The 54,960-nt window shown below is 61.0% G+C and carries 54 protein-coding genes, 2 tRNA genes and 2 pseudogenes (1 of these 58 only partly in view); 24 read left to right on the plus strand and 34 right to left on the minus strand.

Annotated features, from left to right (window positions below; all coding sequences use genetic code 11):
- The 3 genes from ACR65W_RS04440 to ACR65W_RS04450 form a co-directional block, all read right to left on the minus strand.
- A partial coding sequence (locus ACR65W_RS04440) for a L,D-transpeptidase (RefSeq protein ID WP_434502354.1) occupies nt 1-704 on the minus strand: 704 nt, incomplete at its 3' end.
- A 183-nt stretch (nt 705-887) separates the two neighbouring features.
- Entirely contained in the window at nt 888-1,643 is a 756-nt protein-coding gene (locus tag ACR65W_RS04445; protein ID WP_434502356.1) for a PAS domain-containing protein, read from the minus strand.
- A gap of 774 nt (nt 1,644-2,417) precedes the next feature.
- Entirely contained in the window at nt 2,418-2,756 is a 339-nt protein-coding gene (locus ACR65W_RS04450; protein WP_434499820.1) for a hypothetical protein, read from the minus strand.
- Here ACR65W_RS04450 and ACR65W_RS04455 point away from each other — a divergent pair.
- Nucleotides 2,688-4,910: pseudogene (locus tag ACR65W_RS04455) on the plus strand (copper-transporting P-type ATPase); the annotation flags it as partial. The gene ACR65W_RS04450 and the pseudogene ACR65W_RS04455 overlap by 69 nt on opposite strands.
- Nucleotides 4,911-5,384: 474 nt before the next feature.
- A pseudogene (locus ACR65W_RS04460) lies at nt 5,385-5,687 on the plus strand (OmpA family protein); the annotation flags it as partial.
- Between the two features lie 157 nt (nt 5,688-5,844).
- Here ACR65W_RS04460 and ACR65W_RS04465 read toward each other — a convergent pair.
- The 6 genes from ACR65W_RS04465 to ACR65W_RS04490 form a co-directional block, all read right to left on the minus strand.
- Nucleotides 5,845-9,027 carry an efflux RND transporter permease subunit gene (locus ACR65W_RS04465; protein WP_434499730.1) on the minus strand — a complete coding sequence of 1,061 codons (3,183 nt, stop codon included), beginning with the start codon at nt 9,025-9,027 and terminating at the stop codon, nt 5,845-5,847.
- Nucleotides 9,024-10,400 carry an efflux RND transporter periplasmic adaptor subunit gene (locus ACR65W_RS04470; RefSeq protein WP_434499731.1) on the minus strand — a complete coding sequence of 459 codons (1,377 nt, stop codon included), beginning with the start codon at nt 10,398-10,400 and terminating at the stop codon, nt 9,024-9,026. Before ACR65W_RS04470 ends, ACR65W_RS04465 begins: the two co-directional genes overlap by 4 nt.
- The gene (locus ACR65W_RS04475) at nt 10,397-11,635 is read right to left on the minus strand and encodes a TolC family protein (RefSeq protein WP_434499732.1); all 1,239 of its coding nucleotides are present in this window, start codon (nt 11,633-11,635) and stop codon (nt 10,397-10,399) included. The genes ACR65W_RS04470 and ACR65W_RS04475 overlap by 4 nt, the downstream gene beginning before the upstream one ends.
- Nucleotides 11,632-12,039, minus strand: a complete 408-nt coding sequence (locus tag ACR65W_RS04480) for a FixH family protein (RefSeq protein WP_434502358.1) — start codon at nt 12,037-12,039, stop codon at nt 11,632-11,634. Before ACR65W_RS04480 ends, ACR65W_RS04475 begins: the two co-directional genes overlap by 4 nt.
- A gap of 168 nt (nt 12,040-12,207) precedes the next feature.
- A complete protein-coding gene (locus ACR65W_RS04485; RefSeq protein WP_434499734.1) occupies nt 12,208-12,531 on the minus strand; it encodes a hypothetical protein in 324 nt (107 codons plus the stop codon).
- Between the two features lie 687 nt (nt 12,532-13,218).
- A complete protein-coding gene (locus ACR65W_RS04490) occupies nt 13,219-14,067 on the minus strand; it encodes a sterol desaturase family protein (RefSeq protein WP_434499735.1) in 849 nt (282 codons plus the stop codon).
- 813 nt (nt 14,068-14,880) lie between these two features.
- Between ACR65W_RS04490 and ACR65W_RS04495 the strand changes: the two genes are divergently transcribed.
- Nucleotides 14,881-16,206 (plus strand): adenylate/guanylate cyclase domain-containing protein, encoded by a 1,326-nt coding sequence (locus ACR65W_RS04495; protein ID WP_434499737.1) that lies wholly within the window; start codon nt 14,881-14,883, stop codon nt 16,204-16,206.
- On the opposite strand, the gene ACR65W_RS04500 is transcribed toward ACR65W_RS04495, so the two are convergent.
- Nucleotides 16,183-16,677 (minus strand): TIGR04282 family arsenosugar biosynthesis glycosyltransferase, encoded by a 495-nt coding sequence (locus ACR65W_RS04500; RefSeq protein ID WP_434499738.1) that lies wholly within the window; start codon nt 16,675-16,677, stop codon nt 16,183-16,185. The two genes, ACR65W_RS04495 and ACR65W_RS04500, sit on opposite strands and share 24 nt — an antisense overlap.
- Nucleotides 16,678-16,793: 116 nt before the next feature.
- Nucleotides 16,794-17,462: a TIGR04283 family arsenosugar biosynthesis glycosyltransferase gene (locus tag ACR65W_RS04505; RefSeq protein ID WP_434499739.1), complete on the minus strand. Its 669-nt coding sequence runs from the start codon at nt 17,460-17,462 to the stop codon at nt 16,794-16,796.
- A 186-nt stretch (nt 17,463-17,648) separates the two neighbouring features.
- On the opposite strand from ACR65W_RS04505, the gene ACR65W_RS04510 reads away from it, so the two are divergent.
- The 7 genes from ACR65W_RS04510 to ACR65W_RS04540 all read left to right on the plus strand — a co-directional run bounded on the left by ACR65W_RS04510 (nt 17,649) and on the right by ACR65W_RS04540 (nt 24,524).
- Nucleotides 17,649-18,647, plus strand: a complete 999-nt coding sequence (locus ACR65W_RS04510) for a radical SAM protein (protein WP_434499740.1) — start codon at nt 17,649-17,651, stop codon at nt 18,645-18,647.
- The gene (locus ACR65W_RS04515; protein WP_434499741.1) at nt 18,644-20,071 is read left to right on the plus strand and encodes a dihydrolipoyl dehydrogenase family protein; all 1,428 of its coding nucleotides are present in this window, start codon (nt 18,644-18,646) and stop codon (nt 20,069-20,071) included. Before ACR65W_RS04510 ends, ACR65W_RS04515 begins: the two co-directional genes overlap by 4 nt.
- Nucleotides 20,068-20,763 carry a TVP38/TMEM64 family protein gene (locus ACR65W_RS04520; RefSeq protein ID WP_434499742.1) on the plus strand — a complete coding sequence of 232 codons (696 nt, stop codon included), beginning with the start codon at nt 20,068-20,070 and terminating at the stop codon, nt 20,761-20,763. The genes ACR65W_RS04515 and ACR65W_RS04520 overlap by 4 nt, the downstream gene beginning before the upstream one ends.
- A 32-nt stretch (nt 20,764-20,795) precedes the next feature.
- Entirely contained in the window at nt 20,796-21,371 is a 576-nt protein-coding gene (locus ACR65W_RS04525) for a carboxymuconolactone decarboxylase family protein (RefSeq protein ID WP_434499743.1), read from the plus strand.
- A 660-nt stretch (nt 21,372-22,031) separates the two neighbouring features.
- Nucleotides 22,032-22,715 carry an outer membrane protein gene (locus tag ACR65W_RS04530; RefSeq protein ID WP_434499744.1) on the plus strand — a complete coding sequence of 228 codons (684 nt, stop codon included), beginning with the start codon at nt 22,032-22,034 and terminating at the stop codon, nt 22,713-22,715.
- Nucleotides 22,716-22,882: 167 nt separating this feature from the next.
- The gene (locus ACR65W_RS04535; protein ID WP_434499745.1) at nt 22,883-23,740 is read left to right on the plus strand and encodes a DUF547 domain-containing protein; all 858 of its coding nucleotides are present in this window, start codon (nt 22,883-22,885) and stop codon (nt 23,738-23,740) included.
- A gap of 175 nt (nt 23,741-23,915) precedes the next feature.
- A complete protein-coding gene (locus tag ACR65W_RS04540; RefSeq protein WP_434499746.1) occupies nt 23,916-24,524 on the plus strand; it encodes a DUF3047 domain-containing protein in 609 nt (202 codons plus the stop codon).
- On the opposite strand, the gene ACR65W_RS04545 is transcribed toward ACR65W_RS04540, so the two are convergent.
- From ACR65W_RS04545 to ACR65W_RS04555, 3 genes are all read right to left on the minus strand, one after another.
- Nucleotides 24,457-24,747, minus strand: coding sequence for an SRPBCC family protein (locus ACR65W_RS04545; protein ID WP_434499747.1), 291 nt, complete (start codon nt 24,745-24,747; stop codon nt 24,457-24,459). The two genes, ACR65W_RS04540 and ACR65W_RS04545, sit on opposite strands and share 68 nt — an antisense overlap.
- Before the next feature lie 84 nt (nt 24,748-24,831).
- On the minus strand, nt 24,832-25,407 hold the full coding sequence (locus tag ACR65W_RS04550; protein WP_434499748.1) for a carboxymuconolactone decarboxylase family protein: 576 nt from the start codon (nt 25,405-25,407) through the stop codon (nt 24,832-24,834).
- A 16-nt stretch (nt 25,408-25,423) separates the two neighbouring features.
- Nucleotides 25,424-25,639 (minus strand): tautomerase family protein, encoded by a 216-nt coding sequence (locus ACR65W_RS04555; protein WP_434499749.1) that lies wholly within the window; start codon nt 25,637-25,639, stop codon nt 25,424-25,426.
- 42 nt (nt 25,640-25,681) lie between these two features.
- On the opposite strand from ACR65W_RS04555, the gene ACR65W_RS04560 reads away from it, so the two are divergent.
- The 8 genes from ACR65W_RS04560 to ACR65W_RS04595 are packed head-to-tail and all read left to right on the plus strand — an operon-like array spanning nt 25,682 to nt 31,978.
- A complete protein-coding gene (locus ACR65W_RS04560) occupies nt 25,682-26,149 on the plus strand; it encodes a winged helix-turn-helix transcriptional regulator (protein ID WP_434499750.1) in 468 nt (155 codons plus the stop codon).
- A gap of 37 nt (nt 26,150-26,186) precedes the next feature.
- A complete protein-coding gene (locus ACR65W_RS04565; RefSeq protein ID WP_434499751.1) occupies nt 26,187-26,771 on the plus strand; it encodes a sigma-70 family RNA polymerase sigma factor in 585 nt (194 codons plus the stop codon).
- Nucleotides 26,768-27,454 (plus strand): NrsF family protein, encoded by a 687-nt coding sequence (locus tag ACR65W_RS04570; protein ID WP_434499752.1) that lies wholly within the window; start codon nt 26,768-26,770, stop codon nt 27,452-27,454. Before ACR65W_RS04565 ends, ACR65W_RS04570 begins: the two co-directional genes overlap by 4 nt.
- A gap of 45 nt (nt 27,455-27,499) precedes the next feature.
- Nucleotides 27,500-28,552 (plus strand): methyltransferase domain-containing protein, encoded by a 1,053-nt coding sequence (locus tag ACR65W_RS04575; RefSeq protein ID WP_434499753.1) that lies wholly within the window; start codon nt 27,500-27,502, stop codon nt 28,550-28,552.
- 38 nt (nt 28,553-28,590) lie between these two features.
- Nucleotides 28,591-29,403: a phosphate ABC transporter substrate-binding protein gene (locus ACR65W_RS04580; RefSeq protein ID WP_434499754.1), complete on the plus strand. Its 813-nt coding sequence runs from the start codon at nt 28,591-28,593 to the stop codon at nt 29,401-29,403.
- A complete protein-coding gene (gene pstC / locus ACR65W_RS04585; protein WP_434499755.1) occupies nt 29,360-30,238 on the plus strand; it encodes a phosphate ABC transporter permease subunit PstC in 879 nt (292 codons plus the stop codon). Before ACR65W_RS04580 ends, pstC begins: the two co-directional genes overlap by 44 nt.
- Nucleotides 30,231-31,118, plus strand: a complete 888-nt coding sequence (pstA, locus tag ACR65W_RS04590; RefSeq protein WP_434499756.1) for a phosphate ABC transporter permease PstA — start codon at nt 30,231-30,233, stop codon at nt 31,116-31,118. The genes pstC and pstA overlap by 8 nt, the downstream gene beginning before the upstream one ends.
- Nucleotides 31,115-31,978: a phosphate ABC transporter ATP-binding protein gene (locus tag ACR65W_RS04595; protein WP_434499757.1), complete on the plus strand. Its 864-nt coding sequence runs from the start codon at nt 31,115-31,117 to the stop codon at nt 31,976-31,978. The genes pstA and ACR65W_RS04595 overlap by 4 nt, the downstream gene beginning before the upstream one ends.
- Nucleotides 31,979-32,009: 31 nt before the next feature.
- Here ACR65W_RS04595 and ACR65W_RS04600 read toward each other — a convergent pair whose 3' ends face one another.
- The 3 genes from ACR65W_RS04600 to ACR65W_RS04610 are packed head-to-tail and all read right to left on the minus strand — an operon-like array spanning nt 32,010 to nt 34,704.
- Nucleotides 32,010-32,717 carry a glycosyltransferase family 2 protein gene (locus tag ACR65W_RS04600; protein ID WP_434499758.1) on the minus strand — a complete coding sequence of 236 codons (708 nt, stop codon included), beginning with the start codon at nt 32,715-32,717 and terminating at the stop codon, nt 32,010-32,012.
- Nucleotides 32,714-34,099, minus strand: a complete 1,386-nt coding sequence (locus ACR65W_RS04605) for a hypothetical protein (protein WP_434499759.1) — start codon at nt 34,097-34,099, stop codon at nt 32,714-32,716. The genes ACR65W_RS04600 and ACR65W_RS04605 overlap by 4 nt, the downstream gene beginning before the upstream one ends.
- Nucleotides 34,099-34,704, minus strand: coding sequence for a rhodanese-like domain-containing protein (locus ACR65W_RS04610; protein WP_434499760.1), 606 nt, complete (start codon nt 34,702-34,704; stop codon nt 34,099-34,101). The genes ACR65W_RS04605 and ACR65W_RS04610 overlap by 1 nt, the downstream gene beginning before the upstream one ends.
- 159 nt (nt 34,705-34,863) lie before the next feature.
- Between ACR65W_RS04610 and ACR65W_RS04615 the strand changes: the two genes are divergently transcribed.
- Complete coding sequence (locus ACR65W_RS04615; RefSeq protein WP_434502361.1) at nt 34,864-35,718, plus strand: TIGR04282 family arsenosugar biosynthesis glycosyltransferase; 855 nt, start codon at nt 34,864-34,866, stop codon at nt 35,716-35,718.
- Here ACR65W_RS04615 and ACR65W_RS04620 read toward each other — a convergent pair.
- The 8 genes from ACR65W_RS04620 to ACR65W_RS04655 form a co-directional block, all read right to left on the minus strand.
- Nucleotides 35,705-36,493 carry a YiiX/YebB-like N1pC/P60 family cysteine hydrolase gene (locus ACR65W_RS04620; protein ID WP_434499761.1) on the minus strand — a complete coding sequence of 263 codons (789 nt, stop codon included), beginning with the start codon at nt 36,491-36,493 and terminating at the stop codon, nt 35,705-35,707. The genes ACR65W_RS04615 and ACR65W_RS04620 overlap by 14 nt on opposite strands.
- 30 nt (nt 36,494-36,523) lie before the next feature.
- Nucleotides 36,524-37,303 carry an HvfC/BufC family peptide modification chaperone gene (locus ACR65W_RS04625; RefSeq protein WP_434499762.1) on the minus strand — a complete coding sequence of 260 codons (780 nt, stop codon included), beginning with the start codon at nt 37,301-37,303 and terminating at the stop codon, nt 36,524-36,526.
- Nucleotides 37,300-38,145, minus strand: a complete 846-nt coding sequence (gene bufB / locus ACR65W_RS04630) for an MNIO family bufferin maturase (RefSeq protein WP_434499763.1) — start codon at nt 38,143-38,145, stop codon at nt 37,300-37,302. Before bufB ends, ACR65W_RS04625 begins: the two co-directional genes overlap by 4 nt.
- 75 nt (nt 38,146-38,220) lie before the next feature.
- Nucleotides 38,221-38,481, minus strand: a complete 261-nt coding sequence (bufA2, locus tag ACR65W_RS04635; RefSeq protein WP_256032881.1) for a BufA2 family periplasmic bufferin-type metallophore — start codon at nt 38,479-38,481, stop codon at nt 38,221-38,223.
- A 150-nt stretch (nt 38,482-38,631) separates the two neighbouring features.
- A complete protein-coding gene (gene mtnP, locus ACR65W_RS04640) occupies nt 38,632-39,519 on the minus strand; it encodes an S-methyl-5'-thioadenosine phosphorylase (protein WP_434499764.1) in 888 nt (295 codons plus the stop codon).
- 771 nt (nt 39,520-40,290) lie between these two features.
- Complete coding sequence (locus ACR65W_RS04645; RefSeq protein WP_434499765.1) at nt 40,291-41,598, minus strand: tyrosine-type recombinase/integrase; 1,308 nt, start codon at nt 41,596-41,598, stop codon at nt 40,291-40,293.
- Between the two features lie 200 nt (nt 41,599-41,798).
- Nucleotides 41,799-41,874 (minus strand) — tRNA-Phe (locus tag ACR65W_RS04650).
- Between the two features lie 116 nt (nt 41,875-41,990).
- Nucleotides 41,991-42,161, minus strand: a complete 171-nt coding sequence (locus ACR65W_RS04655) for a hypothetical protein (RefSeq protein ID WP_434499766.1) — start codon at nt 42,159-42,161, stop codon at nt 41,991-41,993.
- Between the two features lie 850 nt (nt 42,162-43,011).
- Here ACR65W_RS04655 and ACR65W_RS04660 point away from each other — a divergent pair.
- Nucleotides 43,012-43,365, plus strand: a complete 354-nt coding sequence (locus tag ACR65W_RS04660; protein ID WP_029649346.1) for a RidA family protein — start codon at nt 43,012-43,014, stop codon at nt 43,363-43,365.
- Here the strand turns inward: ACR65W_RS04660 and ACR65W_RS04665 are convergent, their stop codons facing one another.
- Nucleotides 43,366-44,244, minus strand: coding sequence for a hypothetical protein (locus ACR65W_RS04665; RefSeq protein WP_434499767.1), 879 nt, complete (start codon nt 44,242-44,244; stop codon nt 43,366-43,368).
- Between the two features lie 451 nt (nt 44,245-44,695).
- Here ACR65W_RS04665 and ACR65W_RS04670 point away from each other — a divergent pair, with 451 nt between their 5' ends.
- Entirely contained in the window at nt 44,696-44,941 is a 246-nt protein-coding gene (locus ACR65W_RS04670; protein ID WP_196401290.1) for a hypothetical protein, read from the plus strand.
- A 97-nt stretch (nt 44,942-45,038) separates the two neighbouring features.
- Here the strand turns inward: ACR65W_RS04670 and ACR65W_RS04675 are convergent.
- The 3 genes from ACR65W_RS04675 to ACR65W_RS04685 all read right to left on the minus strand — a co-directional run bounded on the left by ACR65W_RS04675 (nt 45,039) and on the right by ACR65W_RS04685 (nt 45,847).
- Nucleotides 45,039-45,123, minus strand: a tRNA-Leu gene (locus ACR65W_RS04675).
- Between the two features lie 80 nt (nt 45,124-45,203).
- Nucleotides 45,204-45,596, minus strand: a complete 393-nt coding sequence (locus tag ACR65W_RS04680; protein ID WP_434499768.1) for a type II toxin-antitoxin system VapC family toxin — start codon at nt 45,594-45,596, stop codon at nt 45,204-45,206.
- Nucleotides 45,593-45,847: a type II toxin-antitoxin system VapB family antitoxin gene (locus ACR65W_RS04685; protein ID WP_434499769.1), complete on the minus strand. Its 255-nt coding sequence runs from the start codon at nt 45,845-45,847 to the stop codon at nt 45,593-45,595. Before ACR65W_RS04685 ends, ACR65W_RS04680 begins: the two co-directional genes overlap by 4 nt.
- Before the next feature lie 113 nt (nt 45,848-45,960).
- On the opposite strand from ACR65W_RS04685, the gene lipB reads away from it, so the two are divergent.
- Nucleotides 45,961-46,650 (plus strand): lipoyl(octanoyl) transferase LipB, encoded by a 690-nt coding sequence (gene lipB, locus ACR65W_RS04690; RefSeq protein ID WP_434499815.1) that lies wholly within the window; start codon nt 45,961-45,963, stop codon nt 46,648-46,650.
- Here the strand turns inward: lipB and bioB are convergent.
- Together bioB and ACR65W_RS04700 are read right to left on the minus strand one after the other, a co-directional pair.
- On the minus strand, nt 46,647-47,630 hold the full coding sequence (bioB, locus tag ACR65W_RS04695) for a biotin synthase BioB (protein WP_434499770.1): 984 nt from the start codon (nt 47,628-47,630) through the stop codon (nt 46,647-46,649). The genes lipB and bioB overlap by 4 nt on opposite strands.
- Entirely contained in the window at nt 47,627-48,157 is a 531-nt protein-coding gene (locus ACR65W_RS04700; RefSeq protein ID WP_434502363.1) for a PTS sugar transporter subunit IIA, read from the minus strand. Before ACR65W_RS04700 ends, bioB begins: the two co-directional genes overlap by 4 nt.
- Before the next feature lie 163 nt (nt 48,158-48,320).
- Here ACR65W_RS04700 and ppc point away from each other — a divergent pair, with 163 nt between their 5' ends.
- Nucleotides 48,321-51,122 (plus strand): phosphoenolpyruvate carboxylase, encoded by a 2,802-nt coding sequence (gene ppc / locus ACR65W_RS04705; protein WP_434499772.1) that lies wholly within the window; start codon nt 48,321-48,323, stop codon nt 51,120-51,122.
- 49 nt (nt 51,123-51,171) lie between these two features.
- Here the strand turns inward: ppc and ACR65W_RS04710 are convergent, their stop codons facing one another.
- Nucleotides 51,172-52,137: an alpha/beta fold hydrolase gene (locus ACR65W_RS04710; RefSeq protein WP_434499773.1), complete on the minus strand. Its 966-nt coding sequence runs from the start codon at nt 52,135-52,137 to the stop codon at nt 51,172-51,174.
- Nucleotides 52,138-52,547: 410 nt separating this feature from the next.
- Between ACR65W_RS04710 and ACR65W_RS04715 the strand changes: the two genes are divergently transcribed.
- Nucleotides 52,548-52,886 (plus strand): rhodanese-like domain-containing protein, encoded by a 339-nt coding sequence (locus tag ACR65W_RS04715; protein WP_434499774.1) that lies wholly within the window; start codon nt 52,548-52,550, stop codon nt 52,884-52,886.
- 28 nt (nt 52,887-52,914) lie between these two features.
- On the opposite strand, the gene ACR65W_RS04720 is transcribed toward ACR65W_RS04715, so the two are convergent.
- Together ACR65W_RS04720 and ACR65W_RS04725 are read right to left on the minus strand one after the other, a co-directional pair.
- Nucleotides 52,915-53,892, minus strand: coding sequence for a cytochrome c oxidase subunit II (locus ACR65W_RS04720; protein WP_434499816.1), 978 nt, complete (start codon nt 53,890-53,892; stop codon nt 52,915-52,917).
- Nucleotides 53,893-53,902: 10 nt separating this feature from the next.
- Nucleotides 53,903-54,960, minus strand: partial view of a c-type cytochrome gene (locus ACR65W_RS04725; protein WP_434499775.1) — the 3' portion only. 100 nt of this gene lie beyond the right edge of the window; 1,058 of the gene's 1,158 nt are visible here — the last part of the coding sequence; the start codon falls outside the window, past its right edge; it ends in the stop codon at nt 53,903-53,905.

Genomic DNA, 54,960 nt, shown 5'->3' on the forward strand with positions numbered 1-54,960 from the left:
GCGGCGGTTTTTTGGTAGAGATCCATCGCGTCCTGATTGATCATCCGGATGCAGCCAGACGATTGGCTCTTCCCGATTGTCCATGGCTCATTCGTGCCGTGGATGCGAAAGAGCGTATCTCGGTCCCCTTGCCAGAGATACATCGCGCGGGCCCCTAACGGATTGCCGGGACCGCCATGCATGCCAAGACCGCTTTGCAGCTCAACCAACTGCCTCTTAAGGTCGGGCCTGCGTTCGATCATTTCTTTCGGCGGATACCAGTCAGGCCATTCCTGCTTACTCTTGATCGTCGCTTCCCCTGACCAGGCGAACCCGTCGCGCCCGACGCCGATGCCATAGCGGGTCGCCCGGCCGCCCGCCTCGACGTAATAGAGATAGTGCCGGGCGGGATCGACCACGATTGTCCCTGGAGTTTCTCTGGTCGAGTAGGCGACGTTGGCGCGATGGAATGCTGAATCGACGAGGCCCGGTCTGACCGCTGGAACGATGAAGCCGGCGTCCTTCATCTCGCCGTAGAAGTTGCCCCCCTGGACCGCGACTGCGTCGATGCGTCCCGCCGGCTCGGCAGGATCGGTGCGAGGCGTCGGCGCGACGGCTGAGGCGCTCAGGGTCGGAGGCGTGTGCGTGCTGACGCATCCGGCAAGGCCCGCCCCAGCCGCTGCTGAGGCGAATAAGATCAGGATATGACGGATTTTGGAAGGCATAGGCGATCACCGTCCTCGGCTGCTTCCGCCAATATAGCTAAATCCGCGCCGTTAACCAATGCGCCCGGCGCGGCTCGGCTCCGCCAGCTGAGCGGGACCGATCGCTTTGAAGACGTCTCGTCAGGTCAAGGCTTGGGGAAGAACGCCAGCAATGCCGCTGATCTCTATGTTTACCGTCGCGCCTTAGCCTTGCTTCGTCTCATGGCAAGACAACTCCTCCAGCAGGTCGAGAAGCGCTTCAAATCGGACCGGCTTAATAAGTAGACCGTCGAAGCCGACATCTTTAACGAGCTGAACCGTGCGCTCGGCGCGCGAAGCGCTGAGGGCGACGAGAGAGATTCTGTCGCCTTCGGGGACATGCATGCGACGGATCAGATCAACGACATCCAAATAGGGCATGGCCATATCAAGAAACACCAGTGGCGGCTTAAATTCATTCAGCGCGGCAAGGCCGCCCGCGCCGCTGTAAGCAAGCCGGACACGGGTCCCGAATGTTCCGAGCAGCAGCGCAAGCGCGTCAGCGGCGTCACGATTTTCATCAATCACGAGAGCCCTGAGCGACGGGGGTGCGTTCGCGGCCGTGCAGGCGGACGCCGCTTCCAATGAAGGTTTACCGCGCTGCGCGGTGACATCGTGGGCGACCCCGATCATGCGAAGCGGACGCCCTCGCTGGTCTCGCTCGACGACCCCTCGTTCGCGGAACCATGTTACTATTCCATCCGGACCAAGGATTCGGATTTCGGTCTCAAACCGTTCAGTCTCGCCGAGCAGCGCTGCTTCGATATCTGCGCAAAATCGCACTCGATCTTCTGGATGGACGGCATCCCGGACTGCGGCAAAACGGCTGAACATGCCTGTGCTCGACGAGGACATGTCGGAGTCAAACGGATCAAACCGCCGCACGATATCCCGCACGATGTCCCACTCAAAGCTGATCATGGGAACCGCGCGCAGCGCTAGGCGCAGCGCAAGTTCATTGCGTCGCGCCCGTTCCTCATGGGCGGCCTTAAGTCCGAAATTCGCTTTCCGCCCCAGCTGCGTCATTGCAGCCTTGTCCGTCGTAATCTTTTGATAGTTATCATCGATCGGTCTTTCTCAGGGACGGCCAAGTTGAAATATTAGTGCAATATCAACCTGCTGACCAGCGGGCGCGGCCAATGATGATGCGAGCCGCGCGACCTTGTTCCGCCCAAGCGATCTTCGCTCTCCCCAGGCTTCGTCGCCCGAGTGGACGGTTTCACCCGCGCAAAGGCGCGCGTTGAATTTCCCACAGTTGTTTTCGCAAATTCTACGTAGAATTCCGCTCCGCGCGTAACGAACACAGTCCCCTTGAGTGTTGCCGGGTCGTCAAGAATCGTGTGCTTGAACAACGGAGTTTGAAGCGGACCGTCATGGAGCGATGACCCGCCCGGCGCTTGGGGGGTGGTCATATCAAAATGGTAGGAATCTTAGCACGACGAATAGCGAGATTGCCGCCTCGCTCCATCAAAGCTTGAGTATGGCGCCAGGGACGGGATTGAACCACCGACACTACGATTTTCAGTCGCGACGTAAGTGTATCTAACGATTTGTTTTTACCCTTGTTTGCCAAATGAAATTTTTTCAGCAAGGCTTCAACAAGGGTTGCGCGGCTTCCTCGGTCTTTCCTTGACCCGCGATCGAATTGGCTGTCAGTTTTGATCTCTTTGGCGTTGCCTTGGAGAAAGGTGTTGCCTAGGCCAAGGCCGGCCTTGCGAAAATGATGAGGGAATTGATCGTGTAAACAGCAAGCTGGCGGGCCAGAATCTGTTCGCCCGGCACGTCGATGGTCACCCAACATGGCCTGCGATACTGACCCTGGGTGCTGGGATGTTTGCGCTGACCCAAACGGTCGCGATTTTTTGGATAATAGAACGACGTCTCCAATCCGCGATACGGGGGCAAGCGCGGCTTCTCGATGGTTGCCGCCTTGAGCAGTTCATGAGCCTGAATAGATATAATTCTATGGATCACCCTCATCATCACGATCATGGGTCGCGTGAGGCGGCGAGACAAGGCCGTGACCAAGCTCACAATCATCCTCCAGCTCAGCAGATTGGTGACTCGAGCGTGACGGTCACTTCTGGGACAATTTATACCTGCCCCATGCATCCACAAATTCGTCAGCCCGTCCCTGGCGACTGTCCCATCTGTGGAATGACCCTCGAACCTGTTGTGGCGACGGCCGAAACTGGGCAGAGCCACGAACTCGTCGACATGACGCGTCGCTTCTGGATCGGTCTCGCTCTTACCGCGCCGATTCTCGTACTTGAGATGGGCGGACATTTTTTTGGACTGCATCGTTTCATTGAGCCACAGCTTTCCAACTGGATTCAATTTGCTCTGGCGACGCCGGTGGTTCTTTGGGCTGGTTGGCCTTTTTTCGTCCGCGCGGCGCGTTCGTTGATTACCCGCAAATTGAATATGTTCACGCTCATCGCGATGGGCACGGGAGTCGCTTGGCTTTACAGCGCCATCGCAACGATTGCCCCGTCTGTCTTTCCTGCTGCGTTTCGGGCTGCGGACGGTTCTGTCGCGATCTATTTCGAGGCGGCGGCGGTCATCACCGTTCTGGTTCTGCTCGGACAGGTATTAGAGCTGCGCGCCCGTGAGCAAACGGGAGGGGCTATTCGCGCGTTGCTCGACCTCGCGCCGAAATTCGCGCGGCGAATAGCGCCGGACGGCTCCGACGAGGACGTGCCGCTCGAAACGGTCGTCGTGGGCGATCGCCTGCGGGTGCGACCGGGCGAAAAGATCCCTGTCGATGGCGAGCTGCTCGAAGGACGCAGCTCCGTCGACGAGTCCATGGTCACCGGCGAATCGATGCCCGTTACGAAGACCGTCGGCGATCGACTCGTAGGCGGAACGATGAATCAGACTGGCGCCTTTGTCATGCGCGCGGACAAAGTCGGTCGCGACACGATGCTCTCGCGCATTATCGAGATGGTCGCCGCCGCGCAGAGAAGTCGCGCCCCGATTCAACGGCTTGCCGACCAGGTCTCGGGCTGGTTCGTGCCGCTGGTCATCGCCGTGGCGGCGGTCGCTTTCATAGCATGGGCTGCTTTTGGCCCTGAGCCGCGGATGACCTACGGCCTTGTCGCGGCCGTTTCCGTCCTCATCATCGCCTGTCCCTGCGCGCTTGGCTTGGCGACGCCCATGTCGATCATGGTTGGCGTTGGACGCGGCGCGCAGTCCGGCGTCCTCATCAAGGACGCCGAAGCGCTGGAGCGTCTCGAAAAGGTTGACACGCTCGTCGTCGACAAGACCGGTACGCTCACCGAAGGCCATCCGCGGGTCATCGCCATCCATCCAGTTGCGGGGATTACAGAGAACGATCTCTTGAGATTGGCGGCGAGCGTCGAGCGCGGCAGCGAACATCCGCTGGCGATGGCCATCGTTCAATCGGCCATCCAAAAAAATCTGAAACTTGGAGATGCGGACGACTTTGACGCCCCGGTCGGCAAGGGGGTGATCGGCAAAGTCGAGGGACGGTCGCTTGTCATCGGCACGCGACGATTTCTCGATGAAAATGGGATCGATGCGACTGAACTCGTTGAGGAAGCAGAAAGATTGCGTGAAGACGGGGCCACCGCAATCTTCGTCGCGATCGATGGCAAGGCGGCAGGAGTTCTTGCAATCGCAGATCCCATCAAAGCGACAACCCCAACCGCGTTGCACGCATTGAGAGATGACGGCGTTTCGGTCGTCATGCTCACTGGCGACAATTGGACGACTGCCCGCGCCATCGCAAAACGCCTTGGCATAGAGGAAGTCGAGGCCGAGATTCTGCCAGAGGACAAGAGCAAGGTTGTGACGCGCCTGCTCGAGCAGGGACGCATCGTGGCCATGGCGGGCGACGGCGTTAATGACGCTCCAGCGCTGGCGGCGGCAGACATAGGCGTCGCGATGGGGACGGGAACTGACGTAGCGATCGAAAGCGCCGGCGTAACCCTGCTGAAGGGCGATCTTCGAGGCATCGTTCGAGGGCGTCGTCTGTCGACGGCGACGATGCGAAATATCCGACAGAATCTCTTTTTCGCTTTCATCTATAATGCTGCGGGCGTGCCGGTCGCGGCTGGCGCGCTTTACCCATTTTTTGGCGTGTTGCTGTCCCCAATCATCGCCGCCGCCGCCATGACGCTTTCATCGCTCAGCGTCATCCTCAACTCTCTTCGCTTGCGCAACGTTAATCCTGACGAGCAACTTACCTCGTCGCGTTTGCCTGCACCCAGGCGGTCTCGCCGGGTCGCCGCATGGGTCGCGTCGATCGCCGCGCTCATCGTCTTCGGCGCCCTGCTCTTCGCCTATACGCCTCAGCTTCACGGTCCACAGTTGGTTGAGCCTAAGGGAACCGAGACCCTCGAAACTGCTCCAGCGCCTCAGGTGGCAAAGCCTCAGCCAACAGAGGCTCCGTCATCGTCTCGCGAAACAGAGGCGCAGATCTCGACGCCTCACGAGCCGACGAAAGAGCAAGAGTCCGAGGCGGCGAAAAAGAATGCCGCTGCTGGCCAACGCGTCGCGAAAATCCTTCCCAATGGGGTCGAGTTGACGTTGTCTGAAAGCGACGTCGAGGCAAGATTGCTTGACTTTCTCGAGAATCGAACCGCTCAGTCAAAAAAAGTCACCTGGTTCGACCTCGACCATGTTGTTTTCAACTCGGGTCGGAAGTCGCCCCGACCGGGTTCGCAAGAGCAGCTGCGCAACATCGCCAAGATTCTCGCCGCCTATCCTCAGGCGCGCGCCATTATTGGCGGCTTTACCGACGACGTTGGCAACGCAAAAACTAACCAGAAAATTTCACAGGCGCGCGCCGAATTCGTACGCCGGGAACTGATTCGCATGGGGACGGACAATTCACGCGTCGAGGCGAAGGGGTATGGAGAGGAGCATCCTATCGCGAGCAACGACACAGAAGACGGACGAAGGAAGAATCGCCGCGTCTCCCTGGGCGTGATCCCAAAGTAGCGGACTTTCAGATCCAAGAACGCCTGGTTCATCCAAGGCCGGCCCATGACAACCAAAAGTTTCTGGACGAATTCCTTTCACGGATCGAACGGGCGCTCCCTGTCGCGATGCTTGCAGGGCTTGGCGCCGAACTATTGTACAGTCGCTTCGTAACAGCTCAGACGTTCAACCCAGCTTGCGGCGGTTCAGATTTCAAAGCCCGCATCTCTTGGCTCTTTTCAAGTCCCGTTACGGGCAATCCTATGCCTTTGATCAGCGCATAAATCGCCGGGATCACGATGAGCGTCAGAAATGTGGAGGAGACCATGCCGCCGATCATCGGCACGGCGATACGCTGCATGACCTCCGAGCCGGCGCCCGTGCTCCACAATATCGGCACGAGGCCCGCCATGATGGCGACGACCGTCATCATCTTAGGGCGCACCCGTTCAACGGCGCCGAGCATGATGGCTTCGCGAAGATCCGCCTTTGTGAACGCTTTGCCTTGATTGGCGCGCGCTTCCGCGACTTCGTTCATCGCTGCGTCGAGATAGATCAGCATGACGACGCCGGTTTCCGCGGCGACGCCGGCGAGCGCGATGAAGCCCACGCCGACAGCGACGGACATATTGAATTTCATGAGCCACATTAGCCAGACGCCCCCGACGAGGGCGAAAGGCAGGGACAGCATGACGATCAATGTCTCGGTAATTCGCCTGAAGTTCAGATAGAGCAACAAGAATATGATCGCGAGCGTGACTGGAACGACAATGCGCATGCGTGTCTCGGCGCGCTGCAGATATTCGAACTGACCGCTCCAGATGGCATAGGAGCCCGCTGGAAAATCGATTGCGTCACTAACCGCTTTGCGGGCTTCGGCCACGAAACTGCCGATGTCACGGTCTCGGATATCGACGAAGATGTAGACGGCGAGCTGTCCATTCTCCGTGCGGATGGAGGTGGGGCCGCGGACCAGCTCAACCCTTGCGACCTCGCCAAGCGGAATGGTTCCGCCGCCGGGAAGCGAGATGAGGACATCGCTCGCGATCGCTCGAGGGCTTGAACGAAAGTCCCTGGGGTAGCGGATGTTGACGCCATAGCGCTCGCGTCCTTCGACCGTGGTGGTCACGACTTCGCCGCCGAGCGCCGTCGCAATTGTCGCCTGCACGTCGTCGATCATCAGTCCATAGCGCGCAAGCGCCCCGCGATCCGGCTCGATGTCGAGATAATACCCGCCCATCACGCGCTCGGCATAGGCGGACGCGGCGCCACGCACGCCCCTAATGACTTTTTCGGCCTGCCGCGCGAGCCCTTCGAGCTTCGAAAGATCATTGCCCATGATTTTGACGCCGACCGGGGTCTTGATGCCGGTTGCGAGCATATCGATCCTGTTGCGGATCGGCATGGTCCAAGCGTTGGAAACGCCTGGGAACTGCAATGCGGCGTCCATCTCCGCGACGAGGCTGTCGATCGTGACGCCTGGCCGCCATTCATCCTTCGGCTGGAGATTGATGATGGTCTCGAACATTTCGAGCGGCGCGGGGTCAGTCGCCGTCGATGCGCGGCCGGCCTTGCCGAAAACGGACCTCACTTCGGGAAAGGATTTAATGATCCGGTCCTGCGTCTGCAGCAGTTGCGCAGCCTTGGTCACGGAAAGACCCGGGAGGGTCGTCGGCATATAGAGCAGCGCGCCTTCGTTGAGCGCCGGCATGAACTCCGAACCGAGTTGGCGCGCGGGAAGAATCGTGACGACGAGAGCGCCGACGGCCAGAAGGATCGTTGGAACCTTCGCATGCATGACCAGGCGGATGATCGGCCGGTAGACAGATATCAGCGCCCGATTGATCGGGTTTCTCTCCTCTGAGACGATCTTGCCGCGTATGAAAACCACCATCAACGCCGGCACGAGCGTAACGGATAGCAGCGCCGCTGACGCCATGGCGAAAGTCTTTGTAAAGGCCAATGGGCTGAAAAGCCGACCTTCCTGAGACTCCAGCGTAAAGATTGGCAGGAACGAGACCGTGATGATCAGCAGACTGAAGAACAGCGCCGGACCGACTTCAGTCGCTGCGTCGATCAAAATGTCGAGGCGCGGCGTGTGGGGCGCGGCCCGCTCCAGCCGCTTGTGAGCGTTCTCGATCATCACGATCGCGGCGTCGACCATCGCGCCGATGGCGATGGCGATGCCCCCCAGGCTCATGATGTTGGACCCGAGCCCGAGCGTCTTCATCGCCGCAAAGGCCATGAGCACGCCGACCGGCAGCATGATGATCGCGATCAGCGCGCTGCGGAAATGCAAAAGGAAGACAACGCAAACGAGCGCGACGATGACGCTTTCCTCGACAAGCGTGCCGCGAAGGGTTTCGATCGCGGCGTGGATAAGTTCGGAACGGTCGTAGACCGGGACAATCTCAACGCCCTTGGGAAGGCTCGGCGTGATCTGCGCCAGCGCCGCCTTAACATTGTCGATGACGGTCAGGGCGTTGGCGCCATAACGCTGCAAGGCGATTCCGCTCGCCACTTCGCCTTCGCCGTTGAGTTCGGTGACGCCGCGCCGCTCATCCGGTCCGAGCTCAACGCGCGCGACATCCTTGAGAAGGAGCGGCGTTCCCTCGCCGGCGCGCAAAACGATATTTTCGAGATCGGCGAGGCTTTTCAGATAGCCTCGCCCCCGAACGATAAACTCGAATTCCGAAAGCTCCACCGTTCGGCCGCCGACATCCGCGTTGCTGGCGCGAACGGCTTCACGAATCCTTGAAAGTGGAATGTTGAGGGCGCGCAGCCGGTTTGGATCGACGACAATATTATATTGTCGCACGTAACCGCCCACGCTCGCCACTTCGGCGACTCCTTCGGCCTTCGCGAGGCCGTAACGCAGCGTCCAGTCTTGAAGCGAGCGTAATTCGGCAAGCGTCATTTGCTTTGCGACGAGCGCATATTGATAGACCCAGCCGACGCCCGTCGCGTCAGGACCGAGAACCGGCGAGGCGCCGGCCGGCAAGCGTTTTGTCACGGCGCTCAGATATTCGAGCACGCGCGAACGCGCCCAATAGACGTCCACCCCGTCTTCGAAAATCACATAGACAAAGGAGACGCCGAAAAAGGAGAAGCCGCGCACCACCTTCGACCGCGGAACCGTCAACATGGCGCTCGCCAATGGATAGGTGACTTGGTCCTCCACGACTTGCGGCGCCTGTCCCGGATATTCGGTAAAGACGATCGCCTGCACGTCCGAAAGATCCGGGATGGCGTCGAGGGGCAGAGTTCGCAGCGAATAGAGGCCGGCGGCGATCGCAAAGAAGGTCCCAACCGACACCAGCACGAGATTGCGGGCCGACCAGGAGATGAGCCGGCCGATCATTTGCCCGCCTCGCCATGATCGAGCGCCTCTAGCGCCGCTTTCAGATTGCTCTCCGCATCAATCAGGAAGTTGGCGGAAGTAACGACGCGGTCTCCTTCGGCGACGCCGCTTTTGATTTCCGCATAGCCGTCTCCGTGACGGCCGATCTTGACTTGTCGCGGCTCGAAGCGGCCTTCGCCTTTGTCGAGAAGCACGACCTGTCGCTTGCCCGCGTCAATAATCGCACTTTCCGGCGCGGCGAGGACCTTCCCCTTGCCGCCGGTTTCGATCTCGACGTCGGCATACATGTCGCCGAGCAGCAAATCATCCGTATTCGGCAGCTCGATGCGCAGGCGCGCGGTGCGCGTCTCCATGTTCAGATGGGGATAGATAAGCGCGACGCGTCCCTTGATGGGCCGATCCGGATAGGATCTCGCGCGGATGATCGCCGTCTGACCCGCGGCGACGGATTCCACGTCTCGCTCGGGAATATCCGCGAGCACCCACACGACGCTATGATCGACAATGCGAAACAGCATTTCTCCAGGCGCCGCGCGCATGCCGCTCAAGGCCTTGCGTTCGATGACGTGGCCATCCTGCGGCGCCGGCCATGTGATGACGCGGGGAACGCGACGGCTCCGCGCAATAGCGGCGATCATGGCGTCGTCGAGGCCAAGATTGACGAGCCGCCGCCGTGCGCCTTCGATTCGCGCCGAGGAATGGGCGTTCAGCACCGCGACATATTCGGCCGCGGCGTTGGAGAGGTCGGGCCCATAGATGCGCATGAGCGGCTGGCCCTTGCGCACATAATCGCCCTCCGCGAACTTCTCGACGGATTCGACGAATCCCTCGAAACGAAGCGACACGACCGACATGCGTCGCGGGTCAAAGTCCACGCGGCCAGACGCCCGAACAGGAACGGCGATCATCCGCCGCTGGACAGGCTCCGAACGTACGCCCGTCTTTTGCAACTTGGTGGCGCTGATGACGACCGTGGAGGCGTCCTGCGTCTCGTCTTCATAGACGGGCACATAGTCCATTCCCATCGGGTCTTTCTTTGGAACAGGCGACGTGTCGGGGAGGCCCATCGGGTTGCGGTAATAGCGGATGCGACGGCCGCGGCTTTCCTGATGGCCAGGCGCAGCCAGCTTGTCTTCGAAGGAGACGTCTTCGCTGGCGCGGACGGCGACATAGTCGTTGCCCGCTGCGTTCTTCTTCGGCTCGGCGGAATAGAAGGGACCGTCCGGATCCCGGTAGTAGATCACCGGCCCGGTTCCGGCATGGATCTCGGTAGGCGCGCGCACTGGCTCCTTGGCGCGCCAAAGCACGACGCCAGCGCCGACGAATGCCCCCACGGCGAGGGCCGCCCCGAAAAGAAGTTTCGCGCCCTTCATAGTGAACCTCCGGCGAGGCGTTCGAGGTCGGCGTATCTACTCTGCTCCTCGATTTTCAAGCCGAGGAGCTCCAGCTCGATGGCGCGCAAGCGACGCTCAGAGTCGAGGAGCGCGGCCAAGCTTGTCGTGCCGGCGTCGAATCCGCTGCGAGCCGTTTCGATCGACAGTTTCGCCGGCGGGAGCTGTCGCTGTTCGAATATCCTGATCGCCTTGCGGACGGCCTCGAGCCGGAACCATGCCTCAGCGACTTCGCCGTCGAGGCGGATGCGGAGCGCCTCGTTGCGCGCCTGCGCGGCCCCAACGCTGGCGCTCGCCGCCCGCTGTTCGGCGTCCTTCGCCTCATATTGCAGCGGCACAGTAAAACCGAGCATAAACATGCCGCTGTTTTCGCCGGTCTGGCGTTGCACGAAGTTCGCGCCAGCGGTGATGTCCGGATAGTAATTCAGATCAGTGAGCTTCTTGGCCGTCGTAGCGGATCGCACTTGAGCATGCGTGGCGGCGAGCTGCGGGTTGGACGCGCGTGCGAGGTCCTGAACGCCCGCAAGCGTCAATTTTGTTTTGAGAGAGGGAAAACCCTTGGGTGCGCCAAGCGGCGAGCGCGCGTCGCGCCCGATCAAAGCGTTCAATCTCGCGGCCGCAGATTTCGCTTCCCCTTCGCGGCGCGCGACATCTGCGGCGGCGTTGGCGGCTTCGAGCTCTGCCTTGATGACATCCTCCTGCTCGACTGAGCTTGCGCCATAGCGCAGGCGCAACAGCTCAAGCAGTTGGTCGACCCGTTGCTTCAGCGACTTCGACAACGCCACTGCGCGCTGCGCGGCGTTGTATTGAGCGAAAGCGGTCTTGACGCGTGCGATGAGGTCAATCTCAATTGCATGGCTGCGATGCCAGGCGGCGTCGGCGTCCGCTTCTGCGACGCCCCTCTCCAGATCTGTCTTCCCCCAAAGCCTGAACGTCTGCTGGGCGCCGATCCACCTCTGACCAACACCACGACTGTTCACGTCCCAAGCCTGTAACGTGACCACGGGATCCGGCTGGACGCCTGCAGCGCCGACGCGCTGGGCGGCGGAATCCGCGTCGAGAACCGCGGCCGCCACCTCGGGGCTGAGTTTTTTTGCCAACGCAACGACGCTCTCGGCCGTTGCGCCGGGAAGGTCACGATCGGCCGCCGAAGCGGACGCGATCGATAGGTTCGAGACCAGGAAAGCAATTAGAGGCAAACGGAGGCGCTGCATCATCGCGTAACCCGAAAGACAAGTCGGTTCTGAAGCGTTCCGACCTCTCCTTGAAGCTTCGCCGCAAGGGAAATGCGCCAGCGTCCCTCGTCGGTCAGGTCGACCTTAAATCGATAGAGACCAGGCTGCGAGGCTCTTGTCGACTCAATGGCGCCTGTCATCGCTTCCATGTCGTCCGGCGCCATGTCGAGCCTCATGGCGAAGATGACGGCGTCGGACACGAGTTTCCCGTCCGGCTTGTGAATCAACCGCACGTCAATGACTCCTTGTCCCCTCTTGAGCGTCGGCTGGATCAGCTCAAAAGCATAGTCGTCGATGGCGGCGCGGGCGTGTCCTGCGCCAAATATGAGGAGCGCCAGCAGCGCGCCCCTGGCAAGCTGCATGTGTTTCTTTGGCATTAGCGTCATCTCTTGCTTCCTCTCGGAAGCTGGTGCTGCTGGAATAGCTGTCGCGCGACGATGCTGCGCAAATGCACGCGCGACGCGCGGGGCCGATTTGAACAGCGCAAAGCAAGGGATTCGGCGACATAACCGTCGAAGCGCCGAGGCGCTGGAAAAATTGGCGCTAGTACAGCTTTAGAAGATCGGAGGACGAAGGCCCGGTGGGCTCAAGACGCCTCGATGCGTCGCATCGTCGGGAACCTGCGTCCGCAGCCCGACCTCCACCCTGCGCGCTTGCGTGAAAGTCGCGTGAGGCGCGAGCTGAATCGCCCCGCAGATGAGAGAATCGCAGTGCCTCAGCGCCGCCGAGTGATCGACCGGATGGTCCGGACAATCCTCTATCGCCGACATTCCCTCGCATGAATGTCCGACTGGCCCAACAAAACTGGACGCCGCGCCCGAGAGCGCGGCGATGATAACCATCGCGGAGACGATTAGGCGCAGCCAGTTCTGCTTCATTGTCGTCCTCTGTGCGATTGATATCACGGACTGCTCGGCCCGCAAAACTGTGGCGGACGCCAGTTCCGCTTGACGCGGCGACGAGCGTGTACAGCAAGGCGCTCTTGTGGCCCATGATGCGGACTTCCCGCTCGTCCACCTCATGATCGCGGCGGCAACCCGCCTTTGAGCGTCGCGCCTGCGCTTGAGCCTGCCGGCCGAAGGTGGGAAGCGCCTACGACGTGAAGGTCGGTCCGTCCGTCGGGATCTTCGCACCCGCCTGTATCAGGCGCGATTGAGCGCCGAAGCCGTCAACTCGGGAGTTACCAGCGTCGCATCCCTTCAATCCTGAATGTCGCGCCGCCGCCAGGCGTGGCTCTGACGAAGATCGATCCTCACATCCGTTCGATGAGTCTCCTCGAATTCGACCCCCAAGACCAACGCCCCGCTCCTTTCCTGTCGCTCCGCCAGAAAGGTTCGAATATCTTTTCGCGATCCGATGGCGCGACGTCAGGCCATGATCGATCACCTCATTTGTGGCCGTCTGAAGGACGCGAACCTGGACGGTGCGCCTTCCGGCTCCGCTCGAAGCGCCTTGTCGAGAAGATTGGCGACCACGCATTTGAGCGCCCATCGAGCGCTCTGTACTTCGGTTGGCGATCGGGCTCGTCGAACGCTGCCAATACACTCGCACGTGAACCTGCGGCGTCATGAGGCGGGGCCCCGCCGGCCCAACGGATAGCTGCGGTCGTCGTCCCGGAACGGCTGCAGAAGCATGCGGTCGAGGCGCAGTTCGGTCGGGTCGCGGAACTGCTCGATGCCGATGATCATGCCCTCGTGACCGGCCGCCGGCTGGGCGCGATAGGTCCCGAGCAGCCGATCCCACCAGGGCAGGTTGAAGCCGAAATTGCTGTTGGTTTCATGTGGCGCCTCCGAGTGATGAACGCGATGCATGTCAGGCGTGACGAGAATCCAGCGCAGCGCTTTGTCGAACCGCTTCGGAAGGCGGACGTTGCCGTGATTGAACATCGAGGTCGCGTTGAGGAGCACTTCGAAAAGTAGCACTGCCACCGCCGGCGTCCCCAGCGCGGCGACGACGCCGATCTTGATCACCATCGAGAGCAGGATTTCGAGCGGATGGAAACGCGCGCCGGTGGTCACATCGAATTCCAGGTCGGAGTGATGCATGCGGTGTAACCGCCACAGCGCCGGCACGGCATGGAACAATACGTGCTGCAGGTAAATGGCGAGGTCCAAGAGAATGATCGCGGCGATGAGCGCGAGCCAAGCTGGCGCTCCTAACGCCCGGAACAACCCCCAGCCGCGGTCGTCGGCAACCAGAGCCACGCCAACAGCGGCAACCGGAAAGGTGAAGCGAACGAGCAAGGCGTCGATCACGACGACGCCGAGGTTGCTGGGCCAGCGCTGGAGGCGGCCAACGGCTTGGCGTCGGCGCGGCGCCAGCAGTTCCCAGAACGCCATCGCGGCGAGGACGCTGACGAAAGCCCCCAGTCGGATCGGGGGTTCATAGGCAAGGAGGAACTCGACGAAGGTCATGTCTGGCACACAGAGGCCTTGAGGTGTGTCGATTTACAGTTCAATCCGAGACCTGAAATGCTCGGCGCCACTTGAGGAGCGTCAAGAAGATCATGTCAACATCCTCTTCACCGCGTAAGGACGCCTGATTCAACGCTTGACGAAGTACAATTTCGGCGACGCTTTGCAAGCCAATCGTCGATGGAGGTGACACCCCTCAAGTTCTCGAAATCTCTCCAGAAAAGAATTTCAGTCAGCTCCGTAACCAGAAACCGGTCTATTTCGAAGAATGTTTTAGCCCTTCTTATTGGCGTATCTGCGTACCGGATTCGCAGTCGAGTCCTGATCCTGCTTCACGATCCCTGATCTGCTTCACGATCGGAGCACGCACGCTCGTAGGCGGAATTGTGGGGTGCGCCGACGAGCGAATAAGGTAAAGCGCGAAAGGGTTCCATGCCCCCAAGGATGGAGCCAATGAGGAAGGACGACATGAAAAAGGCAGTTCAAATCGCGTTGCTCGCTTTCTTGCTATTCATTGGCGTCGCAGGCGGTAGCGCAAAAATCGTCAATTCACTCAGGTCCGGCGCCAGCGACCCCTGCCTTGGCTACGCAATTTGCCAGTGACCCGAGCCTGACGGAATCGTTTGGAACTGCATGGGAGCAAGCAAAGGCCCACAAATGGCCGAAAGAAGATTATGCCGCTCACCATCCATGAACTCCTTGGCTCACACAACGACGATGTTCCGACGCGCAATTTCGCAATTCTGGCGCTCGTTAGCGGCGGCTCCACTCGGCGAGCCGGCGCCGGCTCATATTCCGTCACGATTGAGAGGAGTGATTGCGCAGGAACATAAGCGGGGAGAACTGCTTATCGCTTGGGCGCAAGGCGCATTGCTGCTGATTTGGAGCGCGCTCTATGCGCTCGCGCCAAGAGCTTTACCCTCGCAAGCATTCGAGTCCGTTCCGTGGACGCTGGCGGCCTATGGCGCGTTCATCATCGTCAGGCTCATCCTGATTTATCAAGACCGACTCGTAGATTGGCATGTAGCGCTTTCGATCATCGTCGATATCGGCGTGTTGATGTTGCTGATTTGGAGCTTTCATCTTCAATATGGTCAGCCGCCAGCTTTTTACCTGAAGGCGCCAACACTGCTTTATGTCTTTATCTTTATAGCCTTGCGCACATTGAGTTTCGAGGCGCGATGGGTGTTGCTCGCAGGAGCGGTCAGCGCCGCCGGCTGGGGCTCTCTCTTACTCTACGCCATCGTGGCGCAATCGGATAATCCACCGGTCACTCACGACTATGTCCATTACATGAATTCGTCGAGCATTCTGCTCGGCGCGGAATTTGACAAGATTGTCTCGATTCTCATGGTTACGGCGGTGCTGGCGTTAGCGTTGCGGAGAACGCGGCAACTTGTTCTGCGTTGCGTCGTCGATCATGCTGCGGCCAACGAGTTGTCTCGCTTCGTCGCAAGAGGCCTGGCGCAGAGAATCGCGCGCGCCGAGGCGCCGATCGAGCCCGGTCAGGCGGAACTGAGATCGGCTGCCGCCCTCGTTATCGACTTGCGTGATTTCACAAGGATTTCTCGCCGCCTGACGCCTCAGGAGGTAATGCAGCTGCTCGGCGAGTATCAAAGGCGCGTTATACCGCTTGTTCAGCGTAGCGGAGGATTCATCGACAAATTCCTCGGCGACGGCATCCTCGCGAGTTTTGGCGCTGTGATCGTAAACGATACTTATGCCGCTGACGCGCTCCGCGCTGTCGATGCCATCGCGTCGGAGCTTGAGACGTGGCGCGCTACGCGCATCGAGGCTGGCTTAGTGGCGCCCTCGTTTGGCTTGGCGGTCTCAACGGGCGATGTTTTGTTTGGCGCGGTTGGCGACAGCACCAGGCTTGAGTACACGATTATAGGCGACGCCGTCAATTTCGGCGCCCGGCTCGAAAAGCACTCCAAGATTGAGCGGGTGACGGCCGTAACGGATTCGGCGACGTTTGAACTTGCTCGGTCCCAAGGTTACGCATCAACCGAAAGGTGGGGTTATCGTCTTGGGCGCGAAATTGCGGGCGTCGACTATCCAGTCGATCTCGCGGTTCTAATAGAGGGGGCGGGGCATTCCTCCAATGGACCTCGGTTATCTGTGGCGGCGTCCGTATAGAAACTCCCAACCGGAAAGACGCGCGAGCGACGCGGCGTCGTCGACGTCCTCGTGCATATTGAGCATCGCGACCGAGGCGCCGGCTAAATTCGCCAGACTGTCGGATAACGCATGTTCCGTCGACCACCGCACGTCGCGGAAGGGATCAACGAAGCGGGGTCGGCGGCGAAAGCCAACGGCCCAATAGCCACCGTCCGCTGCAGGGCCAAAAGCCGCGTCATGATTGCCCAACGCCCGAAAAGCGTCCGCCACTTCGGCAATCGTGACGCTCGGCACATCGGAGCCGATGATGAGTACGGGTCCCGCCGGCAACGCTTTTGCGACCCGCGCCATGCGCTCGCCGAGGTCGCCCTTGCCTTGCGGCAAAACGCCAAAGCGAGGCGGCCAAGGTCCGGAGCGATCGGGCGTCACCGCGAGCCATGTTGTCCAACGCGGATCGGCCCCGAGACGTCGAAGTGTCTGCGTCAGCATAACGCGCTGAAACCTCAACGCCTGCATAGGCCCTATGCCTGCCTCGAGGCGCCGTTTGCCGGCGCCGTATCGCGGCGCGCGCGTAAAAATGACAAGATGCGCGCGAAGACCCATGGTCAGCCGTAGACGCGCTTGATGAACTTCGTTGGAACGCCTGCGAAATATAGCGAGAGGCAAAGGAGGTTGCGGGCGCTGCGCCGCAGCCATCCCTCCCGACGCCACCGCGCGGCGGAGGTGCGCGCCGTTACGGGAAGCGCTACGACGCGGCGACGACCGATCCGGCGCGCGAAGTCGACATCCTCCATCAGCTCCAGCGGCCTATAGCCGCCGACAGCGCGATAAAGGTCACGATGAATAAGCAGGCCCTGATCGCCATAGGGCAAGCCCAGTCTCCTAACGCGCCAGGCGACCATTCGCTCCAGACGTCGCGCTTGCCGTGATGGATCATCCAGAGCGAAGCGGAAGGTCGCCGCCTTCGTCCGATTTGCCGGGTCCTTGCAAAAATGGGTCACGGCCTTCCGCCAGCCTTCCTCCAGCAAAGTATCGGCGTGAAGAAACAAGAGCCAGTCGCCCCTTGCTTGCTCGGCGCCGGCGCTTAACTGCGGGCCGCGTCCTCTCGGCGCGACAATGACCCGCGCGCCCCGGTCACGCGCCATGTTTGCGCTAGCATCGGTTGAGCCGCCGTCGACGACGAGAATTTCGCCGTCGACGCCAGACAGCGCCGCCAGTGTTCCTGGCAGCGTTTGCGAAGCGTTCAAGATCGGAATGACAATCGATAGGCTCATGCTGACCGCCTATTGAGGCCTTCGTCGCGACCCGGGAAAGGTTACTTCCATGCCGGAGATTAGAAAACATCCTAGAGGAAGGCAGTTGGCCGACTATATAGCTGCGGCGCGACATATCCGCCGCAGCGGTGAAACCTTTTGTAGCGCAGATTCGAATTGCTTAACTGAACATCAAGGAACCGTCGTATGAGAGTCCCTTCGGTCAGTGTCTTGAATGGGGAAGGCGTTCGCGCAGACATTTCCCCGGCTGCGGCCCAATTCGCTGATCCAGACGTCACGGCCAAGGGTGAGCGCCGCGCGTCGGTTCCCTTTCACCGTCTTGAAACCTTGTGGTTCAACACGGGGACGCTTTGCAATCTCGCCTGCGACGGGTGCTATATCGAATCCTCGCCGCGCAACGACCGCCTTTCCTATCTGACGCGCGCTGAGGCGGCGGCCTTCCTGATGGAAGCGGCGGGGCTCTTTGGTGGACCGTTAGAAATCGGATTCACCGGCGGCGAGCCCTTCATGAACCCCGATACGCCGGGAATGCTCGAAGATTGCCTCACCGCGGGCCATCGGGTTGTTGTCCTCACGAATGGGATGAAACCGATGCAGCACGCGAAGGCGAAGCTGCTCGATCTCTCAGCCAGATTCGCTGGCAGGCTGACGATACGCGTATCGCTCGACCATTACGAAGCGGCCGGCCACGAAAAAATTCGCGGACCCAACAGCTGGACACCAGCCATCGACGGCCTGCGCTGGCTCGCGTCGAATAATTTCGATCTGACCATCGCTACGCGTCTCGTATGGGACGAGACCGAAGCCGAGACGCGACGCGGATTTCGCGCGCTGTTCGACAGGCTGGGGCTGCGCCTCGACGCAGACGATGCCGCTCGATTGGTCCTCTTCCCGGAAATGGACGCGCGCGAAGATGTGCCTGAGATCAGCGAAGGCTGCTGGAGCATATTGGGCCGCTCCCCCATGGACATGATGTGCGCGACTTCGCGGATGGTGATCAAGCGCAAGGGAGCGGAGCGGCCTGTCGTTGTGTCATGCACGCTTTTGCCGGACGCGCATGGTTTCGAGTTGGGGACGACGCTCGCGGAGTCATTTCGCTCGGTCAGTCTCAATCATGTCTTCTGCTCGCGTTTCTGCGTTCTTGGCGGCGCTTCGTGCAGCGCGAAGGGAGAAAATGGGTCGTGAGCGAACAAATCACGTGCGACATTTGCATTATCGGCGCCGGCTCCGCCGGTCTCTCTGTCGCCGCGGGCGCGGCGCAGATGGGCGCCCAGACGATTCTTATCGAGGCAAATCGCATGGGCGGAGATTGCCTGAATACAGGCTGCGTGCCGTCGAAATCGCTGCTCGCGGCCGCCAAGGCCGCGAACGCGGTTTCGCGAGCGACGCGCTTCGGCGTTCATGGCGGCGAGCCTCGCGTAGATTTCGCGGCTGTCAACGCCTATGTGCACGACGTGATTGCATCGATCGCGCCGCACGACTCGGTTGAGCGCTTTGTTGGGTTAGGCTGTACGGTAATACAGGCGCGCGCCCGGTTTATAGATGAACGAACGATCGAAGCCGGCGGAAAAACAGTCCGCGCGCGGCGCTTCGTTATCGCGACCGGAAGCCGCGCCGCGATCCCAGAGATCCCCGGAATTGACGAGGTTCCTTATTTCACGAACGAGTCGATCTTCGAGAATTCGGTCCTACCGAACCATTTGCTCATCGTTGGCGCCGGGCCGATCGGCTGTGAAATGGCGCAGGCGCATCGGCGCCTCGGCGCGAAAGTCACCTTGCTCGATATTGGTCCCATCTTGCCCAAGGATGATCCGGACGCGGTCGCCGTAGTGCGCGAGATGCTCGCCGAAGAGGGCGTCGACATACTGGAAAACGCAACAATCGCACGGGTAGAGAACGGACATCGCGGCGTCGCGCTCGTGATTGAGACGGAGGCTGGAGAGAAACGCCTCGATGGCTCGCATCTGCTTCTTGCCGCGGGCCGCAAGCCAAATATCGAAAATCTTGGCTTAGAGGCGGCCGGCGTGCGCTACTCCGCCAAGGGCGTCGAGGTTGATGCGCGCCTGCGCACGACGAACAAACGGATTTTCGCGGCCGGAGATGTGATTGGCGGACTTCAATTCACGCATATGGCGAACTATCATGCCGGCATCATCATTCGTAATGCGCTTTTCCGGTTGCCCGCGAAAAGCAAGCCATCGCCCTTTCCATGGGTCACTTATACCGACCCCGAACTCGCGCAGGTCGGTCTCAACGAAGAACAGGCGCGGGACCACTATGGCGACGGCGCGCAAGTGCTGCGCGCCGAATTTCGAGACAACGACCGCGCGCGCGCCGAGGGGACGACTCGCGGCTTTCTCAAAGTCCTTACGACCAAGCGCGGGCGGGTGCTCGGCGCGACGATGGTCGGCCAAAAGGCCGGCGAATTGATCGCGCCCTGGACGTTAGCGATCTCTCAAGGCCTGAAAATCGGCGCCATCGCCAATCTCATCGCTCCCTATCCGACGCTAAGCGAAATCTCCAAGCGGGCCGCTGGGAGCTACTACACGCCGACGCTCTTTTCTCCGCGCACGCGCAAACTCGTACGCTTTCTGGGACTTTTCGGATGAACCTTAAACGCGTCGCCCCTCTCTTTGTTCTGATGGCGCTCGTCGCGGCCGCCTTTGCGTTCCGGCTCGATCGCTACCTGACGCTCGAAGCTCTGAAAGACCATCGCGCACTACTCCTCGTCTTTGTCGAGTCTCACGCGTTTTTGGCGGCGATCGGCTTTGTTCTTGCCTATGCCGCCGTTGTCGCGCTTTCCCTGCCCGGCGCGACAATCATGACGCTGGCCGGCGGCTTCCTGTTTGGCGTGCCGCTTGGCGCGACGCTGACCGTCATTGGCGCGACGGTGGGGGCGACGCTCCTGTTTGTTATCGCGCGTTCGGCGTTTGGCGACTTGCTGCGTCAACGCGCTGGGCCTTTTCTCGCCCGCATGGCCGAGGGCTTTCGCAAGGACGCCTTCAGCTATCTGCTCTTCCTGCGCCTTGTTCCGGCCTTCCCGTTCTGGGCCGTCAATCTGGTCCCGGCGCTCCTCGATATGCGCCTTGCTCCCTATGTTGCAGCGACCGCTCTCGGGATCATCCCGGGGACTACGGTCTACACTGCCTTTGGCGCAAGCCTGGGGCAGGTATTCGACGCCGGAGACGATGTGCGGCTGAAAGACGTGTTCAGCCCGACCCTGATCGCCGCCCTTGTTGGGCTCGGTCTTTTGTCGCTACTGCCGGTCGCCTTGCGCCGATTGCGCAAAGCGCCGTCTTGAGCCTCATCTCTCTCACTGATGGAAATCCGCAAATGTCCGTTGTGCCGGCGAAAGAGATAACCGACTATCCGTGGTTCATTCGCCTTTTCTTCTGGAAGCAACGGCGAACCTACGGCCGCGTGCTCGATCCCGGCCTGCTGTGGGGTCGCTCACCTTGGGTTTTCGCGGCCGTCGCATTACTTTATGGCGCACTGGATCGGCGGTCGTCCCCGCTCTCGCCTGCGCTACGATCTCTGGTGACGGTGCGAGTCTCGCAAATCAATCATTGCGCGTTTTGCGTCGACATCAATTCGGCGACGCTGGCGAAGCGCGGCGTCCCAATGCAGAAAATCGAGGCGCTCCCCGCATGGCGGGCGAGCGCGCTCTTCACCGTGGACGAAAGGCTCGCTCTTGAATACGCCGAAGCAATGACGATCACTGAGCCGGGCGTAAGCGACGACTTGCGAGCGAAACTAAAACTGAGATGGCCCGACGACGCCATCGTAGAATTGACCGGTCTAATCGCGTTTCAGAACCTTTCATCGAAATTCAACGCGGCGCTCGATGTCCCGCCTCAGGGCTTTTGCGTCGCGCCGGCGCGACCGAGCGCGAGCTCGCTTTCCTTATAGTCCAGTCCGTCGCTCGACGGCCATGAGTCACTGCGCGCGCCATTATCACAATGCGAGCGACGAAGGCTCGCACGCGCCCAATTCCGTGACGGGATTGCTGAACACTAAATGTTTGCCGATCGGCACGCATCGCAATTGCGACGCTTCCACGGCGTTTGTAACTTTCAGACAGTTCGTTCGAAGAGTCCATTGTCGAATGCGGCCAACGCTTCGAGGCGCGAGATCTAAACGCCTGTTTCGCCGCGCAAGACAGGAGGACGCTCATGAACGCCATCACGGCTGCACTTTCGATCTACGCCGCAGCTGCTGTCGTCATCCTTGTCGTCACGCTCATCGCCGTCGGTTGAGCGCCATCGTAGCGCATGGTCGAGGGCGTTTGATCCTTTCTCGACGAGAGCGGCAGCAATGCGTCTCTCACTCAGGCGCTTCACGTTTTTGTTTTTTCACTTCAAGACGCGCGTCGGAGCAATTGTACGACACGTTTCATTTGTCGTTCTCGCATCGATGAATTTGTCCACATGTAACTTTCCTCACCGCCGCGCGAACTGGGAAACATGGAGAGCGTTCGCCGCTAACGTCACTTCGTGACCGGCGTGCAAATGCAGTCGATGCAATAAGGCCGCGAGCTCCAGATCAAAACCAGTATGAAGGAACGGCAAGATGAAGCAGCGAATCTCGGCTTTGGCTCTCGCCACAGTTCTCGCCACAGGCTCGGCCAATGCGGCCGATCTTCCTTCCCGAAAAGCGTCTCTCGCATACATTCCGCCGCCGGCGTTCTCCTGGACGGGTCCTTATGTCGGCCTCAATGCGGGCTATGGCTTCGGCCAGCGTTCAGACTTCAACGGTTTCGTCGGCGGCGGTCAGGTCGGGTTCAATTATCAGCTGACGCCATTGTTGGTCGCCGGTCTCGAAACTGACTTTCAGGGCGCCGACATTTCTACGCGAAACGGCGGCTTTAATGTCAGCATCTTTGGCGTGCGGCCGACGAAGGTCGAGTGGTTTGGCACGGTTCGCGGTCGCGCTGGCATTGCGCTGTTTAATTCGCGATTGCTCGTCTATGGCGGCGGTGGATTCGCATATGGGCGAGTGAAGCAGGCGGGGCTCTTCAACGAATACGGGGACACGCAGACAGGCTGGACAGCGGGCGGCGGCGGCGAATGGGCCCCGGCCGCCTTTCCCAGATGGTCGGCGAAAGTCGAATATCTCTACACCAGTCTGAGCAACAACGGCGGAAACGCATTTTTTGCCGGCAATCGCGAGGAAACGCGATTTCACACCGTCCGCGCGGGCGTGAATTATCACTTCAATCTGTTTGCGCCCGCGCCGATCCTGGCGAGATTCTAGTCGAGCAAGCCGTCAAGCAAGTGCGATCCCGGCGCTCGCCGCCGGGCCGACGATGTGATGTCCGCGATACCCCGCGCACATCGCGAGGTACGTCGACTCCTGGATGCATGAACCAAAAGGAGCCGCCAAAGTCGACAGCGGAAATTGCTGCCCAGAAGGAGCCACGAATGCGAAGAACTGCTGAAGTGATTGGCGCAATGTTTTGGGGGGGTGTGCGCGTGGCGTCACTTCTCGCGCTTATATCTTACGCGGCCGCGGCGACAGCCGAGCCCGCGGATCTCTTCCGCGAAGCTGCAAATGTTCCTTCCGTGGTTGTCGATCACTCGGCGTGGGACCGTCTGTTGCAAACCTATGTGCATCCGGGCGATGACGGACTGAACCGGGTGGACTATGGGAGCTTTCAAGCGAATGGCCACGCGGAGTTAAAGCAGTATCTTGAAAGCCTGCGCGCCGTCGACCCGCGAACGCTCAGCCGTTCGGAGCAATTCGCCTTCCTCGCTAATCTTTACAATGCAAAGACGATCGACATCGTGCTGGATCACTATCCTGTCTCGTCGATCAAAAACGTCTCGCTCGGCGGCGGGCTCTTTGCGGCGTTCACCGGCGGCCCCTGGAAGGCCAAAGTGCTGACATTGCAGGGCGTCGAATTCAGCCTCGACGACATCGAGCACGGCGTGCTGCGGCCGCTGTTCAAGGATCCGCGAGCGCATTATTCCGTAAATTGCGCATCTGTCGGCTGTCCCAATCTACAGATGCACGCCTTCACCGGCGCCCACCTCAACGCGCAACTCGACGCGGCGGCGAAAGCCTATGTCAACAACCCGCGAGGAACGAATTTCTCCGGTGGCCGGCTCGTGGTTTCGTCGATTTACGAATGGTTCAAGTCGGACTTCGGCGGCGATGATGTGGGAGTGCTGAAGCATCTCCGCAAATATGCGACTCCGTCTCTCAGGTTAAAACTCGACTCTGTAAGATCGATCAGCAGTCATCAGTACGATTGGACGCTCAACGATGTCGTGCGGTGAAGCGGCGCTCCGCTATTCCAGCAGGACGCGCGTCGGCACGCAAATTTTTCATGAGCGACATGTCGCTGGTCGTCAGCCATGACTGGTTCATGGAATATTGGCTCGTCATAAGACGGGGAGCGATACGAAATTGACAATAGCGAAGCTCGGCGCAGGAGCTATTTCGATATTCTGGATGACGTGGACGGCCTTGTCCGTCGCGCGGGCGGAAAGTCTACTGCTGGATCCTGCAAGAGCGCTGACTAGCGCGAAGCGGATCGACTTCGTTGGCCGAAACGATTTCAGCATCGAGGAGAGCGCGCAGGGCGCCATGCTACGTAGCATCCCTCATAAATCCGCATCCGGTCTCTATCAACCAGTTGAACGAGACGGCGCTGAGCTGACGCGCGTTCGGTGGCGATGGCGCGTCGACCAACTCCAGGCCACGGCAGATTTGCGCAAGCTCGCAACCGAAGATTTCGGCGCAATGATCATGTTTGTTTTCGGCAAGCCGTCGTTTCTCAATCGCGACGTTCCGACGTTGGGCTATGTTTGGACGGCGACGCCTATGCGCAACGGATCGATCATCCGCTCCCACCGACACCAAAGCCTCGCCTATATCCAACTCCGCGGAAGCGCCGACATCGGTCTTGTGCGCGTCGAAGAGCGTGACGTCGCGGCAGACTATAGAAACGTGTTCGGCAAGGAGCCAGGAGAGTTGAAATTCATCGCCGTGTTCAACGACAATGATCAGACGAATGAGCCCGCATCCGCCCTGTTCGGGCCGATTGTGAACGGACGCTAGCAGTCACTGAGAGCTGAATCTCTGATTGCTCTAATTTCGCAGCTGAGGGCTCTATCAGGCGGCGCAATTTGCACGCTAAGTTGGTTGCCCCCGGGGTGAGCGCGCCGGAAATTGAACGAATAAAGGGATTCCACGACGACATAGTTGGGAAGTCGGTGAGGATCCGCCAAATCCTGGTCGGTGGCGCTTCGACAGTGATTTGTGTTTCAATCGAGATCTTCATTGTCGTTTCCTCGAAACCGGCGTGTCCCGTCCATGACGGAACACTCGACGAGACACGCCGAGGCGAACATCAATCGCCTAACGTCTACGCCATCTCCCACATGCGCGTGGCGAAGACCTCGTCTACCGGCGTGTGAAAGACGTGGTTCGCATAATTGCTGATCGTCTTGACGCTGATGGCGAGGATGATTCCGAGAATATTTCTCTCGCTGTATCCCGCGGAAAAAAACGCCTGTGCGTCGGCTTCGTTTGGACGCCCTCGCTTTTCGAGCATGATCCGCGTGAACTCAGCGAGCGCCCGCAGCTTGGCGTCGGGAATTGGCCGGCCGTCGCGGACGGCGTCCGTCACATTGGGCGGAACCTTCGACATCTTGTCGGCGACGAAGCTGTGCGCCGCCATGCAGTAGTGGCACCCGTTCCAGCGGCTGATGACGAGAAAGATCATCTCTTGCTCGATGGGAGTGAATCCGCATTCCTGACGAAAGGCCGCATAGCTGGAGGAATAGGCTTCATATAGCGCCGGCTCATTGGCCATCGCGCCATACATTTTTGGCGTGAACCCCATTTGTCTCTTAGCGGATTCGAGCAAGCTCCGGGCTTTTCCCGTCGCCGTCTCGATCGTGAGGAAGGGGAGGTCTTTAATTCGATAGGCGTTGCTCATTGCGTTCACTCTCCGATTAACGATTCGCCAGACGACGAAGATCGGCGTCCGTCATGGGCCGACCGCCAACTCCCCAGGCGCCGGGAGCCACGTCCTCGATGATGACCCAGGTCACATCCCTCAGGCCCTCGCCTTCCACCGCCAGTACGGCCTCCGTCACCCCCGAGATGAGGTCCTTCTTCTGATCAGGCGTCAGATAGCCGCTGATTCCCTTGATGTTCACGAGTGGCATGCCGCTGCTCCTTTGGCTTAGCGTGAATGGAGCAATATCCACATGTATTTGCAAACTTCACAAGTAGGCACTAATATTAGCTATAGTGTCTTTTTTGATACCTTTGGAGCGCGCATGAGGAAACAGCGACATCAGACCTACACATGCTGCCCGCTCGAAGCCGCCCTGGACGTGATGGGAAGCAAATGGAAGGCGACGATTCTGTTTCGCCTTCTCGACGGCACAAGGCGTTTCAATGAACTTCGCCGACTTATGCCGAATGTTACGCAGAGAATGCTGACCCTTCAGCTACGTGAGCTCGAAGCCGACGGCATGATCCTGCGCAAAGTTTTCGCCGAGGTGCCGCCCAAGGTTGAATACTCCCTGTCGGATCTCGGCAGGACATTGGAGCCATTGCTGCGGGAGCTCTATCAATGGGGCCAAACGCACATACAGCGAAAACAGCCTGAGGCCAGTCCGGAGCCCGCCTCAAGCTCGACTGAAAAGAAAATCCTGCGCTCAAGCACTTGAGCAGCGCTCTTCTTTCTGCGCCGAGGGTCAAAACGGCATGTCTACCCCCCGAGACGACCGCGCGAGGTTGGAGCGCGAGGAACGCTGGCGGCAACTGATGCGCGCCGCTCAAGACGGCGACAACGCCGCCTATGCTGCGCTTCTCTCTGAAATTCTTCCCGTCCTTCGCAGATTCGTCGCTTACAGATGGCCAAGCGCGCCGGACGTGGAAGACATCGTCCAGGAGGTTTTGCTGTCGGTCCATACCGTGAGGCACACCTACGACCCGGCTCGCCCTTTCATGCCCTGGCTGATGACGATCGCGATGCGCCGGACGATCGACGCCGCGCGTCGCCGGACAGCTCGATCCGCGAATGAAACAACGGTCGACATCATGCCCGAAACCTTTTCGGGAGACGACGCGAAGAACGAACAGCAGATCAGCGATGATCAAGAGGCGATACGGCGCGCCCTGGCGCAATTGCCAGACGGACAACGCCAGGCGGTGGAGCTGATGAAAGTGCAAGGTCTGTCGCTCCTGGAGGCTTCCGCCGTGACTGGCAAGAGCGTGGCGTCGTTGAAGGTCAGCGTGCATCGCGGGCTCAAGACGATGCGTGAAGTGTTGAAAAGAGAGACGCAATGAATTCGGAAGAACTAATTCGTCGCCTCGCCGCAAGCGCCAAGCCCGTCCGCCGTCTGCCGCACCCCATATGGCGCGCAATGATGTGGTTTGTGCTTTCTCTCGCCTATGCAGCGGGCTTGGTGTTCGTCATAGGGTTGCGCGCGGATTTCTCAGTTCGAATCGCGGAACCGCGCTTCTTGATCGAGCTTTCGGCCGCCATTCTGACGTCGATGATGGCGGCTGCTGCCGCGTTTTGCTCGACTTGCCCCGGCCGGCCGCTGTGGGAGCGCCTGGCGCCTTTCCCGTTTTTACTCGTCTGGCTAGCGTCTCTTGGCGAAGGCTGCTGGCGCGATTGGACGCTGCATGGATTTCAGGGTCTCGCCATTCAGCAGGAATTTAGCTGCTTCTGGAAAATCGTTGCGACGAGCGCGGCGCCGCTAGTCCTGATCCTGGTTATGGTTCGCCGGGGCGCGCCAATTGCGCCCTACCTGACGACCGGGCTCGCGACGCTCGCGGCGGCGTCGCTGGTCGCGGCCGGCATGCTCCTGTTCCATCAGCAAGAATCGAGCGTCATGGCGCTTGTCTGGCAGTTCGGCTCGGTCCTTGTCCTCTCAGGACTTGCTGCGCTCTTCGGTCGGCATGTCCTGTATTGGCGAACCGTCGATATGCGTTCGCTCGACAATCAAACGACACCTCACTGCTAACGGGATTACGCCGAAAGGGTGACGGTCGGCTAAAAAGGCGCGCTCATGAACATTCAGGTCGTTAAGGATTATTACGGCAAGATCCTTCAGGGATCGCAGGACCTCAAAACCAAAGCGTGTTGCACGCCGGACAATATGCCAGAGCGCGTGAAAACGCTGCTGGCCAATGTTCATGATGAGGTTCTCGCGAAATATTATGGCTGCGGGCTCGTCGTTCCGGAGCTTTTGCAGGGGCGCCGCGTCCTGGACCTTGGTTGCGGATCGGGTCGCGACGTTTATGCGCTTGCCCAACTCGTCGGACCGTCGGGCGAGGTCGTTGGCGTCGATATGACGCCGGAGCAGCTTACGGTCGCTGAGGCGCATGCCGACTGGCATATGTCGAAATTCGGCTTCGATCGGCTGAACGTGCGATTTCTCAGAGGATATATCGAGGCGCTCAATACGCTCGGACTGGAGCCGGGCAGCTTCGACGTCGTCGTATCCAATTGCGTCGTCAATCTGTCGATCGACAAGCCGGCGGTCCTCGAGGGCGTCTTCGACCTGCTCAAGCCTGGGGGCGAATTTTATTTCGCCGACGTCTATGCCGACCGGCGGCTTGATGAGGCGGTGCGCGGGGATCCCGTTCTGTATGGCGAATGCCTCGGCGGAGCGCTCTATTGGGGAGATTTCCTCGCCCTGGCAAGGTCCGCGGGCTTTGGCGATCCGCGTCTGGTGACAAGCCGGCCACTTGAGATCACTGACCCGGGAGTCGAAGAAAAAATTGGCGTGGCGCGCTTCTATTCGGCGACATATCGCCTGTTTAAGATCGATGCGCTCGAACCCGCCTGCGAGGATTATGGTCAGGCGGTGATTTACAAAGGCGGCGTTCCGGAAGCGCCGCATGTGTTCTCGCTCGACAGCCATCACGCGATGGAAAAGGGGCGGATTTTCCCGGTCTGCGGCAATAGCTGGCGGATGCTGAAGGAAAGCCGCTTCGCGCCGCATTTCGAGTTTATCGGCGATTTCTCCCATCATTACGGCGTGTTTCCCGGCTGTGGGACAAACATCCCCTTCTCCCTCGACCCCAGTCGCGGCGGCGAATTCGGCGACTGCTGCTGATGTCGGTCTCTTGGTTTCGCGGAAAGGACCGACGTGCGTTGGCGTCTATTGGCCGCGTTTGCGCGGTCTATATCGCTTTTTTCTCGTCGTCTCTCGGGCATGCGGCCGACAACCGGCTCGTGCTGACTGGCTCGAGTACCGTGGCGCCGCTCGCGGCGGAGATCGGCAAGCGGTTCGAGGAGCAAAACCCCAGCATCCGCGTCGACGTGCAATCGGGCGGTTCCTCTCGCGGCGTCGCCGACGCCCGCTCAGGCCTCGCGGACCTCGGCATGGCGTCGCGCGCGCCGAACGCCAACGAGACGGACCTACAATTCTTTACGATCGCGCGCGACGGCGTCGGGATCATCGTGAATATGAATAATTCGGTCCGGTTTCTGACGGACGAGCAGATTGTCGCGATCTATACGGGAAAAATCACCGATTGGAGCAAAGCTGGCGGCGCAGCCGGACGGATTACGGTCGTCAACAAGGCTGAAGGCCGATCGACCCTCGAACTGTTCCTCCACTATTTCAAGCTGAAGGGCGGCGACGTGAAAGCGCATGTCATTATCGGCGAGAATCAGCAAGCCATAAAGACGGTCGCCGGCAATCGTGGCGCCATCGGCTATGTGTCGATCGGTTCGGCGGAATATGAGGCGGATCACGGCGCTCACATCAGGCTCTTGCCGATGAGTGGCGTGGCAGCGTCTGTTGAGAATGTTCGAAGCGGATCCTTTCCGCTCGCCCGCCCGCTCAATCTTGTTAGCAAGGGAGAGCCCGGAGCGGTTGCGCGACGTTTCATCGATTTCGCTCGATCGAGGAGCGTTCATGACATTGTCGAATCGCAGTTCTTCGTCCCGGTCGCGCCGTGATACGCGACTTGTCGCGGCGGTGGCGACGGCCGCACTCGGCTCGTCCGCCATATTCGTATTGATCGTCGGCTTTCTTCTGAAGGAATCGTGGCCGGCGCTATCCACGATTGGTCCTGCGCGATTTCTCTTCGACCCGGCGTGGCGCCCGACCGAGGGCCTCTTCGGCCTCGCCCCGATGCTGTCGGCGTCGCTTGCGGCTTCGGTCGGCGCGGTTATCCTCGCGACGCCGCTCGGAGTCGCCTCGGCGATTTTCTGCCGCCATTACGCGCCGCCCCCAATCGGATGGATTCATCGCTGGTCGATGGCTCTGTTGTCTGGCGTCCCATCTGTCGTCATCGGACTTTGGGGGTTGACCGCCATCGTCCCGCTAATCGGCCGCTTCGAGCCGCCCGGCGCCAGCCTGCTCGCCGGGATTCTGATCCTGACAGTGATGATTACGCCGACCATCGCTTTGATGAGCGGGGCGGCGCTGGATTCCCTCCCCGATGCATATGAGCAGGGCGCTGTGGCGCTGGGATTGTCGCGCGAGGCGACGCTGGCGCATGTGCTGCTTCCCGCCGCGCGCGGCGGCGTCGCCGCCGGCATTCTGCTTGCCGCGGCGCGCGCGCTTGGCGAGACGATGGCGATCGTCATGGTCAGCGGCAATGTCGTGCAGGCGCCGTTGAGCCTGTTCGACCCAGTGCGGATGCTAACAGCCAATATTGCGCTGGAGATGGCTTACGCGACCGGCAGCCACCGCGCCTCGCTGTTCGTTTCCGGACTGATCCTCACAGCTCTTGTCATCGCACTGGCGGCGGCAGCCTGGCGCCTTTCGGGGGACCGCTGTCATGGATGAGGTTGCAAGGCCCCAGGCGGCGTCGACAATGCTGCCGACGTCCTCCCTGCGTGACGCGCTGTACGGCTTCGGCATTTGCATCGCCGCCTTGCTTGTCGCCGCGATATTTTTCTGGCTGCTCGCCGATCTGGCGCGGCAGGGTCTGGGCCGCCTCGACTGGGCCTTTCTCACCACTCCGCCGCGCAATGCGGGGCGCGATGGCGGTCTCGCGCCCATCCTCGTCTCGACATCTCTGATTATCTTAGTAGCGATGTCGGTCGCGGCGCCGCTCGGCGTCGCCACGGCGATTTTCCTTTCGGAATTCACGCCTGCAGGCGGACGCTTGGCGCGCTGGATGAGTCTCAGTCTGGACGTCCTCGCGGGTACGCCGTCCATCGTATTCGGTCTCTTTGGCGGCGCATTCTTTTGCGTCTTTCTGGGCCTCGGTTTTTCGATTCTCTCGGGCGGCATGACCCTCGCGTGCATGGCGCTTCCTATCCTGATCCGTACGATCGAATCAGGACTGCGGTCTTCGCCGATCGAGTGGCGCCTCGGCGCCGCCGCTCTTGATCTCTCACGCGCGACCCTTCTCTGGCATGTCCTGCTGCCCGCCGCCGCGCCGTCGCTCGCCGCCGGCCTGAGCCTTGGAATTGGCCGGGCGGTGGCGGAAACGGCGGCGCTCATTTTCACAAGTGGCTATGTCGATCGTATGCCGTCATCTCTCTTCGACTCCGGCCGAGCGCTTTCCGTCCATATCTATGATCTCACGATGAATGTCAGCGGCGGCGACGCCAACGCCTATGCCTCGGCGCTCGTTCTGATCGCCTTCCTGATCACCGCGAACAGTCTCGCATTTTGGTTCTCCAACAGAATATTCGGCCGAAGGATGGCCCGCGCATGATCGCGTACATTGCAGACACAGACGCAACAGCCGGCTCCGGCCGCGCCGCCTATACCCTCGGCCCGCTGGCGGCCGGGCCTGCCTGCTGTGAGCCGAGGCCACAGATTAGCGTCGAGAATCTGACGCTGACGTATGATGGACGCGCGGCCCTCAAGGAGGTGAGCCTCGATATTTTCCGCGGTTGCGTCACAGCGCTGATTGGTCCGTCAGGCTGCGGAAAGACGAGTTTCCTGTCGAGCCTCAACCGGCTGAGCGATCTCATTCCGGGATGCGAAGTCGAAGGGCGAATTCTTTTCGATGGCCAGAATATTCATGATCAGCTCACCAATGTCCGGGCGCTGCGGCGTCGCGTCGGAATGATCTTCCAACGGCCCAATCCATTTCCGCTCTCCATCCGACGCAATCTTGAGATGCCGCTGAAGGAGCATGGCGTTCGGCGCCGCGCCGATCTCGATGCGGCCGTGTGGCGGTCGCTCGTCGACGTTGGCCTTTGGGAGGAGGTCAGAGATCGGCTCGACGCTCCCGCGCTCGCGCTGTCCGGCGGACAACAACAGCGTCTGTGTATCGCCCGCGCCCTCGCGCTGCAGCCGGACGTCCTGCTGATGGACGAGCCGTGCAGCGCGCTTGATCCCGTTTCCTCGACAATCGTCGAAGATCTGATCGCGAGTCTGCGAGGCAGCTACACGATTGTCATCGCCACTCACAATCTGGCCCAGGCGCGCCGCATCGCCAATTATGCCGGCTTCTTCTGGGTGAAGGATCGCGCCGGCGTGCTGATCGAATTTGATCATTGCCAGCGAATTTTTGAGTCGCCACGCCATGAACTGACGGCGGCTTATGTTGGCGGGCGAAGCGGTTGAGGCGTGCGCTACGGAAGGCCGAGCGAAGCCGTCAGCCTTGCCGAAGGGCCTCCCGGCCGATGACGTAGAGGATCTTGACGCCGGCGCCGATGACGCCCCTAAGCGTGCCCGAAATCTTTGACGCCCCGATGCGTCTTCGATAGCGAACCGGCACTTCGAGCGTGCGCAAGCCATGTTTCGCTGCGCGCGCCTGCATCTCCACCGTCCAACCGTAATTCTCGTCGGTCAGCGCCAGTCGGCTGAGGGCGTCGCGCCTTATGGCGCGGAAGGGTCCGAGATCCGTATAACGCGCGCCCCAGATCCACCGCATCAGCAGGCAGGCAAGCCAATTTCCAAATAATTGCTGCGGCGTCAGTGCGCCCGCTTCCCGTTTTCCCAGCGTTCGTGATCCAAGGACAAGATCGGCAGCGCCATCGGCGATAGGCGCGACGAGCGCCAACATGTCGGCCGGATCGTCGCTTGCATCGCCGTCCATGAAAACGATCACATCCATGGATGGCATGACCGAGAGCGCGGTCAGACATGCGCGTCCATAGCCGTGGCGTGGCTCCGTGACGACGACCGCACCCAGATCTCTCGCAATCTTGCCCGAACCATCACTCGACTGGCCATCGGCGACGACAACGATCTTCACCCAATCGGGAATCGCAGACAACACCACCGGCAAAGCGGCGGCTTCGTTCTTCACTGGAATGACGACCCCGATGGAAAGATCGCCCGGCGCAACGGCGTTGTTCATGCGCGGCTCGCGCAGTGCGTCTTCTGGTCATGAATTCGGCGCCATAGAAGCCAAGCCCAGACCGGCGCCGCGTGCAAAATTGCGACCCCGTTTTGAAACAGCGCGCGCTCGCCCATGGCCGCCATCGGAAAGAACAGATAATATGCAGGAAGCGTCACGGAAGCCAGAAGCAGCGGCCAGCACTGTACCGCGGCTGCGAGCGGTAGGAACCACAGCGCATACCAGGGGAATTGCGCCGGGGACAGATAGAAAACGGTTGCGGCGACGATGAGCGCACGGCCGAGAAGGTCACGCAAATCCTCGATCGGACGCATAGCGATGATGACGGCGACGGCCGCGGCGGAGACGCCAGAAAGATAACGCAAGGTTTTTGCCGTCCAGCGAGAATCGTCGCCACTGACGCAGTCGAACAGCCTGCACAGCCATGTAAAGGGCGCATTGTTGTTTTGCCAGTGCGCTGCATAAGCCGCGAGACCTGAGCGATCCGTGAAGGAAGCGGCGAATAGCGGCGCCAGCAGAATTGCCGCGGCAATCCCGAAGACAAAAATGGCGATGACTGGATAGCGCCGCCCATCGAGATGCGCGCGCGCGATGAGAGGCGCGAGAAGTATGGGCCATATTTTGACGCCGACCGCCAGCGCGAGCAACGCCGAGCACGCAATGGACCTCATGCGATAGGCGGCGAACATCGCGCCGAGAACCAGCGGGCCAAGCAGAAGATCGACATGAACAGTCGCGGCGCCCGCAAAAACAACGAGAGGATTGCACCAGTAAAGCGCCGCCAGCATGCGCGGTCGGTTTAGTTCGTCCAGAAGCCGGAACATGATGCCGAGCGTCGCAACGTCGGCGATCGCAAAAATGAGCCGAAGGCCGTCGACGCTCCAGGGGGCGACAATGTGCGCCGCGCCAAAGGCAAGTTGCGCAGCGCCAGGATAGATCGAGGTATATTCCGGGAAATTGATGCGTTTGAGCGTCGAGCGCCCGATCTCGGCCAGCTGGTCGAAGGGCGGCGTCCCGCTCTGACCTGTCGCCGCTTGTGCCGGCGATAGCGCGTAGGGGCTGCGACCCGAGGCGACGGAAGCTCCGTCCCAAAGATAGCGGTAAAAGTCGTCTTCGAGCGGCGGCGCCGTCGCGAACCAGACGAGCCTCATGGCGAGGCCAAGTCCAACCATCGGCCACAAAGGCGACGCACGACTCAGCCTCGCGGATATCGCGCGTATACTACGCATATAAACGAGCCCGACCGCCGCCGACGCCGACAGAAGGCCGACGAGCGGCGCGACGTCGGCGAAATCCCTCACCTCCGCATGAGTTAGCCCAGGGCTCAGGACGACGAGCGCAATCTGGCTCGCCGCCAGCAGAGCGCCTACCCAAATGCTCATCAACCGCGCGCCTTCATGGCGCGCTGAAGCAATCCGCCCCATGACTCGTCGTACGGGTCTATTCGATTGACGGACCCGATCAAATCGACGACAGGCCGCCCTTCGCTGAACCAGCGGAAAATCCCTCCTCGGAGATTGTAAAGCGCGAGGGATCCATGCGCTGCGGCCGCCTGCGCGATGCGCTCCACCAGGATTGAGCTGCGCACGCCAACGGAGCAATAAAAGATCGCGACGCGCCCGCGCAGCTCCGCTGCATGTTCGGCGAGGAAACGATCTGCCGATTCGGCGGGATCAACATGGAGCGCGCCCGGCAAGTGTCCCGCGTCGAATTCGCGACTCTCGCGAACATCAAATAGAACGGCGTCCCCTGACGCGATTAGTCGAGATGCTTCAGCGCTTACGATGTTGCGAACATTGTACTTTGCTGCAACGGCGCGCTCCACGTCCGCCAAAGCGACGTTCTTCAATGCAGGATTTGGGATCGATACAGGGCGAAGTTCAACAAAGGTGACGCCGCTGACTATTCCGACAAGCGTAAGAGCCCGGAGGAAATTAGAGGATTTCCATAGCCGCCCCCTACGTTGGATTGCCTGCTTTGACGCCATTCATCCTTATCCGGTTGGACAGTCGAGAGCTAGTTCGAGCCGCTAAGCGAAAAGTTACATTCACCATGGCGATAGCCGACGAAATAACAGGCGCAGAGCCCCGTAACTTCGGGATGCTCCAATGCGAATAGCCTCGCATAACCGAGCGAAGGAGCTGAAATGCCTCAGGCGATCCCGCCGATATGGTCCCTGCCCCAAGCTGAGGTGATCGCTGTTGGGCTTATGTGCAAAGCGCCGCGTCCCGGTCACGCGAAAACTCGCCTGGGTCGCACGATCGGCGCGGATTTCGCAGCCTTGCTTTCTGAATGCTTCCTGCGCGACGTTGCGAAAATTATCGAGACCCTCCAATCAAGCCACAACTTGCAGGGCTATGGGCTTTACGCCCCGATCGACGCCGCCGCCGAGATCGCGGCGTTGCTTCCCCGCTCATTTCGTCTCGTTCCGCAACATGGCGATGACTTCTCGTCAATCGTCCATGGCGCAATCGCCAGTCTCCTCGAACGCCATCGCGGCGGCGCGATGCTCATTAACTCTGACAGTCCGACGCTTCCTCCGCAGATTTTAGCGATGGCGTCGGATGCGCTCCGGCGCCATGAAGATTGCATCGTTCTTGGTCCGGCATTCGATGGCGGATATTACTTGATCGGACTCAAGCATGCTCACTGGGAGCTGTTTCGAGACATTCCCTGGAGCACGAATGAGGTCGCGCGAATGACGCGCGACCGCGCGCGGGAATTGGATATCCCTACCGTCGAGCTTCCGATGTGGTACGATGTCGATGACGCAGCCGACTTTTCGCGCCTGCTCGAGGAAATCGCAGGCGTGCCGCCAAGCTTCGGAAGTTCTGGAGCTGGTGCGAATGGGCATTCTGGTGAGCTGCACGCAGCTCCAGCGCTCGCGACCCGCGCCATGATCAAGAAGTGGAGCCAGAATCGAGAACCTTATTTGGAATCAGATCGTGGGTCGAAGCGCGCACGCGAAATTGGCCCACACACTAACATCAGGGATGCTTGAAAACGGCGTTGCGCGCAGGCGACGCGGCATCGTCCCAGCGCAATGAGCGGAAGTCGAATTCACCATCAATGAGAGGTTTGACGATCTGAAAATAGGGAGAAACATCGAAGTCCCTCGGCGTGAACAGCCCGTGGTGGCGAATGGTGAAGATCTCTTCAATGCATCCCGGGCAATCAGGCGCGCTCATATCCCGAGCATTCACGATCGGCAGAATCGGATAGCGGATCGACTGGAACGCTTGCGCAATCAACGTGGAGCAAATAGCGCGAGTCGGATCGCCGCTGCCCAAGGCGATCATGCGACGACGGAACCGCTGCGGAATCGGCGGGTTCGGCAACAGATAACGTGCAAGATCGATGATGTTGCGAAGATCATAGTGATTGCCCAAACGCTCGATGACATAGGACGTCACCTTGCGGCGTTCGGTTTCGTCGAGCCCTAGTGGCCGGCAAATACGTGTCTGGACATTCTCGAATTCGCTAATCCCGACGGTACGAACGCCGTCCACCAGATCAACTTCAACGAAGCAGTGATCGCTATCAGTCTGCGTGAGGTGCGAGCCGACATAGAGCGCCGCATGCGACCATGGGGACTGTGTCAGATATTTTATTGCTGCGCTGACTCGACTGTTCCCTTCTACGAGCAAAACATCGGCCGGACGCAGGCATGCCAACAGACGCGTCGGGTTCGTTACGGGCCCGGAGCTATGAACATGGGTCGGAGTCGTCAGGAAGCGCGCCAGTCCATCGCCGAACCATCCGAGAATCTTTCTCATCGCGAGCGGCTCTGCGCGAGACATGGCGGATCAGTCATCGAGCGCCAGACAGGATATGATCCCTGCCGCGAACCACTGCGTGAGGAACTCCCCGGCTCGGGCAGCGACGTTCTCGCCGGACCCCTGGAATTGGAGAAGCGAACAGATCTCGGCAAACGACTTTCCCGCCGAAGCTTCAATCAGGGCAAGCCGCTCGTCGGGCGAAACGAGACGATAACACGACTGATGATCGCCGCTACGCCAAAACAGGATGTGTTCTTCTCCTTCCTCGATCAGAATAGACTCGCGCCCATCACGCGCCGCCTCATACAGCGCCGCGGTTCCGACGGCGAGATCCAAGAACTTGGAGCTGGGGTGAAATTTGAAAGAAATCGATGACCAGCCTTCGGGCGAAACAGCTGCAAGCACGTCGATAGAGAGCCGTGGTCCGTCGGCGGCGTCGAACGCATCGGCGAGCGCACGCTCGAAGCGCGCGAGGTCGATCGCTTGTACGTCATTTTCCAAACGCGCATACGTTCTCATGAACTCAGGAAGACGCGCACCGTACCAGCGCGCGTTTCGAACGCGCGACGGCGCCGCTGAAATATACGCCTCGACGAGAGATCCGAAATCCTCGTCCTCAAGATAATTTCGCAGAACCGGGTAGTCGTTCGAGAGAAACTCCGCGAGGCGAAGTCGGTAAGCGTTATGGTAGACGGCAAAGAGCGTTTCCGCATTCGTCTTTTTTGAATTCGCGACGAAACGCGGCGCGATCGCTTCTTCGCTCAATATCCCGGCCTGAAATCTTTCTTGCAGCTCGGCGAGCGTCATGCAGCCGTCTCCTCTCGTGAGTGGACGACGGCGGCGTATATCGACCTTGCACGGTCGAGTTCGGCGACCAGTTCATGGAATGGCGGAAAGTTGTCGTCGCGTTCGATCATCGTCGAGACCTCGCCGAATTGGCGGCAAACCTGTTTGTAAAGCTTCCACACGTCAGCGCAAATTGGCTGATCATGCGTGTCGATCTTATGCGTTCCAGCGTCCGAATGGCCCGCGAGGTGTAGTTGCACCACACGCTCTGCTGGAATTGCATCGACAAATTGGCGCTCATCGAAGCCATGATTGAATGCAGAGACGTAAATATTGTTGACGTCGACAAGCAGCCAGCAGTCGGCGCGCTCCGCCATCTCTCGGACAAAGGTCCATTCGTCCATTTCGGATTCATGGAACGTCACGTAGGTGGACGCGTTCTCGATCGCGATCCTTCGTCCGAGAAAATCCTGCACGCGGCTTATCCGGTCGACAGCGTGTTGCAACGCCTCGAATGTGTACGGAACGGGCAGTAGATCGTGCATGTTCACGCCATGGACGCCCGTCCAGCAGAGATGATCGGAAATCCAACGTGGCTCGATACGATCAGCGAGTTTCTTGAGGGCTTTGAGATAATCGAAATCGAGCGGATCGGTGGACGCCAGAGACATCGACACGCCATGCATGACAATGGGATAGTCGGCTCGAATGCGTTCGAGCATGGCGACCGGCCGTCCTCCCGGAACAAGATAATTTTCCGTGATGATCTCTAGCCAGTCCACATTCGGACGGATTTCGAGCAGGTCCTTATAATAGACCGGCCGCAGCCCGAGACCAAAACCCAATGACAAAGGCTTGCTCATGGCGAATGTCTCAGAATACGTGGGCGGCAATGGAGAAGCGGGCGGACAGCGGGTCCGCCCGATTATGCTGATCCGTTAGCCGACAGTGCCGCCCTGCGCCTCGCAGGCGCCCTTCGATTTTGCAGGAAGCCAGCCCTGGCCTTTGCACGCATTCTGGCCCTTGCAACCGCTACTCGCTGTCTGACAGGCGCCCTGGCCCTTGCAGGCGTTGAGGCCCACGCAATGAACGGATTTCATGCCCTTTTTCGCGGCAGCTGGCGTCGAGGCCGCGCCGCTAAGCGCCAGCGCAATCGCCGCGGCGGCGAGAGTCGAGCCCGAAACGATACTGACCTTCATGTCAATCTCCTTATTGGTTCGCTCAACTGGCGAACAGCGGTGAGGACCCCTCACGAGCCTCACGAAACATGTTTCGCGCGGAGCGCGCCTAAAGTTACAGAGAATGTATCGGTTGGAGCCCGCGCGCAATTAATCGGGCCCGGCTCGTAGCTAGCTAGCGGGCTCTCGGGCTTTCTTCAGGAGACGACCACAAATGGCGTCCAATTTCGATAGGAGGCTTGGATCCCACACCGATGGATCGCTGATAACAACGGAATCCAGGCAGCTGTCGATCGGCGAAGGCGCCCGGGGGTTGCGGAGGCGCTTCGCGAGTTCGACGATCAGACGTTGGGCGCCTCCCGCGTTCGCGCGCATCACCGCCAAAATGCTCGCAACGTCCACCTCGGCGCTGTCTTCGCGCCAACAATCATAATCCGTGATCATGCAAAGATTGGCGTAAGGAAGCTCCGCCTCCCGGGCGAGTCGAGCCTCCGGCATCGCGGTCATGCCAATGACATCGCAAGCCCAGCTTCGATACAGCCGGCTTTCCGCGCGCGTTGAAAACTGCGGTCCTTCCATTGCAAGATAGGTCACGCTCTCGATCAGTCTCAGGCCAACTTGGCGAGCGGCGTCCTTGGCGTAGCTGGACAGACGAGGGCAAACTGGGTCAGCCATGGAGACATGCGCGACGAAGCCTGCGTCAAAAAACGATCTCGCTCTATTTTCCGTTCGATCGACGTACTGACCGACGGTGGCGAACATGCCTGGCGCCAACTCCTCCTGCAGCGACCCCACGGCCGAAACCGACAAGATGTCTGTGCAGCCAGCCCGTTTTAGGGCGTCGATGTTGGCGCGCGAGTTTATGGCGCTGGGCGGAAGACGGTGACCACGCCCATGCCGCGGCAGAAAAACCAAACGAGTCTCTTCTACCACGCCAAAGAGCAATTCATCGGAAGGTTCGCCCCATGGGCTGTCGACCTTGACCCAGCGGCGATCCATCAGGCCTTCGAATTCGTACAGGCCCGATCCACCTATTATTCCCAATGTCCAGTGCGTCAAAATCCTCTCCTCAGTGGGGCGATCCATGATTGCTGTAGCATGACGCCTTCGGGCCGTTCATCAACAATGTAGCGCCAGAGACGCGCGAGTTATGCGTCGAGACACGCCAGGCACGCGCGTTTGGCGCTCCGCGCAACTACCCGCGCCTCGGATGTAACCTCGCGGCGCTACACAGCGAAAATGAATTCGTATCGTGTGAACAGCGTCGAACGGCCGAAGACTCAGATGAGCGATAAGCCGCTCCCCTTTCCAAAAACGATCGATCGCCAGCAGTTTGACTGCCCGACAGTGGACCTGCCGTAACCTATTTGCCTCCTGCATCGAAAGATAAGTCGGCTCCCGAGATCTTCTGCCCCACCGTACCGAGTATCTTGAGAGCTGCTTTCCGGGCGTGGTCGCGGCGAAGGTGAATAAGAAGCGCCTCATCGCGCTCGGGAAGCTTTTCTAGGCATGTGGGCTACGACCGTGCGAGCGCGAGCGCCCTGTTCGCGGTCTCGCTCTCTGAGCTCGCTGAAGCTCAAAAGAATAAAGGTCATGTAGTGCATAGTTCGTTCACCGCTTTTGCTATCGCAACGCCATTGCTAACGGCGCTGCTCCATTTGCTGCTCAGGCGCAAACAGATGCGCCGCCAACTCTACGAACGAACGGTAGCCAGTTTATTGAGCTGCAACCGCGTCTGTAACAGGGTGTCAGCAGCAGGAAGCGATGTCGTTAGAGAAAACATTAACTGCACTCAAGTCTCGAGAGCAGCGAGCGGCTGTCGGCAAGTCGTTAAGGCAAACGATTCATCGCGCCCGCGATTTGCTTGCCGATGGCGTCCACGGCCTGATGAAGTGGGGACGCGACAAGGTGAGCGTAACGCGCGGTGGCGTTCGGTTGCGAATGGCCGAGCAGCGCGCCAATTATGGGGAGGCTGAGACCGTTAGCAGCGCTGATGCTCGCGAAACTGTGGCGCAAATCGTGCAGCCGGATATTTTGGAGCTGCGCAGCCTTGCAAATATGTTCCCACGGTTTCCGTATAGATCGGAGCGGTTCCGATAGCCGCTTGCCTGGAAAAACATGCGGATTGCCTTCGATCCGCTCAACGCGTGCTAAAACCGTCAGCGCCGCTTCTGAAAGATAAACGGTCTTTGCCCCAGTTTTGCTGTCAGGAAGGAGTAGTAAACGTCGTTCGAGATCGACGTTTGACCATTGCAGTTCCAGAATTTCGCCGAGTCGGCATCCCGTGAGCAGCAACAGTCGAATCGCAGCGACGGCATGTGGATTCTGTGAACGCGGCTTCGGATGTTTCTTACAACCGTCGTTGCGACTTTTTTGGGGTTCGCTTGGCGCACCTTGAACGTCGGGCACGAAGCGCCCCTCCTCGGCTGCGGCCAACGCCTTTCCCAGACGGGCGAATTCATCGAACGACAGGTAACGTTCTATCTTGTGTTCCGCAAAGCGCTTGGCCCCGCGGCACGGATTGGAATTCGGAGGACGAAATTTCCAGTCCTCGGCCAGTTCGAACATTTTCGATAAGAGCGCTTGAACACGGTTGGCGACGATTTCGCCACCGCGCACAATGCGCCTGCCCTGAAGTTTCGTCTTCTCGTCCTTCGCGGTCTTACCAGCCGCCACATCCCGCATGACGCGCGCAATGTCTTGGCGCTCGACCTCTGAGACTTTGAGTGAGCCGATCAGCGGGATGATGTGATTGTCGAGGTTTCGTCGATCCTGAGCTAGTCCTGAAGGCTTCTTATGCGGTCGAGCATATTCATCAATATAACGCTGTCCGAGCGCGGCGACGGTCGGCCCGGAGCGATCTCGCGATCGTTCGAGAGCTGGGTTTCCGCCAGAGGCGATTAGACCACGTAGACGGCGTGCCTCGTTGCGCGCCTGCTCGGCTGTAAATTCGACGCCGTGGCGTCCGATGGTGACGCGATGGTCGCGACCAGATCGCCCATATTGCAAGACATAGATGCGGGCCCCCTTAGGGGTGACCTTGCAGCCAAATCCAGGAATCTCAGTGTCCCACAGGAACGTGTCGCGTAGCGCAGGCTCGATTGCGTCGACCGATCGCTTAGTGATTTTGTCGCGCATGCCTCCTCCAATTTTGCTGGAAGGCGTCACTCGAAACGAGAAAAAGGTTAGCGTTCGAGCACCGTTCCAGCAAGGCGTCAGCAAGACGGAGACAGCAAGTCGCAGGATATCGGGGCGCAGAATTGGATACGCATGGGTGCGTCGCGCCTATCGCAACTATATGATTATAGTTGATTATCGCAGCAATTCGTAAAAATGGCTGGTGCCCAGGGGCGGGATCGAACCACCGACACTGCGATTTTCAGTCGCATGCTCTACCAACTGAGCTACCTGGGCTCGCGCGGACGCGATGTGTCGGGCTTATAGAAAGCGCGCAACGACTTGTCCAGACCCGCCAGGGCGGCAAGATGTGTAGCTGTAGCGCGACAAAACGAATGGCCTCCCGCGACAGATCAGATTCGCCGCACCCCTCGTAGCACGGGCTCAGCGCTCACCGGCTCCCACGATGATCCCGGCCGCCCGCTTGCGCCACGGGCGCCGGCGGCGGTGTAGGTCAGTGCCGCCCGCTCGATCCGTCCGCCGGTTTCGCGATAGATGGCGCGCGTCTCTTTGCTGTCGTTCATGGTCAGCACAAAGCGCCCTTTAATGCCCCTTAAAAGCGCCGCCAAAGCCTCGTGATCGGCGCGAGGGAAGGCCGCGCAGTAGTAGCCCTCGGTCTAGGGGCGGATCGACGTAGAACAGGGTGTCCGCCGGACCCAGCCCAGAGATCATGCACAATCAATGGACTTCAAAGTGTTCGGCCGCGTGATATAGTTGACAATCGCTTGTGAGGCGTTTCGAAGAGAGTTAATTGAAGATGCTGGCTCTTGTCGCCGGGCGCACTGCCTTATCTGAATAATTAGGAGGCTTGCATTATGGCTTTCCAGCTCACAATCGAATGTAGCACTCCGGCGCTTGGAGGGGATTCCATCTCGCGCAGCCAGGAGCTCGCCAACATTCTAATCGCCGTCGCCGCGGATTTGTTGGACCAAGGCTTGGCGCCTGGCGAAAGGCTGCCTTTGCATGACCGCAACGGCCACTCAGTCGGAATAGCGCAACTGACTGAACAACCCCATATGCTCGCTTCGAGCGCGCGCCTAAAGCGCGCCTAAAGCAGGACACGGGAGGCGGCGCTGATCGTCTAAGCCAAACAGGCGGCCAAGCGCGGCCCTTGCGCCGTGAGCTTTCGGTGGCCAGACGCTCGCAGCGCGACTAATTCGCCGCAATGGATTGCGCTTCGCCAGACTCGACCCGCCTCCGCTTCATAGTTGCAAACACGCCAAACTATTGCGCATCGATCGTTAGCACTGATGCTTGCGCCGCCTTTCCTGCCGTGGTCCAGGCGCCGCGCGGCGGTTTCGCCGCGTTCGGCTTCATCCCGGCTTGCCCGCGACACGCGCTTCGCCTAGACCGGCGCGGCAGCATGGAGGCGAGATGAGCAACATTAAAAGGATCGGCGCGGGTCCGCGCATGAGCCAGGCGGTCGTTCGCGGCAACGCCGTCTATACGGCCGGCCAGGTGGCCGACAAAACCAAGGGCGGATCGGTCGCCGATCAGACTCGCGAAATCCTCGCGCAGATCGACGCGCTTCTCGCTGAAGCCGGCAGCGCCAAGGCGAATATCCTGTCCGCGACGATCTATCTTGCCGATATCGCGACCTTCGCGGAGATGAACGGCGTCTGGGACGAATGGGTCGACAAGGCCAATCCGCCCGCGCGCGCCACCGTCGAAGCGAAGCTCGTGGCGCCGGCCTACAAGGTCGAGATCGCCGTCATCGCGGCGCTCTAGCTAGCCGCCCCGATCGCAGATATAGGTGCTCTTTGAACTCCAGCAGGATCCGCTCTTGTAAACATTTCCGAGAGTCTTGCCGCCGAGCGCCGCAGACCAGCTTTTCCCCCTGGCCGGAGAAAGCGTCAGCGTCTGACCGGAATATTGGAAGACCACCGCGCCGCCTTTTCGCGAGATCTGACAGACCCCGCTATTGAGCACGCGTCCCGAAATCCTGACGTAGCATTTGCCGGTTCGCGCCTCGGACGCGGGCGGCTCCTGTTCGGCCGCGACGTACGCCGTCGCCGACGAATCATCTTGCGCCCCGCGGCGCGCCGATCTGCGCTTTCCCGCGATGCCGTCACTGAGAAATTCAGGCTCGAGTTCGAGGTTGGCGATGGATGACGCGAGAGGGTTCGACGCTTGAGCGCCCGGCGCCGATTCTGCGCCGTCCTGCGCCGATGCGGCGCGTTCTGGCGTCGCTGTCGGCGCCACCGGTCCGGCGATGATTGAAGGGGGCTGATCCTGCGATCGCAAATTGGCGGCCGGCGCCCCCGAACCCGCTTGGCTCGGCGCCCCGCGCGGCGCGGGAGGCGTTATTTTTTGAGGCGTCATCGAATCCGCGGGATCGCCATTCTGCGGAAGCTCTCCCCAGAACGCGGAGCCGACGACGATCGCGGTGCCGACGACGACAAGCGCCGCAGCGCCAATGTAGAAGAACCGCTCAACCCTTTCGAAGTTGCGTTCGGACGCGTTTGCGTAGGACTGGCGGCGCGAACCCGCCGGCCGCGGCGACGCCGCGCGCCAATCGCCTTCGATATCATGCCAGGCATAGCGGGCGCGCGTCTCGATAGTGTCGGCCTTTGGCGGCGGCCTGCGGTCTCTTAACGACACAGCCATGCTTCCCTCTCCGGGCGCCGTCGAACCAAAAGAGCGGCGTTGAACGCCTCGCGTCTGCGCACAAGGCGCGCGGCGCGCTCATTTGCGAAGATCGAGCAGGCGGCTTGCACTGACCAAGCGCCAGCGCGACCATATTGCCTTGGGGAATGTGGCTGATGTTTGCCCGCTGCGGCGCCGTAACCGGCCGGGCGAGTTCGGGGCGCTTCTTATGGCGCTAACCTTGGCGCCGCCGAGACGCAGGCCTCAGTTCTCGGCTGTCTAAGCTATTGGTAGTTTTCGCCCGCTCCCTAGGAATTCGCTCAGGAATGCAGCAGAGTGCATAGATTAAACGAATGAATAATATTCATTCTTTCTAATTTTCAATTGATCGGGCTGCACACATATTACGTCCATGCGCTTGGCGCGGCGGAGATTACGCCAGTTTGCCGAAGCGACTGAAAGGATCGAGACAATGTCCCGCTTGCTTGCCCTGACCACCGTGCTTGCCAGTGCGCTGGCCTTCAGCGCGCCTGCCGCCGCCTTCCACCTCTTCGACGACGTCGGCGACAATCGGAGCCTGAATTGCGAAATGAAGGCGAAAGATCGTTACGCCGCCGCCTGCGATCCGGCGCGCCGCGCCGGCGCCCCGGTGAAGCGTCAGGGCTATAACTGGCCGGATCAGCGCTATTACGGCCATCACGGCATGATGTTTGACTGAGCGTTCGCGCGCGGCTGCAACAAAGAAACGGAAGTGGCGGGCGCCGATGACCCGCCCCTTCGACTTACTAAGTCTCTGCTGAAAAGCCGATGGCTTTTGGTGCGGCCGAGAGGACTCGAACCTCCACTGGTTGCCCAACTAGCACCTCAAGCTAGCGCGTCTACCAATTCCGCCACGGCCGCAAGGACGCTCCGCTTAACGCGAAGCGCCGGCGCGCTGCGTCTAACAAATCGGCTCCAAGATGACAAGCGGCTGCTGTCCTTCACAAGGCGCTTCGCACATCCGTATGCGTGAAGTCGTCGCCTTTGTAGAGCAACGGCTCGCGAAAGGCCTTCGCCAGCGCATAGGAAAAGCAATCGACCATATTCAGTCTTGCCCTGTGGCCGCGGCCCTTGCCGAAATCGCGATAGGCGGCGCGGGCGAGTCGCGCCTGTTCCGCCGTCACCGGCTCTATGACGACGCCGGCTTCTTGGAGAAGTTCATCCAACCGGCGGCTCGCCACGGCATCGCCGGCCGAGTCGATGACGGCGGCGGTTTCGACATAGCTGGCGACCGAGACGCGGCGGATTTTTGCGGCTGCGATGGCCTGCGCGAAAGCCAGCGCCTCCGGCTCGGCGCGCAAAATCGCAATCAGGGCGGAGGTGTCGAGAATCACTTCGGCAGGCCGCGCCGATCGTAGAGCAGCGCATCGTGATCGAGGGATAACGTCTTTTGATCGAGACGCGCCGCGCATTCCTTGCCGATGGCGACCAGCCTCTCTGCGAGCGGCGCGCTTTCTTTCGCGCGCAACTGGGCGAGGCGCTCGCGCACCGCGATCGTCACTGCTGCCGTCTTGCTTTCGCCTGAGACGCGCGCCAATTCATCGATCAGTCGCTCGGTTTCGGCGTTCTTGATGTTGAGGGCCATGCCTGAACCTTTCTACCAGCATATTATATATATATACCGCCTGACCAGGGCGAGATCCGAGTGACGCGATGAGCCAAGCCGCCTGCCCTCCTGCGCCCGCCGCTGATACGGCGATGCGCGCGCCCACAGGGGCGCCGCCGGTGGAATGGCGCGTCAGCGACGATCTCGTCCCCTATGAGGAGGCGGTGGCTTTTATGGAGGCGCGCGCCGCCGCGATCGCCTCGGGCGAAGCGCGCGAATGCGTCTGGCTGCTCGAACATCCGCCGATTTACACCGGCGGCTCCTCGGCGAAGGAGCAGGATCTGCTCGAGGCGCGCTTTCCCGTCCATCGCACCGGACGCGGCGGACAATTCACCTATCATGGGCCAGGACAACGCGTCGCTTACGTCATGCTCGATCTTTCGCGACGCCAACGCGACGTGCGCGCCTTCGTCTGCGCGCTTGAATCATGGATCATCGCGACGCTCGCCGATTTCGGCGTCACGGGCGAGCGGCGCGCCGGGCGCGTCGGCGTCTGGGTCGAACGGCCCGAGAAGGCCAAAGGACGGGACGGCGAAATGGCGGAGGACAAGATCGCCGCCATCGGCGTTCGGCTACGACAATGGGTGAGCTTCCATGGCGTCGCGCTCAATGTCGCGCCGGATCTGACGCATTTTTCCGGCATCGCGCCCTGCGGCGTGCGTGACGTCCACCTTGGCGTCACCAGCCTCGCGGACCTCGGCGTGACGGCGGAGATGCGTTCCGTCGACGCGGCGCTGCGCAGGAATTTCGAGCTGATCTTCGGCCCAGCCGAGGACTCTTAAGACGCGGCGGAAGCGCGCGCCTCGCGCGCCGCAAGCGCGGCGAAGAGCGCATCGTCTTCATTGACGCCGGCGTTGCCCGTCGTCAGCAGCTTCTCGCCGTAGAAGATCGAATTGGCGCCGGCGACGAGGCAGAGAATTTGCGCTTCGCGCGACAGCGAAGAACGGCCGGCCGAGAGCCGCACCCGCGCCTTCGGCATGACGATGCGCGTCGTCGCGATCATGCGCGCGAGATCGAGCGGGTCGATCCGCGCGCGCCCGGCGAGCGGCGTGCCCTCGACGGCGACCAGCGCGTTGATCGGCACGCTTTCCGGATGCGGATCGAAAGACGCCAGCGTCTGCAACATGCCGGCGCGGTCTTTCACGCTTTCGCCCATGCCGATAATGCCGCCGCAACACATTTCGAGCCCCGCGCCGCGCACCGCCTTGAGCGTGTCGAGACGGTCCTGATAGGTTCGGGTGGTGATGATCTCGTTGTAGAATTCCGGGCCGGTGTCGAGATTATGGTTGTAGGCGGTGAGCCCCGCGTCGACGAGGCGCTTCGCTTGCGACTCGTTGATCATGCCGAGCGTGACGCAGGCCTCCATGCCGAGCCCGCGCACGCCGCGCACCATGTCGAGCACGGCGTCGAAGCGCTTGCCCTCGGGCGCCGAGCGCCAGGCGGCGCCCATGCAGAAGCGATCTGCGCCGGCTTCTCTGGCGGTTCTCGCGGCGGCGAGCACCTCCGCCGTCTCCAGGAGATCGACGCGGTCGAGCTTCACTTCGCGGTGATGCGCCGATTGCGGGCAATAAGAGCAGTCTTCCGGACAGCCGCCGGTCTTGATCGACAGCAGCGCCGCCTTCTGCACGTCACTGACGTCGTGAAAGCGGCGATGAACGGCGTTCGCCTGCGCGACGAGATCGAGCAGCGGCTGATCATGTATCGCGACGATCTCTTCGACGCCCCAGTCGTAGCGCAAGGAGAAGTCGGCGGGCGCGTTCACGCCGGACCTCCGGCGTCGCGGCTTTGCGACCGATGCTGTGACCGCGCGGCGAGTTTGCGCTGCGGCGCCTCAAACGTCTCCTCGGCGCGCGTCGCGCTCTTTCGCCCGCCGCGCAGAGCGGCATAAGCGACGAAAAGCGCCATCGCGACGTCGAACGCCGCATTGGCGATCACGAAGGGCGCGGGGGCGAACTGCGAGGCGGCGCCGATATAGTGAAAGTAAATCGCGTAGAGCGGATGCAGCGCGAGGCCTGCGACGACCCACCACGGCGAGCCGATGATCGACATGCCGGCGAGCGTGCCGAAGACGGCGACGCCGGTCATTTCGACGCCGACCCAGGGGCCAGGCTCCTCGGCGCGAAAGGCGAAGCCGACGTAGAGGAAGCACAGCGCAATCAGCGCATAGGCGGCGATCCGCTGGACGGCCGCGCCCGACCATTTGCAGAATGCAAGCAGGCCCAAGGCAAAGACCAGGCCGACCCCGGCGAAGATAAGAATTTCGGTTGTGTCGAGCATGGCTTTGACCATTAGCGCCGCAAAGTGCGGAGATTAGGCGGAACGCATCGTCGCCGACGTCTATAAGGGGCGACGTCGCCTCGAACAAGTGCCGCGTCGAAAAGGCGCCCGAAGCCTGCTATAGCTGGCATAGAGGCGCCTTGAGGCGCGGAAAGTTTAAAGGTCGCGACAGATCATGCAGCTCGAGGCGCAGGCGCAGGAAAATCTCGTTACGACCGCTCCGGCGGAGCCCGACACGACGAAAGGCGACGAGTCCCTCATCGAGGACATTCGCCTGCTCGGGCGCCTGCTCGGCGACGCGGTTCGTGAACATGAAGGAACCGCGGCCTTCGAACGCATCGAGACGATCCGGCGGCTCTCCGTCGCCGCCAGCCGCAACGGCGACGCCGAGGCCGACAGGAATCTCGACGCGCTGCTGCGCGCGCTGACGGCGGAAGAGGCGCGCACCGTGATTCGCGCCTTCAGCTATTTCTCGCATCTTGCGAACATCGCCGAAGACCTGCATCCGCTGCAGCAGCGCGCCCGCGCCCAGGCGAGCGGCGCCTTCACCGGCGCGCCTAGCCTCGCCACAACCTTCGCGCGTCTGCGCAAGGCCGCCGTCGGCGCCGGCAAGATCGCCCAGGCGCTGGCGCGCGGCTGGATTTCGCCGGTGCTGACCGCGCATCCGACGGAAGTGCGCCGCAAGAGCCTGCTCGACGCCGAACACGCGATCTTCAAACTGCTCGCCGCGCGCGAGCATATGCGCGGCAAGGCCGAGCGCGCGCAAAACGAGATGCAGCTTCGCGCCCGCGTCTCGCAGCTCTGGCAGACCGAGCTGTTGCGTCATTCGCGCTTGACCGTGCGCGACGAAATCGAGAACACGCTGAGCTATTATCGCAGCACCTTCCTGCGCGAGATCCCACGCCTTTACGCCGACATCGAACAGCGTCTCGACGGACTGCGCGTGCCGCCGTTCCTGCGCATGGGCGCCTGGGTCGGCGGCGACCGCGACGGCAATCCGAATGTGACGGCGGAGTCGCTTTCGACCGCCCTGCGCATGCAGTGCGAAACCGTGCTGCGCTTTTATCTCATCGAAGTGCATGAGCTCGGCGCGGAACTTTCGATGTCGCGGCGTTACGCCGGCTGCACCAAGGCGCTCGAGGCGCTTGCGGCTCGCTCGGGCGACGACAATCCGCATCGGGACGACGAGCCCTATCGCCGCGCGCTCATCGGCGTCTATTCGCGCCTCGCCGGCACGCTGGAGAAGCTGACCGGCGGCCAGGCGGCGCGCCACGCCGTGGCGCCGGGCGAGCCCTACGCCAATTCATGGGCGCTGCTCGCCGATCTCGTCACCATCGATGAGTCGCTGCGGGTGCATCACAGCGAAGTCATCGCCACGCAGCGGCTCGAGCCGCTGATCCGCGCCGTCGAAGTCTTCGGCTTTCACCTTGCGACGCTCGATCTGCGGCAAAGCTCCGACCGCCACGAGGAGACCATCTCCGAGCTTCTCGGAGCCGCCCGCGTCGTCGACGATTACGCCGCGCTCCCGGAAACCGAGAAGCAGCAGCTGCTGCTGAGGCTGCTCGGCGATCCGCGGCCGGTGCGCCTGCCGGGCGCGACATACAGCGACCGCGCCACGAGCGAATTGACGATCATGGAACGCGCGCTCGAGATGCGACGGCTCTATGGCGACGAGGCGATCCGCCATTACATCATCAGCCACACCGAAACGGTCAGCGACCTGCTCGAGGCGCTGCTGCTGCAGAAGGAATGCGGCTTGATGCGCGGCACGCTCGATCCGCGCGACGCGCAGCGCGTCATCGCCGATCTCATCATCGTGCCGCTTTTTGAGACGATCGAGGATTTGCGCAACGCTGCGCCGATCATGCAGGAATTTTATGCGCTCCCTGGCATCCTCAAGCTCGTCGTCAATTCCGGCGGGCAGCAGGACGTCATGCTCGGCTATTCCGACTCCAACAAGGACGGCGGGATCCTGACGAGCATCTGGGAGCTCTACCGCGCCTCGACGGCGCTCGCGGAGTTTTTCGCCTCGGCGCCGAACGTCGCCCTGCGCCTTTTCCACGGGCGCGGCGGAACCGTCGGACGCGGCGGCGGACCGAGCTACGACGCCATTCTCGCGCAGCCGCCGGGCACGGTGAACGGGCAGATCCGCCTGACCGAGCAGGGCGAAGTCATCGCGGCGAAATACGCCAATCCGCAGATCGGCCACGTCAACCTGGAACTGCTCGTCGCGGCGACGCTGGAAGCGACGCTGCTCTCCGCGCACAAGACTCCGGCGCCGGAGTTCTTGGAGGCTGCTGAAGAATTATCGCAGGCCGGCATGGCCGCCTATCGCGGACTTGTCTATGGCACCGAAGGCTTCGTCGATTTCTTCTTTTCGTCGACGCCGATTTCGGAAATCGCCTCGCTCAACATCGGCTCGCGTCCCGCCTCGCGCAAACCTTCGCGCCGCATCGAGGATCTGCGCGCCATCCCGTGGAGCTTTTCCTGGGCGCAGGCGCGCGTCGCGCTGCCGGGCTGGTACGGCTTTGGATCGGCGATCGCGCATTTCATCGAAGAGGACGAGAAAGCGCGGCTCGCGCTTCTGCGCCGGATGAGCGAAGAATGGCCGTTTTTTCGCGCGCTGCTCTCGAACATCGACATGATCCTCTCCAAGACCGACATGTCGATCGCGCATCATTACGCCGGACTCGTCGAGGACAAGGCGCTTGCCGCGCGCATTTTCGGCATGATCGAGGCGGAACATGCGCGCGCCAATGACGCGCTCGAAAAACTTCTCGGCTCCAAGGAGCGGCTCGCGGACAATCCGACGCTCGCGCGATCGCTCCGGCACCGCTTCCCCTATATCGCGCCGCTCAACTATCTGCAGGTCGAATTGATCCGCCGCCATCGCGCGGGCGAGCGCGGCGAAGACATTCGCGAAGGCATCCTGATGTCGATCAACGGCATTGCGGCGGGCTTGCGCAATACGGGTTAACCCAGTCGCGCAGAGCGCTACGGCGCGTTCGGGATATCCCGCAATGCCGTTAAGCGGACAGGAATCCCTCAATCTGCGCGCAAAATTGCTCCGGCGCTTCGTCGGCGACGAAGTGGCCGCTGTCGTCCACGATCACAGACCTTAAATTCTTCGCCTGCGGTCGGAGCGCGTCCGCGAGTCTTTCGCCAACGCTGTGTCGCCCTGCGATCGCCAGCACCGGCATGTCGAGCTTGCGGCCCTTCAAGGATGCGGCCGCGGCGGCGTCATCTTTGAGCGCTCGGTAATAGTTGAATCCCGCCGTCATGCCGCCCTCCGAGGCGTAATGTTTGGCGAACTCTGCGATCGCGGCGTCTGGGACCGCGTCCTTCTTGTGGGACCAGGCGCGGATCTGCGCCGTGATATAATCGCGCTCGCGGCCCTTGGTCAGCATTTCCGGAAAATCTGGCGCCATGTGAAATCCGTAATGCCAGGCGCCGCCGCGCAACGCGTCCATGTTCTCCGTGCCCGGAATCAGGCAATCCACCAGAACGAGCTTTTCGACATGCTCAGGGTGAAGGTGGGCGAGCATGAAGGCGGCTTTCCCGCCCATATCATGGCCAATGACATGGGCGCGCCCCCCGGCCGTCTGGTCAATGAGCGCTCGAACGTCGCCCGCGACGGTTTGCTTGTCATATCCCGCCGCGGTCCGTTCAGACAGGCCGAGTCCGCGCAGATCGGGGGCGATCAGCGTAAACCGCGAGCAGAGGCGCTCCATCGTGTTGCGCCACGCGAACCAGGTCTGCGGCCAGCCGTGAAGCAAGACCACGTTAGGGCCGGCGCCGACGCGCACATAATGCAGCTTGACGCCATTGACGCGCGCGAAGAGGCTCTGGCCGCCATTGGGCGCCAGCGCGCCGTCTTGGTGACCCGCCGCGTCCGGCGAACTCGTCTCGCTTGTCGTCGGCGAAGCCGTCGCGGCTGCGCCGGCCGCGAGAGTCGACGCTCCAAGAAGAAAGGCGCGGCGTTCCATGCTCATGATCCGTGTTTCCCGTGCATAGGGGCAATGGCGAGGATTCGATCCCGGCAATCTCAAGAGCGCCCAGCATATGCAACGTTCCAAAGTCGACGACCGTCGCGTGCGGCGGCGCTCGGTCGAGCTATTGACCGTCGCCCTTTTTTCGTTCTTGGCCGTCAGATGAATGCTACGGTTTTTCGGTGTTCCAGTCGGCGGCGAGAATTTCTAGAATGGGGCCGCCCGCCCGTAAAGCGGATCGAGCCTGCAATAAAGATGGCGATGGAACGCCTGGAGCGCGCCGCGAACCGTGGTATAGGCCCGATAGCGCATCGTCAGACGCAAGCATCGCGTCAGCCGCAGGACTTCGCCGCAGGACTTCTAAGCGCGAGGCGTTGAGAATGTCATGCTGGATCATAGGAGGATTGAGCATCATGAGCACAGGCAGCCCATTCAATGACATCAGTCTGGAAGAGTTGAAGTCAGGACTTGCAACAGGGCGGGTCTTGCTTGTCGACGTGCGAGAGGCTGACGAATATGCGGCGGGCCATATCGCCGGCGCGATCTTCAATCCGCTGTCGAAATTCGATCCGAGCCAACTGCCGGTCGCCGGCGAGGGCCAGCAAGTGGTCATCTATTGCCGCTCCGGCAAGCGCTCGGTGTCGGCGATGGAGCAGGCGCGGCTCCTGGGCCGTCGCGACGCCGACACACATTTTGGCGGCGGCATCCTCGCCTGGCTCAACGCCGGCGAACCCGTCGTCCAGGGCATGTAAAAAGCTGCGCCCAGACGGCGGCGGAGCTTCAACGCAGGCTCGCGAGATAGCGCGACAGGGCGAGCAGTTCGCTTCCGCTGAAGATGTCAAAGGCCGGCATCAGATTGCCGGGCTTGATGTCTTGATTGTGCGTGATCCATCGCGCGATGGAGGCTTCGTCCGTCGCGAGGATCGCGGCGCCGATCGAGATCCTGCCGCCCACATGCGTAAGATCGGGTCCGAGCCGGCCGGCCGCAGGCGTTCCGCGGATTGTGTGGCACGCGCCGCAGCCGTGCGAAAGAAACAGCGCCTTGCCCTCTCGCGTCTCCTGCGTCGTGGGCTCCTGCGCAGGCTGAAACTCCCGTAATCGCCATTCGTCATATTCATTCTGCGGCATCGCCACGACGTTGAACGCCATCAGCGCATGCGGCCCGCCGCAATATTCCGCGCATTGGCCCCTGCTCACGCCAGCTTTTTCGGCGCTCAGCGTCAGCGCGGTCTTGCGGCCCGGAATCATATCGAGCTTGCCGGCCAATCTCGGCGCCCAGAAACTATGGATGACATTGTCGCTCGTGAGTTCGATCTCGACCGCGCGGCCGAGCGGAATGCGCAACTCATTGGCGCTCTCGACCGCGGCGCCGGCGCCGTCGCGATAGACGACGCGCCACCACCAGCGCTCGCCCGCCACCTCTATTCCAACCGGACTCGCCGCCATCTTTCCCGGCCCCGCGCCAAGCATAACCAGTCCGTAGACGAGGAGCGCGGAGAGCGTGACGACGGGGAAGACCAGCCCGCCGGCAAGCACGACAGTATCGCCGGCCAGGAACGCCCTGCGGCGCGGCGGCGCAAATAGCGCGATCGCCGTCAGGAGAGTGACCATGAGCACGATCGCGCCGCTTCCCGCGACCATGACCCAGAAGAGTTGCGCAATATGTTGCGCCTGTGGTCCGGTCGGCGCGAGCGTCGATTGAACGCCCTCGCATCCCGCGAGCAGCAGGCAGGCCGGAGCGGCGCGGGCGATGCGCAAGGATCGCTTTCTATCGCGCACGGGGGCCTCCACGGCGCGACGGCAGGTTAGGCGGTTTCAGTTTTTCCGCAGTTTGAGCCGCGACGCTCGCGAAATAGGCGGCGACGTCTCGCGCCTGCTCGTCCGTCAGACGCGAAGCGATCGTCCCCATGATCGCTCCATATCCCGACTTTTTACGCAGCCCGCGTTTCCAGTTCTCGATCTGGCCGACGATATAGGGCGCGTATTGACCGTCGAGCTTTGGAAAGGACGGCGCGCGTGTGTCGCCGTGGCAAACCAGACAGGGCGGGACGCCCGACTCCGCGACGCCTTTTGTCGCGATTTCTTTGCCGCGCGCGATCTGATCGGCGTTCGACTCGATCGGCGGCGCGCTCGGCGCTGGGTTCGGCGCGCCCGCGTAATATGCGCTCAGCGCCGTGATCGCGGCGGCGTCCAGCGCCACGGCGATCGGCTCCATGATTCCGCTCGGCCTCGAACCGCTGGCGAAATCGCGCAGCGCGCGTTCAACATAGGCCTGTGACTGTCCGGCAAGGCGGGGCACGAGCGCGCTTCTGGGCTGCGCATCGCCACGATGGCAGCGCACGCATCGGGTCAGCGCCTCCATCGTCATGCCGTTCCGGGCGATCTCCGCGCCATCATTCGGCCGCGCCTCGGGGTCGCCGATGGCGTACAGCCGATATTGGCTCGCGCTCATCTGCGGAAGGGCGCGCAGAAAAGCGACAACGGCCCACACTTCGTCGTCGCGTTGCTGCGCGACCCACGCCGGCATTCCAGTAAACTTCAGACCATGCTTGACGATCCAGAAGAGCTGCTCTGTCGGCCAGTTGGCTGCGGCGTGGCCGAGTTCGGGCGGCTCTGGGAGCATGCGATCGACGATCGGGTCGCTGTGCCCCCCCGGCGCGCAGTGGCAAGACGCGCAGCCTCCGTCGAAATGGCCGGCGCCGAGGATCACCAGATTTTTATCATCGAGCGGCGGCGGCGTGATGGAGGCGCTGTGCGTCGCAACGGAACGCCGCAAACCAAAGTCAAGGAACCAGCGCGTGAGCGCCCAATGAGGCTGGCTGGCCG

It is taken from the genome of Methylocystis sp., assembly GCF_051062815.1.
Lineage (GTDB): Bacteria > Pseudomonadota > Alphaproteobacteria > Rhizobiales > Beijerinckiaceae > Methylocystis.

What these genes read in the sequence shown, in the direction of transcription:
- ACR65W_RS04445 (WP_434502356.1), bottom strand. Translation starts at nt 1,643, where the DNA reads ATGATCAGCTTTGAGTGGGACATCGTGCGGGATATCGTGCGGCGGTTT.
- ACR65W_RS04465 (WP_434499730.1), bottom strand. Translation starts at nt 9,027, where the DNA reads ATGATCGGCCGGCTCATCTCCTGGTCGGCCCGCAATCTCGTGCTGGTG.
- ACR65W_RS04470 (WP_434499731.1), bottom strand. Translation starts at nt 10,400, where the DNA reads ATGAAGGGCGCGAAACTTCTTTTCGGGGCGGCCCTCGCCGTGGGGGCA.
- ACR65W_RS04475 (WP_434499732.1), bottom strand. Translation starts at nt 11,635, where the DNA reads ATGATGCAGCGCCTCCGTTTGCCTCTAATTGCTTTCCTGGTCTCGAAC.
- ACR65W_RS04480 (WP_434502358.1), bottom strand. Translation starts at nt 12,039, where the DNA reads ATGACGCTAATGCCAAAGAAACACATGCAGCTTGCCAGGGGCGCGCTG.
- ACR65W_RS04485 (WP_434499734.1), bottom strand. Translation starts at nt 12,531, where the DNA reads ATGAAGCAGAACTGGCTGCGCCTAATCGTCTCCGCGATGGTTATCATC.
- ACR65W_RS04490 (WP_434499735.1), bottom strand. Translation starts at nt 14,067, where the DNA reads ATGACCTTCGTCGAGTTCCTCCTTGCCTATGAACCCCCGATCCGACTG.
- ACR65W_RS04500 (WP_434499738.1), bottom strand. Translation starts at nt 16,677, where the DNA reads ATGCTGACGCAGACACTTCGACGTCTCGGGGCCGATCCGCGTTGGACA.
- ACR65W_RS04505 (WP_434499739.1), bottom strand. Translation starts at nt 17,462, where the DNA reads ATGAGCCTATCGATTGTCATTCCGATCTTGAACGCTTCGCAAACGCTG.
- ACR65W_RS04510 (WP_434499740.1), top strand. Translation starts at nt 17,649, where the DNA reads ATGAGAGTCCCTTCGGTCAGTGTCTTGAATGGGGAAGGCGTTCGCGCA.
- ACR65W_RS04520 (WP_434499742.1), top strand. Translation starts at nt 20,068, where the DNA reads ATGAACCTTAAACGCGTCGCCCCTCTCTTTGTTCTGATGGCGCTCGTC.
- ACR65W_RS04525 (WP_434499743.1), top strand. Translation starts at nt 20,796, where the DNA reads ATGTCCGTTGTGCCGGCGAAAGAGATAACCGACTATCCGTGGTTCATT.
- ACR65W_RS04530 (WP_434499744.1), top strand. Translation starts at nt 22,032, where the DNA reads ATGAAGCAGCGAATCTCGGCTTTGGCTCTCGCCACAGTTCTCGCCACA.
- ACR65W_RS04535 (WP_434499745.1), top strand. Translation starts at nt 22,883, where the DNA reads ATGCGAAGAACTGCTGAAGTGATTGGCGCAATGTTTTGGGGGGGTGTG.
- ACR65W_RS04540 (WP_434499746.1), top strand. Translation starts at nt 23,916, where the DNA reads ATGACGTGGACGGCCTTGTCCGTCGCGCGGGCGGAAAGTCTACTGCTG.
- ACR65W_RS04545 (WP_434499747.1), bottom strand. Translation starts at nt 24,747, where the DNA reads ATGAAGATCTCGATTGAAACACAAATCACTGTCGAAGCGCCACCGACC.
- ACR65W_RS04550 (WP_434499748.1), bottom strand. Translation starts at nt 25,407, where the DNA reads ATGAGCAACGCCTATCGAATTAAAGACCTCCCCTTCCTCACGATCGAG.
- ACR65W_RS04555 (WP_434499749.1), bottom strand. Translation starts at nt 25,639, where the DNA reads ATGCCACTCGTGAACATCAAGGGAATCAGCGGCTATCTGACGCCTGAT.
- ACR65W_RS04560 (WP_434499750.1), top strand. Translation starts at nt 25,682, where the DNA reads ATGTATTTGCAAACTTCACAAGTAGGCACTAATATTAGCTATAGTGTC.
- ACR65W_RS04565 (WP_434499751.1), top strand. Translation starts at nt 26,187, where the DNA reads ATGTCTACCCCCCGAGACGACCGCGCGAGGTTGGAGCGCGAGGAACGC.
- ACR65W_RS04570 (WP_434499752.1), top strand. Translation starts at nt 26,768, where the DNA reads ATGAATTCGGAAGAACTAATTCGTCGCCTCGCCGCAAGCGCCAAGCCC.
- ACR65W_RS04575 (WP_434499753.1), top strand. Translation starts at nt 27,500, where the DNA reads ATGAACATTCAGGTCGTTAAGGATTATTACGGCAAGATCCTTCAGGGA.
- pstC (WP_434499755.1), top strand. Translation starts at nt 29,360, where the DNA reads ATGACATTGTCGAATCGCAGTTCTTCGTCCCGGTCGCGCCGTGATACG.
- pstA (WP_434499756.1), top strand. Translation starts at nt 30,231, where the DNA reads ATGGATGAGGTTGCAAGGCCCCAGGCGGCGTCGACAATGCTGCCGACG.
- ACR65W_RS04595 (WP_434499757.1), top strand. Translation starts at nt 31,115, where the DNA reads ATGATCGCGTACATTGCAGACACAGACGCAACAGCCGGCTCCGGCCGC.
- ACR65W_RS04600 (WP_434499758.1), bottom strand. Translation starts at nt 32,717, where the DNA reads ATGAACAACGCCGTTGCGCCGGGCGATCTTTCCATCGGGGTCGTCATT.
- ACR65W_RS04605 (WP_434499759.1), bottom strand. Translation starts at nt 34,099, where the DNA reads ATGAGCATTTGGGTAGGCGCTCTGCTGGCGGCGAGCCAGATTGCGCTC.
- ACR65W_RS04610 (WP_434499760.1), bottom strand. Translation starts at nt 34,704, where the DNA reads ATGGCGTCAAAGCAGGCAATCCAACGTAGGGGGCGGCTATGGAAATCC.
- ACR65W_RS04615 (WP_434502361.1), top strand. Translation starts at nt 34,864, where the DNA reads ATGCCTCAGGCGATCCCGCCGATATGGTCCCTGCCCCAAGCTGAGGTG.
- ACR65W_RS04620 (WP_434499761.1), bottom strand. Translation starts at nt 36,493, where the DNA reads ATGAGAAAGATTCTCGGATGGTTCGGCGATGGACTGGCGCGCTTCCTG.
- ACR65W_RS04625 (WP_434499762.1), bottom strand. Translation starts at nt 37,303, where the DNA reads ATGACGCTCGCCGAGCTGCAAGAAAGATTTCAGGCCGGGATATTGAGC.
- bufB (WP_434499763.1), bottom strand. Translation starts at nt 38,145, where the DNA reads ATGAGCAAGCCTTTGTCATTGGGTTTTGGTCTCGGGCTGCGGCCGGTC.
- bufA2 (WP_256032881.1), bottom strand. Translation starts at nt 38,481, where the DNA reads ATGAAGGTCAGTATCGTTTCGGGCTCGACTCTCGCCGCCGCGGCGATT.
- ACR65W_RS04645 (WP_434499765.1), bottom strand. Translation starts at nt 41,598, where the DNA reads ATGCGCGACAAAATCACTAAGCGATCGGTCGACGCAATCGAGCCTGCG.
- ACR65W_RS04655 (WP_434499766.1), bottom strand. Translation starts at nt 42,161, where the DNA reads ATGAACGACAGCAAAGAGACGCGCGCCATCTATCGCGAAACCGGCGGA.
- ACR65W_RS04660 (WP_029649346.1), top strand. Translation starts at nt 43,012, where the DNA reads ATGAGCAACATTAAAAGGATCGGCGCGGGTCCGCGCATGAGCCAGGCG.
- ACR65W_RS04665 (WP_434499767.1), bottom strand. Translation starts at nt 44,244, where the DNA reads ATGGCTGTGTCGTTAAGAGACCGCAGGCCGCCGCCAAAGGCCGACACT.
- ACR65W_RS04670 (WP_196401290.1), top strand. Translation starts at nt 44,696, where the DNA reads ATGTCCCGCTTGCTTGCCCTGACCACCGTGCTTGCCAGTGCGCTGGCC.
- ACR65W_RS04685 (WP_434499769.1), bottom strand. Translation starts at nt 45,847, where the DNA reads ATGGCCCTCAACATCAAGAACGCCGAAACCGAGCGACTGATCGATGAA.
- lipB (WP_434499815.1), top strand. Translation starts at nt 45,961, where the DNA reads ATGCGCGCGCCCACAGGGGCGCCGCCGGTGGAATGGCGCGTCAGCGAC.
- ACR65W_RS04700 (WP_434502363.1), bottom strand. Translation starts at nt 48,157, where the DNA reads ATGGTCAAAGCCATGCTCGACACAACCGAAATTCTTATCTTCGCCGGG.
- ppc (WP_434499772.1), top strand. Translation starts at nt 48,321, where the DNA reads ATGCAGCTCGAGGCGCAGGCGCAGGAAAATCTCGTTACGACCGCTCCG.
- ACR65W_RS04710 (WP_434499773.1), bottom strand. Translation starts at nt 52,137, where the DNA reads ATGAGCATGGAACGCCGCGCCTTTCTTCTTGGAGCGTCGACTCTCGCG.
- ACR65W_RS04715 (WP_434499774.1), top strand. Translation starts at nt 52,548, where the DNA reads ATGAGCACAGGCAGCCCATTCAATGACATCAGTCTGGAAGAGTTGAAG.